General features: G+C 53.0%; 45 protein-coding genes. 17 read left to right on the top strand and 28 right to left on the bottom strand.

Annotated features, from left to right (window positions below):
• Positions 1-189: 189 nt before the first annotated feature.
• The 4 genes from AB1656_20235 (at position 190) to AB1656_20220 (ending at position 4,192) form a co-directional block, all read left to right on the top strand.
• Positions 190-822 carry a VTT domain-containing protein gene (locus AB1656_20235; GenBank protein MEW6237721.1) on the top strand — a complete coding sequence of 211 codons (633 nt, stop codon included), beginning with the start codon at positions 190-192 and terminating at the stop codon, positions 820-822.
• Positions 823-993: 171 nt separating this feature from the next.
• Complete coding sequence (locus AB1656_20230; GenBank protein MEW6237720.1) at positions 994-2,586, top strand: 1,4-alpha-glucan branching protein domain-containing protein; 1,593 nt, start codon at positions 994-996, stop codon at positions 2,584-2,586.
• Between the two features lie 107 nt (positions 2,587-2,693).
• A complete protein-coding gene (locus tag AB1656_20225; protein MEW6237719.1) occupies positions 2,694-3,275 on the top strand; it encodes a hypothetical protein in 582 nt (193 codons plus the stop codon).
• On the top strand, positions 3,272-4,192 hold the full coding sequence (locus tag AB1656_20220) for a hypothetical protein (GenBank protein ID MEW6237718.1): 921 nt from the start codon (positions 3,272-3,274) through the stop codon (positions 4,190-4,192). Before AB1656_20225 ends, AB1656_20220 begins: the two co-directional genes overlap by 4 nt.
• On the opposite strand, the gene AB1656_20215 is transcribed toward AB1656_20220, so the two are convergent.
• Together AB1656_20215 and moeB are read right to left on the bottom strand one after the other, a co-directional pair.
• The gene (locus AB1656_20215) at positions 4,096-4,368 is read right to left on the bottom strand and encodes a hypothetical protein (protein ID MEW6237717.1); all 273 of its coding nucleotides are present in this window, start codon (positions 4,366-4,368) and stop codon (positions 4,096-4,098) included. The two genes, AB1656_20220 and AB1656_20215, sit on opposite strands and share 97 nt — an antisense overlap.
• Positions 4,369-4,539: 171 nt before the next feature.
• The gene (gene moeB / locus AB1656_20210; protein ID MEW6237716.1) at positions 4,540-5,325 is read right to left on the bottom strand and encodes a molybdopterin-synthase adenylyltransferase MoeB; all 786 of its coding nucleotides are present in this window, start codon (positions 5,323-5,325) and stop codon (positions 4,540-4,542) included.
• A gap of 418 nt (positions 5,326-5,743) precedes the next feature.
• Here moeB and AB1656_20205 point away from each other — a divergent pair, with 418 nt between their 5' ends.
• Entirely contained in the window at positions 5,744-6,049 is a 306-nt protein-coding gene (locus AB1656_20205) for a nucleotidyltransferase domain-containing protein (GenBank protein MEW6237715.1), read from the top strand.
• The gene (locus AB1656_20200) at positions 6,036-6,401 is read left to right on the top strand and encodes a HepT-like ribonuclease domain-containing protein (GenBank protein ID MEW6237714.1); all 366 of its coding nucleotides are present in this window, start codon (positions 6,036-6,038) and stop codon (positions 6,399-6,401) included. The genes AB1656_20205 and AB1656_20200 overlap by 14 nt, the downstream gene beginning before the upstream one ends.
• A gap of 111 nt (positions 6,402-6,512) precedes the next feature.
• Here AB1656_20200 and AB1656_20195 read toward each other — a convergent pair whose 3' ends face one another.
• Together AB1656_20195 and xylB are read right to left on the bottom strand one after the other, a co-directional pair.
• Positions 6,513-7,724: a glycosyltransferase gene (locus tag AB1656_20195; GenBank protein ID MEW6237713.1), complete on the bottom strand. Its 1,212-nt coding sequence runs from the start codon at positions 7,722-7,724 to the stop codon at positions 6,513-6,515.
• Positions 7,725-7,788: 64 nt separating this feature from the next.
• A complete protein-coding gene (gene xylB / locus AB1656_20190; protein MEW6237712.1) occupies positions 7,789-9,321 on the bottom strand; it encodes a xylulokinase in 1,533 nt (510 codons plus the stop codon).
• A gap of 402 nt (positions 9,322-9,723) precedes the next feature.
• Between xylB and serA the strand changes: the two genes are divergently transcribed.
• Positions 9,724-11,313, top strand: coding sequence for a phosphoglycerate dehydrogenase (gene serA, locus AB1656_20185; GenBank protein MEW6237711.1), 1,590 nt, complete (start codon positions 9,724-9,726; stop codon positions 11,311-11,313).
• Between the two features lie 321 nt (positions 11,314-11,634).
• A complete protein-coding gene (locus tag AB1656_20180; protein MEW6237710.1) occupies positions 11,635-12,393 on the top strand; it encodes a menaquinone biosynthesis protein in 759 nt (252 codons plus the stop codon).
• Between the two features lie 224 nt (positions 12,394-12,617).
• On the opposite strand, the gene AB1656_20175 is transcribed toward AB1656_20180, so the two are convergent.
• The 8 genes from AB1656_20175 to ald all read right to left on the bottom strand — a co-directional run bounded on the left by AB1656_20175 (position 12,618) and on the right by ald (position 24,953).
• Complete coding sequence (locus AB1656_20175; GenBank protein ID MEW6237709.1) at positions 12,618-14,795, bottom strand: response regulator; 2,178 nt, start codon at positions 14,793-14,795, stop codon at positions 12,618-12,620.
• The gene (cheB, locus tag AB1656_20170; protein ID MEW6237708.1) at positions 14,792-15,871 is read right to left on the bottom strand and encodes a chemotaxis-specific protein-glutamate methyltransferase CheB; all 1,080 of its coding nucleotides are present in this window, start codon (positions 15,869-15,871) and stop codon (positions 14,792-14,794) included. The genes AB1656_20175 and cheB overlap by 4 nt, the downstream gene beginning before the upstream one ends.
• A 17-nt stretch (positions 15,872-15,888) precedes the next feature.
• Positions 15,889-18,186 (bottom strand): hybrid sensor histidine kinase/response regulator, encoded by a 2,298-nt coding sequence (locus AB1656_20165; GenBank protein MEW6237707.1) that lies wholly within the window; start codon positions 18,184-18,186, stop codon positions 15,889-15,891.
• 383 nt (positions 18,187-18,569) lie between these two features.
• Entirely contained in the window at positions 18,570-20,633 is a 2,064-nt protein-coding gene (locus tag AB1656_20160) for a methyl-accepting chemotaxis protein (GenBank protein MEW6237706.1), read from the bottom strand.
• A 70-nt stretch (positions 20,634-20,703) separates the two neighbouring features.
• Entirely contained in the window at positions 20,704-21,324 is a 621-nt protein-coding gene (locus AB1656_20155) for a chemotaxis protein CheW (GenBank protein MEW6237705.1), read from the bottom strand.
• Positions 21,325-21,326: 2 nt separating this feature from the next.
• Complete coding sequence (locus AB1656_20150) at positions 21,327-22,784, bottom strand: CheR family methyltransferase (protein MEW6237704.1); 1,458 nt, start codon at positions 22,782-22,784, stop codon at positions 21,327-21,329.
• A 213-nt stretch (positions 22,785-22,997) separates the two neighbouring features.
• Complete coding sequence (locus AB1656_20145) at positions 22,998-23,459, bottom strand: chemotaxis protein CheW (protein MEW6237703.1); 462 nt, start codon at positions 23,457-23,459, stop codon at positions 22,998-23,000.
• 381 nt (positions 23,460-23,840) lie between these two features.
• Positions 23,841-24,953, bottom strand: a complete 1,113-nt coding sequence (gene ald / locus AB1656_20140; protein MEW6237702.1) for an alanine dehydrogenase — start codon at positions 24,951-24,953, stop codon at positions 23,841-23,843.
• A 750-nt stretch (positions 24,954-25,703) separates the two neighbouring features.
• On the opposite strand from ald, the gene AB1656_20135 reads away from it, so the two are divergent.
• The 8 genes from AB1656_20135 to AB1656_20100 all read left to right on the top strand — a co-directional run bounded on the left by AB1656_20135 (position 25,704) and on the right by AB1656_20100 (position 37,949).
• Entirely contained in the window at positions 25,704-26,681 is a 978-nt protein-coding gene (locus AB1656_20135; protein MEW6237701.1) for a DUF4097 family beta strand repeat-containing protein, read from the top strand.
• A gap of 523 nt (positions 26,682-27,204) precedes the next feature.
• On the top strand, positions 27,205-30,135 hold the full coding sequence (locus AB1656_20130) for a glycosyl hydrolase (protein ID MEW6237700.1): 2,931 nt from the start codon (positions 27,205-27,207) through the stop codon (positions 30,133-30,135).
• Positions 30,136-30,254: 119 nt separating this feature from the next.
• A complete protein-coding gene (gene argS / locus AB1656_20125; protein ID MEW6237699.1) occupies positions 30,255-31,910 on the top strand; it encodes an arginine--tRNA ligase in 1,656 nt (551 codons plus the stop codon).
• A 15-nt stretch (positions 31,911-31,925) separates the two neighbouring features.
• The gene (locus AB1656_20120) at positions 31,926-32,945 is read left to right on the top strand and encodes a Gfo/Idh/MocA family oxidoreductase (GenBank protein MEW6237698.1); all 1,020 of its coding nucleotides are present in this window, start codon (positions 31,926-31,928) and stop codon (positions 32,943-32,945) included.
• 250 nt (positions 32,946-33,195) lie between these two features.
• Positions 33,196-34,185, top strand: a complete 990-nt coding sequence (locus AB1656_20115) for a Gfo/Idh/MocA family oxidoreductase (protein MEW6237697.1) — start codon at positions 33,196-33,198, stop codon at positions 34,183-34,185.
• Between the two features lie 251 nt (positions 34,186-34,436).
• Positions 34,437-35,438 carry a Gfo/Idh/MocA family oxidoreductase gene (locus tag AB1656_20110; GenBank protein MEW6237696.1) on the top strand — a complete coding sequence of 334 codons (1,002 nt, stop codon included), beginning with the start codon at positions 34,437-34,439 and terminating at the stop codon, positions 35,436-35,438.
• A 29-nt stretch (positions 35,439-35,467) separates the two neighbouring features.
• Positions 35,468-36,709 (top strand): response regulator, encoded by a 1,242-nt coding sequence (locus AB1656_20105; protein ID MEW6237695.1) that lies wholly within the window; start codon positions 35,468-35,470, stop codon positions 36,707-36,709.
• Between the two features lie 13 nt (positions 36,710-36,722).
• Positions 36,723-37,949, top strand: a complete 1,227-nt coding sequence (locus AB1656_20100; protein MEW6237694.1) for a glycosyltransferase — start codon at positions 36,723-36,725, stop codon at positions 37,947-37,949.
• Here the strand turns inward: AB1656_20100 and AB1656_20095 are convergent.
• The 8 genes from AB1656_20095 to AB1656_20060 form a co-directional block, all read right to left on the bottom strand.
• Positions 37,867-39,138, bottom strand: coding sequence for a flagellar export protein FliJ (locus AB1656_20095; protein ID MEW6237693.1), 1,272 nt, complete (start codon positions 39,136-39,138; stop codon positions 37,867-37,869). The two genes, AB1656_20100 and AB1656_20095, sit on opposite strands and share 83 nt — an antisense overlap.
• Entirely contained in the window at positions 39,135-40,520 is a 1,386-nt protein-coding gene (locus tag AB1656_20090; protein ID MEW6237692.1) for a FliI/YscN family ATPase, read from the bottom strand. Before AB1656_20090 ends, AB1656_20095 begins: the two co-directional genes overlap by 4 nt.
• Positions 40,517-41,242 carry a FliH/SctL family protein gene (locus AB1656_20085; GenBank protein ID MEW6237691.1) on the bottom strand — a complete coding sequence of 242 codons (726 nt, stop codon included), beginning with the start codon at positions 41,240-41,242 and terminating at the stop codon, positions 40,517-40,519. The genes AB1656_20090 and AB1656_20085 overlap by 4 nt, the downstream gene beginning before the upstream one ends.
• A gap of 613 nt (positions 41,243-41,855) precedes the next feature.
• On the bottom strand, positions 41,856-42,341 hold the full coding sequence (locus AB1656_20080; GenBank protein ID MEW6237690.1) for a nucleoside 2-deoxyribosyltransferase: 486 nt from the start codon (positions 42,339-42,341) through the stop codon (positions 41,856-41,858).
• Between the two features lie 226 nt (positions 42,342-42,567).
• Positions 42,568-43,602 carry a flagellar motor switch protein FliG gene (gene fliG / locus AB1656_20075; protein MEW6237689.1) on the bottom strand — a complete coding sequence of 345 codons (1,035 nt, stop codon included), beginning with the start codon at positions 43,600-43,602 and terminating at the stop codon, positions 42,568-42,570.
• Between the two features lie 192 nt (positions 43,603-43,794).
• Entirely contained in the window at positions 43,795-45,378 is a 1,584-nt protein-coding gene (gene fliF / locus AB1656_20070) for a flagellar basal-body MS-ring/collar protein FliF (GenBank protein ID MEW6237688.1), read from the bottom strand.
• A gap of 56 nt (positions 45,379-45,434) precedes the next feature.
• A complete protein-coding gene (locus AB1656_20065; protein ID MEW6237687.1) occupies positions 45,435-46,046 on the bottom strand; it encodes a hypothetical protein in 612 nt (203 codons plus the stop codon).
• A gap of 36 nt (positions 46,047-46,082) precedes the next feature.
• The gene (locus AB1656_20060; protein MEW6237686.1) at positions 46,083-46,331 is read right to left on the bottom strand and encodes a hypothetical protein; all 249 of its coding nucleotides are present in this window, start codon (positions 46,329-46,331) and stop codon (positions 46,083-46,085) included.
• Here AB1656_20060 and AB1656_20055 point away from each other — a divergent pair.
• Positions 46,322-46,468: a hypothetical protein gene (locus AB1656_20055; GenBank protein ID MEW6237685.1), complete on the top strand. Its 147-nt coding sequence runs from the start codon at positions 46,322-46,324 to the stop codon at positions 46,466-46,468. The two genes, AB1656_20060 and AB1656_20055, sit on opposite strands and share 10 nt — an antisense overlap.
• A 167-nt stretch (positions 46,469-46,635) precedes the next feature.
• Here the strand turns inward: AB1656_20055 and fliE are convergent, their stop codons facing one another.
• The 8 genes from fliE to flgN all read right to left on the bottom strand — a co-directional run bounded on the left by fliE (position 46,636) and on the right by flgN (position 55,863).
• The gene (fliE, locus tag AB1656_20050; GenBank protein MEW6237684.1) at positions 46,636-46,959 is read right to left on the bottom strand and encodes a flagellar hook-basal body complex protein FliE; all 324 of its coding nucleotides are present in this window, start codon (positions 46,957-46,959) and stop codon (positions 46,636-46,638) included.
• Positions 46,960-47,212: 253 nt separating this feature from the next.
• Positions 47,213-47,521: a hypothetical protein gene (locus tag AB1656_20045; protein MEW6237683.1), complete on the bottom strand. Its 309-nt coding sequence runs from the start codon at positions 47,519-47,521 to the stop codon at positions 47,213-47,215.
• A 20-nt stretch (positions 47,522-47,541) separates the two neighbouring features.
• On the bottom strand, positions 47,542-47,985 hold the full coding sequence (gene flgC / locus AB1656_20040) for a flagellar basal body rod protein FlgC (GenBank protein ID MEW6237682.1): 444 nt from the start codon (positions 47,983-47,985) through the stop codon (positions 47,542-47,544).
• Positions 47,986-48,000: 15 nt separating this feature from the next.
• Positions 48,001-48,426, bottom strand: coding sequence for a flagellar basal body rod protein FlgB (flgB, locus tag AB1656_20035; GenBank protein MEW6237681.1), 426 nt, complete (start codon positions 48,424-48,426; stop codon positions 48,001-48,003).
• Positions 48,427-48,796: 370 nt separating this feature from the next.
• Positions 48,797-52,567, bottom strand: a complete 3,771-nt coding sequence (locus AB1656_20030; GenBank protein ID MEW6237680.1) for a tetratricopeptide repeat protein — start codon at positions 52,565-52,567, stop codon at positions 48,797-48,799.
• Positions 52,568-52,593: 26 nt separating this feature from the next.
• Positions 52,594-53,991 (bottom strand): sigma-54 dependent transcriptional regulator, encoded by a 1,398-nt coding sequence (locus tag AB1656_20025; protein ID MEW6237679.1) that lies wholly within the window; start codon positions 53,989-53,991, stop codon positions 52,594-52,596.
• A gap of 84 nt (positions 53,992-54,075) precedes the next feature.
• A complete protein-coding gene (locus AB1656_20020) occupies positions 54,076-55,278 on the bottom strand; it encodes an ATP-binding protein (GenBank protein MEW6237678.1) in 1,203 nt (400 codons plus the stop codon).
• Positions 55,279-55,404: 126 nt separating this feature from the next.
• A complete protein-coding gene (gene flgN / locus AB1656_20015; protein MEW6237677.1) occupies positions 55,405-55,863 on the bottom strand; it encodes a flagellar export chaperone FlgN in 459 nt (152 codons plus the stop codon).
• Positions 55,864-56,927: the final 1,064 nt, after the last annotated feature.

Genomic DNA, 56,927 nt, shown 5'->3' with positions numbered 1-56,927 from the left:
AAACAAGTTAGAGTGGGTCGGCATCCTACCTGATATTTATATGTTTAGCATAGCATACCTACAGTTTTTGTCAAGAAAAAACCAACGGGCGGCAAGGCAAGGCGAAGCCTGCCTTTGATCTTACGCGAAGGGTGATCTTAAACCAACTATTTTTACAATTAAACATATCCGTAAACAAAGGAGAAGCGCGTGTTTGCAGGCTTGCTTGAGTGGACGAAATCGCTGGTAGTGCAGGGGGGAGAGATTACGCATAACGCCGTAACGGCGTTGTGGTGTCTGGCGTTCGCGGAATCGTCGTTTTTTCCCATCCCGCCGGATATTCCCTATATTTTCATGGGTGTGTTGAAGCCGGAAAAAGCGTTTTTCCTTGCGTTCGTCTTGACGACAGGGTCGGTTTTGGGCGGGGCGTGCGGCTATGCGATCGGGCTGTACGGCGGACGTCCTTTAGTGGAATGGCTGGTAACGACTCGTTTCATCGGACGCATCTTTACCCATGAAAAATTCGAGATGGTGGAGGCGATGTACCAGAAATACGACGTCTGGGCGGTGTTGATTGCAGCGTTTACTCCCATCCCCTATAAAGTCTTCACCATCGGCGGCGGCCTATGCCGCATCCGCTTTTGGCCGTTTATGCTGACGTCGCTGGCGGGCCGGGCGGGAAGATTTTATATCGTCGGCTTTTTGCTCTATTACTTTGGCGAGAAGGCGCAATTTTTGTTGAAGAATTTCGATCTGTTTTTAGCGGCTATGCTGGCTCTAGGAGTATTGGGCTTCGTCGCCTTGCGGTATATGAAGCCGGCGGCGAAGAGCGAAGAAATTTAGATAGGATGCGCCGTGAAGTGGTTTTTTTCCGTGAAATCCTATAGAATCCATGAAATCCGTGATTCGAAAATTTCGTGAAATTCGAGCCATTTCGCGTTTTCGTGATTCGAAAACGTAAAAAAAATGAAACGTTCCATCGAGCAAGTCCTCCGCGTAAAGGAGTATTAGTCCATGCCTGAGCCGTACGGTTATTTGAGTTTAACGCTGCACGCCCATCTGCCCTTCATCCGCCATCCGGAACATGAGGAGTTTTTGGAAGAAGATTGGCTTTTCGAGGCGATGACGGAAACGTATATCCCGCTGCTGGACGCTTACGAACGTATGGCGGACGATGGAACCTTCTTTCGCGTTACCATGTCGATCACTCCGCCGCTGGCGGAGATGCTGGCAGACCCGCTGTTGCAGGAACGCTACAAAAGACGCATGGAAAAACAGGCGGAATTGGCGGAAAAAGAAGTCCACCGCACATCGCAAAAATCGATGGCCGAATTCCACGGCGCCGCCAAAAAGCAGCAAGATGACGTTCTGCGGGCGCTGTCCGTCTTTCGCCGATGCCATCGCAACCTCGTGGAAGGCTTCAAGCGGCTGCAGGACGCCGGAGCCTTGGAGGTTATCACCTGCTGCGCCACGCACGGCTTTTTGCCATTGATGAACACGTCCAACGCCAAGCGGGCGCAGATTCTGACGGCGAAGAAGAATTACGAAAAGCACTTCGGACGCCCGCCGCGCGGCATCTGGCTGGCGGAATGCGGCTACGAGATCGGCGCCGACGAATTTCTGGAAGAGGCGGGCATCCGCTTCTTCTTCATCGATTCCCACGGCATCCTCTACGGCGCTCCCCGTCCCAAGTACGGCGTCTATGCGCCCATTTTGTCTCCCTTCAACGTAGCCGTCTTCGGGCGCGATGTGGAATCCTCCAAACAAGTGTGGAGCCGCGATTCCGGCTATCCGGGGGATGTGGAATACCGCGAATTCTACCGGGATTTGGGCTACGATGCGCCCTACGAGTACATCCGCCCCTATCTCCACCACGACGGAATCCGCCGCAATATCGGCTTCAAATACTACCGCATCACCGGCGAGGTAGACCTTTCCGAAAAACAGCCGTATCGCCCCGCCATCGCCCGCGAACGCGCGGCGGAACATGCGGGAAACTTCATGTTCAACCGCCAGCACCAGGTCGATTATCTGCGGCAATTCTTAGACCGCCCTCCCTTGATCGTCGCCCCCTACGACGCCGAACTGTACGGGCATTGGTGGTATGAAGGGCCGCAGTTTTTGGAATATCTATTCCGCAAAATGGCTCACGATCAGAAGGAGATCTCCGCGATTACGCCCAGCGAATATCTGGAGCGCCATCCCGTGCTGCAATCGGTGCAGCCCGCCGCCTCGTCATGGGGCGATAAGGGATTCTACGAAGTGTGGTTGAATGGGAGCAACGACTGGATTTACCGCCACCTGCACGAATGCGAAGGGCGCATGGTCGAATTGGCGAAAAATCATCCCGCCGCGCAAGGCGCCGCCGAGCGCGCGCTCAACCAGGCGGCGCGGGAATTGCTCCTGGCGCAAAGCAGCGACTGGGCCTTCATCATGACGACGGGCACGGCGGTTTCCTACGCCGTGCGCCGCACCCGCGAACATGTCTATCGCTTTCATACGCTCTACGAACAAATCAAGAACAACCAAATCGACGATGGATTTCTGCGCGATTTGGAATGGAAGGATTCTATCTTTCAGGAGATCGATTATAGGGTGTACGCTTGAGAATAGGGGAGTGAATGCAAAAAAAGAGATATGCTGCTTGCCATATCAAGATAGACTTGGACGAATTTACGAGTTATGGATTATAAAGGACAAATGGAGGTAATCCGGTGGCTACTGTTTCCATCCCCATGTGGAACAATCAAGGCGTATTACCGCCTATAAATACCACCAAACCAACATCCACTGATCGGTCGCCCTATCTGGTATCTCTTACAGACCTTATTCTTCGGTATACGACATCGATTGAACGTAAAGATATTCTTTTGGGCTTCTTAAGATTCCGCTCGGTGCTTCATGCGGTTGGACTTAACATAGGATTTCAGTGGATTGATGGAAGTTTCCTCGAGAACGTTGAATTAATTGAAAATCGCAGTCCCCATGATTTGGATGTGGTTACATTTTACTTCCTTCCACATGGCCAAACGCAACAGAATTTGTTTTCTGCAAATCCCCATATATTCACTCCCGCAATCAGCAAACTGGCATACCAGATTGACGCTTACTTTGTACAATTGAATCAAGGAAGACGAGAAAACTTAGTCAGGCAATCGGCTTATTGGTATAGCGTCTGGTCTCATCGGCGCAACGATCTATGGAAGGGTTTCTTGCAAGTCGACTTATCTCCAGTCGAGGATCAGACTGCCCAAGCCAATCTCATCGCTATAACAAATATAGGAGGAAAACCATGAACCTCCATGAATACCAACGACTTCAAGCGGAACGCGGCGAACTGGATAAGCTTTTAGCGCAGACGCCCGAGACGGATGCGATCGATCGCATGAGCCTTCAATCCCGCAAAGATTCTATAGAAAAAGTTCTTGCAACTGTTCCAACTCCAATACGAGAACCGGTCCGCGCGAAACTCACGTTTCGAGGAAAACCCGTTGTAAAAAGTTACGGCATTCTTGCCGAGTTCGGCGCGTTGGCAGTAAATCGATTCGCAGATGCGATTGCCGCTTTCGCCGCCAGCATGGCAGGTCCGCTCGGCGCTCGCGGCGCTATTCCCAATCGAGACGATTTTCAGCTTCTAATAACGGGAACCGCATTGGGTTCTTTTGGTTTCGAATTGGAAGAACGCGCCAAGGACGGAGAAATGTATTTTGAAGAATTTTCCAGTATTGAACCGGCAATAGATAAAGCAAGCGCTTTGATGAAAGCTTCCCTTGGTTCGGATGACGACTTGGCTGACGCTGCATCGGATATCGATCCCCGCGCATTGATTTCTTTACGCGATTTTCTTAGAACGCTGGTTGAACATGAAGCCATTTGCTCACTTGAGTATAAAGATAAATGTTTCCGGTTTTGCGATTCTGGCGAAGTGCGCCGGAGCCAGGAGCGGCTAAGCCAAGACAATATTCGCGAAAAAGAAGAGCAAATTGAGGGGGCTTTTCAGGGCGTTTTGCCAAAGAGACGAACCTTCGAGTTTAAACTATCGTCCACGCAGGAGATTATTGCCGGAAAAGTTGGGGCGGGCATAGCAGACGCCGGCGTAATAAATCGCATTCTAAATCAACCCACCAAAATTTGCGTACATACAACTTGCGTAGGAACTGGGCGTCCCCGATACGTTCTTCTAAAGTATGAAGAACCATCCAGTCTGGAATAGTGAAGCAATAGATTCCGGATGAAAGGAATATTTAATTCATCGATGATTTTCCGCGCCATGGCTAAAGCGTCTTTACCATCGACAAGTTCCACTTGTTGATTTCTCATTTCCTCTCTGCGTCTTTTTACGATATCCAGATGAAGACGCTCCAACTCAGGATTGACGTGAGTTTCCAAGTATTCGACGATGCGTTCGGCCAAGTCGGCTTTGGACTCGTCGGGCAGTAGCATGGCCTGCTCATAAATTTCATCGAGAGAGACTGGCATCTTTTTTCTCCAGAAAATGGGAAGATTCCATTATTATAAGTTTTGATCTCTTATCCCGCTTTCCAAACAATTCTATCCAGTTTAACCGCCATCCCTCAACGCCGTTATGGCGGGATGCTCTCCGCAGACGGGGCATTCTTTATCCCGCGGAACATAAACGCGCCGGAAATTCATCTCCAAGACGTTGAACGTCAATAGCGTCCCAATTAATGGCTGGCCTAAGCCGATGAGATATTTAATCGCTTCCGTCGCCTGGATCGCGCCCATGATTCCCGGCACGCTGCCCATAATCCCCGCCGCCGCGCCGGTGGGGATCAATCCGGCAGGCGGCGGTTCGGGAAAGACGCAGCGGTAGCACGGCCCCACGCCGGGAACGATGGTCATAATCTGCCCTTCGAAATGGAATACGCCCGCATGTACCAGCGGCTTCTTGGCCATGACGCAGGCGTCGTTGGCCAGAAAGCGGGCGGGGAAATTATCCGTGGCGTCGATCACGATATCGTAAGGCTCGATCAAATCCAAAATGTTTTTCGCATTGACGCGCAGCCGATGTTGAACGACGCGTACGTCGGGATTCAGGTTCGCCAATTTCTCGGCGGCGGATTCCGTTTTAGGCCTGCCGATGTCTATCGTCGTATGCAGGATTTGCCGTTGCAGGTTGGAAAGGCTGACGATGTCGTCGTCGGCGATGCCCAAGGTTCCCACGCCCATCGCAGCAAGATAATACGCCGCCGGAGACCCGAGACCCCCCGTCCCGATGACCAGCGCTTTGCTCTCCAACAATTTCAACTGCCCCTCTTCGCCGATGGGGGGAAGAATAATGTTGCGCTGATAGCGCTCGAGTTGTTGTTCGGTAAGATGGTCCATGATCTTTTGTCCTAAAAGTAGTGATTAGTGACAAGTTGACAATGTAGCGGACGTTAAAAAAGAAAAGAGGTTAATTTTGATCGCCGTTTGAATCACGAAGACTCGAAATAAAAAAGAAAATCACGAAAAAAAATGGAAAAACAATTGGCGAAAAGGATCGCTCCTTGAGAAGGTTTTTTCCGCGGAATCTAAAAGAATCCGTGATATCCGTAATCCAAAAATTTCGTGGCTTTCGATCTGTTTCGAGATTTCGCGATTCAATACGTTAAGCAAAATAACTCCATCCACTAATTTATCGCGCGCAGCATGAGTGATTAAGAAAAACTCTATATTAACCGAAAAGGAATGCGAATAAAAATCTTAATGTTGTTATAATGTAGGAAAGCATAACCGGAAGGAGCGTATAGGACGCAAAATCATGAATCCTCAAGTGCAACTGGATCGCGAAGCGATAGCGGCGTTTTGCCGAAAGTGGCGGATTCGAGAGATGTCGCTTTTCGGATCGGCCATCCGGGACGATTTCGGCCCCGACAGCGACTTGGATTTTCTAATCAGTTTCGAGCCGGACGCGCATTGGGATTTGTTCGATTGGGTGGATATGCGCGAAGAACTGATAGCCATGACGGGCCGCGATGTGGATATCGTCGCCAAGGAGGCGTTGCGCAATCCCTGGCGAAAGCGAGAGATATTACGGAAGTACGAGGTGCTCTATGCGGCCGGATGATAAGGATATGTCTCGCTTGTGGGATATGATGGATGCGGCGCGGATGGCTGTAGAATTCACGCAGGATTTGTCTTATGAGTCTTTTCTTAAAGATAGAAAAACTCGAAGCGCCGTGGAGCGGAATCTGGAGATTATCGGGGAGGCGGCGCGATGCATGTCCTTAGAAACGCGTGAAATTTGCCCCGATATACCCTGGCGATCAATCATCGCTCTTCGCAACATAATTGCTCATGAATATGGAGAGATATTCTATGAAAATTTATGGACTATATGTAGGGACAAGCTGCCTCAATTGATTAAGCGAATTGAAGCGTTGGGCGCCGATGATCTTCCGGAGGATGAGGATCAGTAAGCATTCTTTTTTTTGTGTACGATAAGGATGTCTTCAGCGATTAATCCGCTGTGTAAAAGGGATGGAATGCATTAATCAATTCGTTATCTCCCTTATATTATGCCCATGTTATCAAGATTTCTCCCGCGTCGATTGCGGTACCTGCCAGGTGGATGGCGTCTGGCCCGCTAAAGCGCGGACAAGCCCCCAAACCGCCGCCGCGTGCATAATCAGGAATTGGGCGAGCAGCGTAAAGGGGCGCGTCCAGCGCGGAGCGGAGGCTCGGCGCATCCATCCCAAGCCGATCAACGAACCCGCAAGCCATAGCAGCCCCGCATAGAAGACAAATAAAGGAAACGTTTGCTCGCGCAGAAACCAGGCGCAAATGAAAACCGCCAAGGCCAGAGGCAGCGTAAACCAGCGCAAGAATTTATGGGAGAGAAATTCCCACAAACGAAAGGGTGTTTTTATCATTACCGGCAACAAAACCCAAAAGCCGCGCAGTCCCCGCGCTACGATGCGAGAGGTGCGGCGCAACTCTTCCCCCACGCTGGCGTGGGGCTTTTCGAATCCCACGCATTGTTCTTCGAAGAAAACATAATAGCCCGCCGCGCCGACGCGGGCGGGAATTTCCAAATCGTTGGCAATGCGGGGATCGAGAGCGTCAATGAATCGCCGCCGAGCCAGCAGCAGCGAGCCGCCGCCGACCAGCACGGCGCCCAGGCGGCTTTCCGCCCGCTTGAGGCCGTTTTCGTAGCGCCAATACAGGCCGGTTCCGCGTCCGACGGGATTCCATTCCTTCTCATGAGAAAAAATCAATTGCCCCACCACGGCCCCCGCGCGGAGATCGTGAAAATGGCGCACGGCGGTTTTGACGCAATCGGGATGAAGCACCGTGTTGGCGTCGGTGTAGAAGAGAATCTCCCCCTTGGCTTTAGGCAGCAGCGCATTGAGCGCCGCATTCTTTCCTGCGTGAGTATCGAGAATCAGGCATTCTAGAAAAGGGCAATTCGCTAGAATCTCATTGGTGCGGTCCGTCGAAGCGTCTGACGCCGCGAGGATTTGCAGTTTATCCGGCGGATAATCGATGCGGCGAAGGCTTTCGAGTTTCTCCGGCAGCGCCATCTCTTCGTTGCGGGCGGAAAAGAGAATCGTTACCGAGGGGCGATGGGAATCGTCGGCGGAATGATCTACGGGCATAAGCCGAGATAGGATATGCAGAACCACGGCGTATCCAGCGTAGATGTAAACCAGGAGGCCGAGACCTCCCCAAAATATCGCGGCGTGTAAATATTCCATAACTCGCGGCGGAACCTTGCTTTCATATTTCGGGGCGGCCGACAATAGCCGCCCCGCCCCGGCGTCAGTAACATTCTATGGGCATTCGGCGGACTTGCCGCCAACGCACTTACAATGCCACTTTTTTCGACAGCGTATGGCAGGCGCTCTTGATGCCCGGATAGAGCGAGCGATAGACGGCGTAGTAGTCGTCGTATTCCTTGGCTCGCGCCGCATCCGGCGCCGTTCGCTCCACGACGGAGATAATCGCGTCGCAGGCTTCGGGGATCGAGGAATATACGCCTGTTCCTACGCCCGCCATGATGGCCGCGCCGAAAGCCGGACCTTGATCCGAACCGATGGTCGCGATTTCGCATCCGTAGATGTCGGCTTGCAGCTGCTTCCAGAAAGCGCTCTTGGCGCCGCCGCCGGTGGCCCGCACTTCCTTGATCTCCACGCCCAGCGATTTGGCGATTTCGAGGGAGTCGCGCATGGCGAAGGTAATGCCTTCAAGAACGGCGCGGATCAGGTGGCGGCGCTGATGGCGGATAGTGAGGCCGATGAAGCCGCCGCGCGCGTGGGGGTCTTTGTGGGGCGTGCGTTCGCCGGTCAGGTAGGGCAGAAAGATCAGCCCTTCGCTGCCGACGGGCGCTTGGCCCGCCTGTTCGGTGAGGATGTCGTAGGGATCGCGGCCCGATTTTTCCGCTTGGGCGCGTTCGCTGTCGGCGACTGTGTCGCGATACCAGCGCAGGGACATGCCTGCCGAGAGGATGACGCCCATTAAGTACCAAAGATTGGGGACGGAGTGGCAAAACGTATGCGCGCGGCCTTCGGGATCGGTCTGGCAGGTCTTCGATGGAGCGAGAATGACGCCGCTGGTTCCCAGCGAGGAGAGCATCCGCCCTTCCACAACGACGCCGGTGCCGGTAGCGCCGCAAGCATTGTCGGCGCCGCCGCCTACGACGGGCGTTCTCTCTTTCAAGCCCGTTTGCGCCGCGACGCTGGCGGTAATGGTTCCGATGACGTCGGTCGATTCCTTCATGGGCGGCATCCACTCGCGGGGAATGCCTAGCGCGTCCAGAATTTCATTGCACCAGCCGCGTTCTTTGACGTTGAATAGCAGCGTTCCCGCGCCGTCGGAGACTTCCATCGCCATTTCGCCAGTCAAGCGAAAACGGATGTAATCTTTAGGCAGGCAGAGCGTGCGCGTGCGCTTGAAATTTTCCGGCTCGCGGTTTTTGAGCCAGACGGCTTTGGGCGCGGTGAAGCCAGTCAAGGCGGGATTGCTGGCTAGTTCCAGCAGCCGCTGTTCGCCGATGGTTTGCGTAATTTCTGCGCAGGCGTCGGCGGTGCGGTTGTCGTTCCATAATATGGCGGGGCGAACGACTTGGTTTTTCTCGTCGAGGAACACGGAGCCGTGCATCTGGCCGGAAAGTCCAAGGCCTTTAATATCGCTCGCGGGAACACCGCTCTTGCCGACGACGGTTTTTAAACTTTCGATCGTCGCTTTCCACCAATCCTCCGGTTCCTGTTCCGTCCAGCCGGGATGAGGCGTATGCAGCGGATATTCTACTGTACAACTCGCCAACGCTTTGCCTGCTTCGTCGAAAAGAACGGTTTTCGTTCCCGACGTTCCCACGTCGATTCCGATTAGGTAAGCCATGAGATGTTCTCCCTTGAATGGTTGATCGCAACCGTTAATGTATAATATTGTCCTCGGCGGATGGAAAAGCCGATGGATTCCCGAATTATGGCCTTATCCATAAAGATATCATAGAGAGACCATGAAAAGCAATAAAGACAATGCAGTGGACGGGTAGTAGAATGATGGACTACGCTTCGCTTTGAGCCTATCCTGCAAAACTTGAAGAGGATGGAAGCGAATGATAAAATTCTTTTTCTTTATATCAAGCGCCTTAATCCCATTGAATCGGGTGGATGCGTTGATTGGCTGGGTGGCAAAGGCAAGGCGAATCCTGCCTTTGATCTTTTCGCGATAAGCGGCCGGGTTGAAATTTTTTTTTCGGCGTTTCGACATTCTGTATAGATAGGCGGGGCAAATACCATGAAATTCAAAGTGCTAGTCAGCGATCCGCTTTCCCAAGAAGGCATCGACATTCTCCAAAGCCATTCCGACGTTCAAGTGGACGTAAAAACCAAACTGCCGCCGGAAGAGCTGAAGAAAATCATCCACGAATACGACGCGCTGATTATCCGCAGCGGGACGCAGGTTACAGCGGACATCATCGAAAAAGCCGATAAGTTGAAAGTCATCGGCCGGGCCGGAGTGGGTATCGACAACGTCGACGTCAACGCCGCCACCCAGCGGGGCATCATCGTCATGAACACGCCGGGAGGCAACACGATCTCCACGGCGGAACTGACCTGGGCCAACCTCATGTGCCTGGCGCGCAACGTCTCCCAAGCCAACATCTCCCTGCGCGAAGGGAAATGGGACCGCAAGAAATACACCGGCGCCGAAATTTTCGGCAAGACGCTGGGAATCATCGGCCTGGGGCGCATCGGATCGGTCGTCGGCAGCCGGGCGTTGGCGTTTGGCATGAAAGTATTGGCTTACGATCCCTTTACTTCCGACGAACAAGCGAAAAAAGCGGGCTTCGAACCTGTCAGTCTGGACCGTTTGTATGCGGAATCCGATTTTATCACCGTTCATACGCCGAAGAACAAAGAAACAACTCACCTATTGAACGATCAGGCTTTCGCCAAAATGAAGAAGGGCGTACGGATTATCAACTGCGCCCGTGGCGGGATCATTGACGAAGAAGCGCTATTGCGGGCGCTGGAAAGCGGCAAATGCGCCGGCGCGGCGTTCGACGTTTTCGAAGTCGAACCCCCGCCGCCGGATCATCCCCTGGTTCGCCGCGAAGATTGCGTTTGCACGCCCCACTTGGGCGCCTCCACGGAGGAAGCGCAAACCAACGTCGCCATCGATATCGCCCGCAACGCGCTGGACGCCTTACGCGGCGGCGAAGTGCGCAACGCTTTGAACATCCCGGCCATCTCTCCCGAACTGCGCGCCGTTTTGGGTCCCTATATGAATCTTGCCGAAAAAATGGGCATGTTCGCCGCGCAATATCTCGGCAAACACGTCAACAAGATGGAAGTTACCTACTCCGGCCCCCTTTCCGCCCATGACACCTCCTTCCTGACCGTCGCCGTCCTCAAAGGCTTGTTGACGCCGATGATGACGGAAGTGGTCAATTACGTGAACGCTCCCATCCTGGCGGAACAACGCAACATCGCTTATTCCGAAACCAAATCGCCGAAAGCGGACGGTTACAAGAACCTGATTACGGTGAAACTTCTTTCCGACGACGCGATCGTGGAATTGTGCGGCACGAACTTCGGCGACAACGACCCCCGCATCGTCATTGTGGACGGCTTCCATATCGACGCCAAGCCGTTCGGCAATATCCTCTTCTTCAAAAATCACGACGAACCCGGCGTTATCGGCCACGTCTGCACCGTTCTCGGCAAGAACAACATCAACATCGCCGATATGACGCTCGGACGCCAGGAGCGCGGCGGTTTCGCCGTAACAGTATGCAATGTCGACGCCTCCGTCCCGGCAAGCGTTTTGGACGAATTGAAATCGCTGAAGACGGTGAAAGAAATCCGCTGCATCGATTTATAGCTCATGCCGTTTGCCATTTGATTTGAGGTATAGCCCACATCATTGATGGGCTGATCTTTACCCACAAGCATTGAGGAATAATGAATGCCTGAATCGAGATTGCAAAGAATAAAGGATGGCCAGATTGGGAAATCAACCCGCCGTTAAAACAGCTATTATCGTTAGCCCCTTTCAAGGGGCATTTGATAAGAGCCTTTCAAGGCTGGGATGGAAAAACGCATAGGTACTCCATAGAATCCAAATCATCCATGAAATCCGTGATTCAAAAAATTTTGTGAAATTCGCGCCCTTTCGTGGTTTCGTAATTTATATGAGGTCCTCTTGTCCGATTCTTCCTCCCTGCGCATTGGCCTTATCCCGTTTATCAACACCATGCCGCTCGACTATTATCTGCCGCAGACGCTGCCGCAGGCGCAATTCGTCCGCGACGTTCCCTCCCAGCTGGCGCCGCTCTTGGCGCGAGGCGAAATCGACGCCGCCTTGCTCTCTTCCATCGAGCTGCTGCGGCATCCGGAGTACGGCTATATTCCCGGGATGGGCATCTGCAGCGAAAACCATGTCGCCAGCGTATGCCTCTTTGCAAAAGGCGAGCCACAAGACGTTAAGACAGCCGCCCTGGACAACCGTTCGCTGACGTCCTCGATTTTGCTTCGCGTTCTCTATGCGGAATATTGGCGGCGGCAGCTGCAATGGATTTCCTACGCGCCGCCGGTGGAAAACGGTTTGCAAATCGCCGACGCGGCGCTGGCGATCGGCGACGCCGCTTTGGAATACGGCGGCGAGGAAAGGCGCATCGATCTGGGAGAAGTTTGGAAGCGATTTTCCGGCTTCCCCTTCGTCTTCGCCGTATGGATCGTCCGTCCCGGCTTGCCTCCCGAGTCCATCCGGGCGCCGTTCGCGGAAGCCAAACGCTTGGGAATGGAAAATCGGCGGCGCCTGGCCGCTGTCTGCGCGGAAAAAGGCGTAAAAGACGCTGCGTTTTATTATAACTATCTCACCCAAAACGTAGGCTACGATCTCGGCCCCAAAGAACAACAAGGAATGGAGTTTTTCTTCCAAAAGGCGAAGCCTTTTTTGTAAAAAAAGCGACTTATACCAGTTTACATTAAGATTGTTGTTTTTAAAATTCCTCTCCCAAGATTGGGAGAGGTTAGGTGAGGGTTGATATAACTAGACTTATAATCCCCTCACCCTGACCCTCTCCCAGAGGGAGAGGGAAATTATAGGTAACAATCTAAATGCAGTTTGGTAATAGAGACAGGGGGACTGTGAGACAGGGGGATGGAGCTCCCAGTCTCCCAGTCTCAAAGAGTGGGATTAAAAGCATCCAACGCCGCCCGTATTTTTTGCAAAAGATTCATGGGCATGAACGGTTTCTGCAAAAAGATAATGCCTTCGTCCAACATTCCTTGATGCACAATGGCGTTTTCCGTATATCCGGACATGAATATGACTTTGATCTGCGGATACGCCGTTTGAATGAGGTCCGACAACTCCCTTCCATTCATTTCCGGCATGATCACATCCGTCAGAACCAAGCGAATCTTGTCCTTGTTTTGTTCGCAGATTTCGAGGGCTTTCATCCCATTTTCGGCTTCGAGAATCGTATAGCCATATTCGCGCAGCGATCGGCATACCATGCTTCGAACGATCTCTTCGTCTTCCGCCACCAGGATGGTTTCCGTACCTTGAAGAGTATCCGGAATGATCTTTTCCGATACTTCTATTTCCTCCGTTTCGCCGATCCGCGGAAAATAGATCTTGAACACGGTTCCCTTCCCCAACTCGCTGTAAACCCAAATATGTCCTTTGCTCTGTTTCACGATCCCGTAGACGGTGGCGAGACCCAGCCCAGTTCCTTTTCCTTGCTCTTTCGTGGTAAAAAAAGGTTCGAAGATATGGGATTGCGTCTCCTTGTCCATGCCGCAGCCGTTGTCGCTGACGGCGATCATCACATACGGGCCGGCTTGCACTTCGTAGTGGGTTTGAGCATACGATTGATCCAAAAAGACGTTCGCCGTCTCGATGGACAGTTTCCCTCCCTTCGGCATCGCATCGCGCGCATTGACGGAGAGATTCATAATGATCTGCTCCACTTGCACCCGATCCGCCTTAATGAAATCCAGGTCCGGATCGGGAAGGATAACGAGTTCGATGTTTTCCTCGATCAATCGCTGCAGCATTTTGCCGATGCCCGCGATCAGTTCGTTCAAATTGACGATCTGGGGCTGCAAGATTTGCTTGCGGCTGAAGGCCAGCAGTTGATGCGTCAAGGACGCCGTCCGATCCGCCGCCTTTTTCACTTCTTCGATATCTTGGTAGGCGGGATTTTCGGTCGGAATCTCTTTAAGAGCAAAATCGCAATATCCTTTGATGGCCATGGCCAGGTTGTTGAAATCGTGGGCGATTCCCCCCGCCAATCGGCCTACGGCTTCCATTTTTTGCGACTGGCGGTATTGTTCCTCCAGCATTTTTCTTTCCGTATTGTCGAAAATATACGACCGCACTGCGATCATCTCTCCTTTATCGTTGAAGAGACCGATGTTGTTTTCGATGGTGAATATCGTTTTGCCGTCCACGCGGCGCATCTCTTTTTCGACGCCGAGAATCTGTTTCTTCTTCTGAAGCTGCTGCATAAATTGCTCGCAGGATTGGGGAGTCGGATAGAGTTTAATCATGGTAGTATTAAGAGATTCTTCTTTGGAGCCAAAGCCGAAAATTTGCAAAAAAGCGGGATTGCAATCCATAATCCGGCCATCGGCGCTGGCGATAGCGTCTCCCGTCAAGTCGTATTCGAAGAATTCGCGGTACTTTTGTTCGCTTTCGCGCAAGGCTTTTTCCGCTCGGATGCGTTCTGCAATCTCCTCCGTCAAGGCGGCGGTCCGCTCTTTCACTTTATCTTCCAACCGGCTGTTCAATTTTTGCAGTTCGTTGCGCGCTTGGATCAACTCGCAGTTTTTAAGCACCGCCGTTTCGTAGGTGGAAAGCAGCAGATCGAGAATTTGTTGGCGTTCCGAATTGATGCGGTATTTTTCTCCGGCGAAGTATATATCTATGCCTACCCCCATTTTTTCGTGATGGCGGATGGCCCGGTTGGCCAAAATAAATTGAATCCGGGAAAGCAGATATCTTTCGTCGTAGGGCTTGGTGATGAAATTGTCCGCGCCGCATTGCAATCCTTTGATAACATCTTTGGGATCGGAAAGAGCAGTCAACAGAATCAATGGGATTTCTTTGAGATTCTCGTCCTCCTTCAAGGATTGGCAGAGTTGGTAGCCGTCCATCTCCGGCATAAGAATATCGCTGATAATCAACATGGGCTTATGCTGCCGCGCCATCTCCAGCGCTTGCGTCCCATTGACGGCGTGAAGAACGTTGTAGCCTCGTCCTTCGAGAATGTAAATCAATTGAGCGGCCTGCGTCAGGCTGTCCTCGGCAATCAAGATTTTTTCGTAGTTCGCTTTACTATTTGGGGAAGTCATGATTTTATCCTTACCTCTCTGCTTAATTGCTCCAATGCGGATGCAATTTCCTCCGGCGAAAGGACGGAATGCGCCGCATGAAGCCGGATGGCTTCCCCCGGCATCCCATACACTACGGAACTCTCTTCGTCTTGGACGATGGTCAACGCTCCTTGCTCTTTCATGATTCTTAATTCCTCCGCCCCGTCTTTCCCCATTCCGGTAAGCAGAATGCCGGCGGCATTGGCTCCAAAAACGTTGGCCATGGAGCGAAAAAGGAAAGATACGGACGGACATACGCCATACTCCGCATCTCCCGGGCTGAGATGAATTCGGCCTCGAGATTTCACTCCCATCTGCCATCCATCCGGCGCCAGATAGGCTCGTCCCGGCGCCATCGGCTCGTCCTGCGCGGCGATCTGCGCCGGAAAACCGGTGGTCGAAGAAAGCCATTCCGCAAATCCCGTCAGAAATCCTGGCGCGATATGTTGCACGATAAGGATCGGGAAGGGTAAATCTTTAGGCAGCCGGGATAAAATGGTTTGCAGAACGATCGGTCCGCCGGTCGAAGCGCCGATGGCGGCGGCCCGGATATCCCTCGGCGGCGAAAGCGCCTCCCTCTCGCGCAGCGATGAGAAAATGGGCCGGGAAAGACTTTCCCAAGCAGCGGTTCTCCGCCTCGGCCAACGCCGGATCACTTTCACCTCGGACATCAATTTAACGGTCTGGATCAATTCCTTCGCATTCGCTTCGTGATCGGGATGGCCGAGACCGGTAGGGCGGGCCAGAACGGCGACGGCTCCCGCTTCTAAAGCCCGGAATGTAGTAGCCATTTCCGCTGTATTCCAACTGCCGCTGACGATCACGATGGGAACCGGCGACGTCTCCATGATGCGGCGCGTGGTGTCGAATCCATTCATGCGCGGCATATTGATATCCATCGTAATCACGTCCGGCCGCCGGGCGTTGACGAATTCCAACGCCTCTTCTCCGTTGCGGGCCACTCCAATGACGTCGATCTCCGGATCGCTTTTGAGAATATAAACCAAAAATTCCCGAACGACCGGCGAATCTTCGACGACAAGAAGTTTGATCATCGATCCCTCCCTTCCCCTCAAATCAATCTCCGTATGATTTCTAGCAAATTGCTTTGATCGAAGCTGCTTTTTACGATATAAGCGTTGGCGCCGGCGTCGATGCCCCGCTCCCGGTCTTCCCGGGATTGCAGAGCCGTTACTAAAACTACAGGCATTTCCGCCAATTTCTTCTCGCTGCGGATTTTCGCCGTCAGCTCGAAGCCGTTCATGCGCGGCATATCCACATCGGACACGACCATATTGAATTCGGCAGTGCGCAGCTGGGTAAAAGCGTCGATCCCGTCCACTGCCGTCTTCACTTCGTATCCCGCCGTTTCCAGGATGTTTTTCAACAGCGTGCGGGCGGTAATCGAATCTTCCACTACTAAGATGGATTGTTTCGCTCCCGTTTTCTCTTCGAAAGCAGCCGATGGGATGCCAGGCCGCGTCGCGGCCACCCGTTGCGCCGCCGATTTCATCAAGTCGGAAACGTTGAGGATGGGGACGACTTTCCCCGCGCCCAATATCGTGGCGCCGTCGATGTTTTTGACTCGCGTCAATTGGGGGCCAAGATTTTTTACGAGCACTTCCTGTTCCTCGAGAATCTCATCGACAAGAAAAGCCATCCGCTTCTGGCCGTAATGGAGAAGAACCAATGGAAAAGGACCGGATGCGGCAGACGTGGATGGGGATGGCATTTCCAAAGCTTCGCCAAGACGGACCAAGGAGACCGCTTGTCCGTTCACGGCAATCGTTTCCTGATTTTCCACGGTTCGGATCGCGCCGGGATGAATTCGCAGGACGCGCTCCACATTCGTTGTGGGAAAAACGAAAAATCGTTCGTTCACCCGAACCATTATACCGCGATACGCGGCCAGCGTCATCGGCAACACGATTCGAAACGCGGTTCCCTCGCCCGGACGGGATTCGATCGCAATCGAGCCTCCCAATTCCTCCACCTTTTCCCGCACGATCGCCAATCCCAGGCCGCGGCCGGAAATATCGGTGATGACCGGACTGGTCGATACGCCGGAGTGGAAAATCAAAGTATGAACTCCGGATTCGTCGAGCGCTTCCGCGGCTTGAGAGGAAAGAATCCCCAGTTTGACCGCGGCGGCCTTGACTTTCGCCGCATCGATGCCCGCCCCATCGTCGGCAATGCGCATCTCCACATGGCCGCCGCCGATTTGCGAAATGGCCAGCGTGATGACGCCCCGCGCCGCTTTCTTTTTTCGCAATCGCTCTTTGGGAGTTTCAATGCCGTGATCGATGCAATTGCGCACCATATGCAGGAAGGGATCTTTGAACTCCTCTAGTATTCGCCGATCGATCTCTATCTCCCCGCCTTGAATCGTCAGTTCCGCCTCTTTTCCCTGCTCCCGCGAAAGATCGCGAACCAATTTGGGAAAAACTTCCAGCACCAAATGAAAGGGAAACATGGATGTTTTCTTCATATCCCCCAACAAATTGTCGATCATGCGGCCCAATACCAAGTGATCTTGTTCGAACGCCGCCGCTGAGGCGGCCGTTCGGCTTTCCAACTCTTGGGCATGATGATGATTCCAATCGAGAAATTCTTGCAGTTTCGCCAAATGCCGTTTTTCGGACGAATTCCGGGAATTCGTTTTTTCCCATCCCCGCAGCAAGGCCGAAATCTCAGGATAGATATGGATCCATTCCTTTTTCCAATCGGCCATCAGGCCATGAATCTCCTTCAAGTCCGCGACGCGATGCGCCGCCGCCAGTTTAGCGAAAATCAATTCTTCCGACTGGAGCAGGATCGAATTCAAACGGGCTGTGGAGATGCGCACCGTCTCCACCAGCGCCGGTTTCGGCTCCATAAAGGATGGTGCGCTCTCTGTTGGAACGGGCGGGGATATTTCTCTTTCGGCCTGGCGTTTTTCGGCTTCCGGCATGGAAGGGGGATGGCTTCGCGCCGCGCATTCCAGGTTTTCTAGGATGTCCGCAGCATGAAAACGCTCGCCGGTTTCGGATTCTCCCGTGAAGGTCAGCAGACCGTCCAAAGTATTGATCGCCTCGTGCAGGGCGTCGAACAAGGCGGGGGACAGAACGACAAGATCGCGTTTCAAGGACGAAAATACATTTTCGATCGATTGGCAAAGCGTTTCGATTTCCCCCAAGTTCACCGCCCGCGCCGCCCCCTTCAGGCTGTGCGTCTCCCGGAAAATCGTTTCGATAATCTCCTTCTGCCTCTCGGACGCCGTAGTTTTTTCCAATTCCAACAGACCGGCCGTCAAAGCCTGCCGGTGTTCGGCGGCTTCGATCTTAAAAGTGGCTAAAAGCTTCTTGAAAAATTCTTCATCCTTGGCGTTCATAGAGAATCCTTTGTTACGCAGTTCCCTCCCCTCGTTCTCCGGATTGATCTTTACCCAAAAGTCGAAGGGATGAATCAAGGGCAAAAACGACCTTGCCACCCGTTTGGAATGATGAATGATGAATGATGAATGATGAAAAAAAGCCGGATATTTCAAGGGTAGAAACTACTTTGCCCTTGCCACCCCCCGTTTATTTACCATTCGAGGCTCTAGCTAAATTCATGAAATCCGCTTTTTATTCTCCCCCCAAGATTGGGGGGAGTTAGAGGGGGGTTGATTTTAATAGACTTAAGACAACCCCATCCTAACCTCCCCCAGGTTTGGGGGAGGAATAATGAAATTTTGCAAGAGGCTCATTCATCATTCATCATTCATCATTGCTTTTACCCCCTATACTGCACGACCAGTTCTTTCAACTTCCGCCCCAGCTCATTCAAATTCTGCGCGGCGCTCTCGACTTGCTTGGTGCTGGCCGCGTTCTGAGAACTGACTTGATTGATATTTTCCATCGCCTGGGCCACCTGATCCACGCCGACTAGCTGTTGTTGGATGGAGGCGGCGATTTGCGTGGCCGCCTGAAAGGCTTCGGTCACATTCTCCGCCAGCAGCCGGATGGCATCGCCGCTCTCTTTGGCATATTTCACTCCCTCTGCCACCGCTTTGGAGCCTTGTTCGGTGGCCATGGCCGCCTGATTCACGGATTTGACGATATTATTCAAAATAACGCGCACCTGCGCCGTGGACTGCTTGGATTGTTCCGCTAATCTCCTCACTTCCTGCGCCACTACGCCGAATCCCTTCCCTTGCTCGCCCGCTTTGGCCGCTTCGATGGCGGCGTTCACGGCCAACAGATTCGACTGATCCGCCAAATCGTTAACCACGGCGATGATTTCGCCGATGGTCTGGCTCTGCTCGCTCAGGCGCAAGATATTGTCGGCGATGGATTCCATTTGTTCCCGGATGCGGTTCATTCCTTCGATGGATTCCTCCACGGCATTCTTGCCGGTTTGGGATGTCTGAACCGTCTTCTGCGCGCTCTCGGATACGTACTTGGCTTTTTGCGTGGTAACTTGGGCGGTCTGTTTGACTTCTTCCACGGTAGAGGTCGTTTCGCTGACGGAAGCGGCTGTTTCCGCCGCGCCGGAAGCGACCTGAGTGGCCGCCGAAAAAATCTCGCTGGCGGATGAACTGAGCACGTTGATCCCCTCTCGCACTTCTTGCAGCACTTTGGTTAGATCGGCGGTCCGTTCCTGCACTCGAATCTCCAATTCGCTATGCGCTTTCCGCAAAGCGTCCTCCGCCGTTCTCTGGGCCGTAATATCCCGTGCGGCGGCGAAAACGCCCAATACTTTGCCATCCATATCTTTGTACACCGAAGCGTTGTACAAGACGTGCGTCAAATTCCCGGAGCTATCGCGAATGGTCAGCGGGTAATCGGTAACAAACCCTTTTTCCAACACCTCGCGATAACCCGCGTTAGCTTTTTCCGGTTCTGTGAAATAATTGGAAAAATTGTCGCCAATAAGCTTCTCTCGAGAAATCCCGGTGATTTTGATCGTGGCCTCGTTGACATCGGTAATCTTCCCGTCCTGACTGATCGTAACCAGGGGATCGAGGCTAGCCTCGATGAGGCTTCGCGCATAAAACGCTTTTTCTTGCAAGGATCGGATCATTTGGGATAGGGCATTGGAAAGTTTACCGATTTCGTCCCGCCGCTCGCCGAACGGAACAACAACGGACAAATCTCCGGAAGCGATTCGATCCGCTGATGTGGAAATCTGTTTCAGCGAACCGGCCAAAATCCGGTTAAAGGATGCCACCATCCCCACCGCTGACAAAAACGCAATGAGGCTGATGATGGCGAAAAAGACGAATGTATTCTTGGTTTTTTGCGTAGATTCGCCCAGCAAACGTTTCGCATCCTCAACCGATTTGTTCCCCAGTTCCAAAAGGATGTCACGCATTTGATTGTAACGCTCGTCTTGAATCCCGATGGACAGGAGTTTGGCTTCCTCTATTTTCCCTTCGACGATCAAGGGAATTTGCTGGGCGTCTCTCGTTTGCCGATAGGCGTATAGGAGAGTTCTCAATTCTTGCAGCCGATTAAGAAATTCCGGATGGGTTTTCTCATGTTCGAGAAGATTATCCATAATTTTATTGTTATCGTTGACTATCCGACTAATATCCGCCAACAGTTTATCGCGTTGGGTTTTATCGGTCGTCAACATCAATTCCAGCGTATCGGCCCGCGAACGATTCAGGTGGGACCTAAGTTCCAATAGATTTGTTGCAATAGCGAAGTCTCTTTCAAAGAGCATGCTTTGTGATTTTTTTATGGATAGAATCCCTGCGGAAGCAAACGCCATGATCGCCAACAAAAGAACAATCATCATTCCAAAACCAATCATAAGTTTGTTGCTAGTCGAAAGATTGAGGAACCATTTCATCGCCTCTCTCCCTTGAAAAATTTATTGAATACAATAACCATCTGCGCGTAATCGATTTTTTCATCATTCATCATTCATCACTCATCACTATTCTTCGGTCCGACAAGATTTTTTCCGCATCGAGAATAATCGAACCCTCCGGCGTTACTCCCCGCAGATAATCGGCGCGAAGGCCGGTAAAAGCAGCGGGCGGCGGTTGAATCGCGGCGAGAGGGATATGCGAAATTCCCAAAATAACGTCGGCGAGAACGCCAAATCGCATGGCGCCGTTTTCGATCACGATGACTTTGTTGAGATCGGTCAGACCCTTCTCCGGCAAATTGAAGAATTTCTTCAAATCGACGACCGAAAGAATCTCTCCCCGCGCGTTGACGATCCCCAGCACGAAAGGCGGCGCGGAGGGTAAAGGAGTGAACTCGCGCAAAGGAACGGCTTCCCGCACGAACGATATCTCGATGGCGTACTGTTCATAGGCCAACATAAATTCCAAGACCTCCAGCGATTCTTGGCCGGGGGAGCCGCTCTCAGGAGATTGCGCCAACATCCGCGCGCGCGCCTGCAGGATTCTTTTCTTCTCCTCGGCGGTTGGCGTTTCCCCCCGTTCCAGCGACGCTTGCGCGGCTTCGATGCGGCGATGAATCGCCCACCAGTCTATGGCGTTCTTCTCTATTTGATCGCTGGCATTCTTCATGCCTATCCCTCCATGCCGATCGTCGAACGGACGATTTCCAATAGCCTTCCCGCCGTGATCCCATCCGATTCGGGCAGCGCGTCATCTAGTTTATAGGCGCTTAAAAGCGAAGCCGCATTTTCGAAATACTTGTTGGATTTGGAGAGATTTCCCTGACGCCGGGCGATATTGCCTAAGGCGAAATATGCCAACGCAAATTGAGGATCGAGATACAACGCCCGTTTCAGCGACGCGATGGTCTCTTCGATATTCCCCTGTTCTTGCAGGATCATGGCGCGCAAATAGTGCAATCCCGCGTCTACCCGGTTCGCCGCCACAGCTTTTTCGCACCACTCCAGCGCTTCTTGCAGCCGGCCTTGATTGGCGCAAGTCCGCGCCAAACGAGCGTTTTCCATCGCGCCGCCTTGGTCGAGCGGCAGACGCTCGTTCGATTCCGCTTCGCCGCGCGGCTCCTGCTTAGGCCAATTCCCACGTTCTTCCAAAGAAGCAGGCTGCTGTGCAGGACGTTCCGGTTCCATGATCCTTTTCAGCGATGAATCGGCCGCATTCGGGATGGAATCGATTTCAAAGTCGGATTCGTTTGGCCATTCCCCCAAAAAAGCCGTCTCCGCCGTCGTTTCTTCTTTCTTCTCTGGGAAAAATACCGCTGTCCGCGCCGATTGGCTCACTTTCCGGTATAGAATCGAGTCGGGAAAATGAACCGCAAGGAAGGAGGAAAAAAGAACCGGAGACAATTCGCAGGGGCTGACGATCAACCAGCCGCCCTCAATGAGCGAATGGTAGAACTTGTCCACCGCTTTTCTCGCCTGCTCCGGAGAAAAATACATCAATACGTTCCGGCAAAAAATAATGTCCCGGGCGTTGGTATTGTTCGCTAGCGACGGATAGGCGTCCTTGGCCAGATTCAAGTAGGAAAAAGCGGCCAATTTTTTAATCGCAGGAAGAATTTCAAAAGCGTCATCCACTTTTTTTTCGAAAAATCGCTCTTGTATACTGTCCAACGAATTGCGAAACGACCACTTCCCATATCGCCCCTGCGCCGCCTTCTTCAGAAACCGGGTATTGATATCCGTAGCCATAATATCGATGTTCCATTCCCGCCAATCCGGGATTAAGCGGCTTAATAGAATCGCAATGGAATAGGGTTCTTCCCCGGTGCAGCAACCGGCGCTCCAGATTCGCAATCGCTTGCAGTTTTCCCGGCGGGAACGAATTAGTTCCGGCAGAATATGCTCTTCGAGAACGTCGAAATCTCTTTTTTGGCGAAAGAAATAGGTTTCCCCCACCGTCAGATAACTGGCCAGCGTTTCGATTTGCTCCTGAGTCAACGGCGAGGACGTCAGCCAATGAAGAAAAGAATTCGGTTCGTGGAAACCAAACTGGCGCGCGGAAGAGACAATCCCTCTTTCTAGTTCGGGATAACGTTCTTCCGGGAAATAAAGCCCCATATGCGCGGCCACAAACTGGCTGATCCTCGATAATAGAATAGGAGATATTCCATTACCCATGAGAGCCTCTTGCAATATTCTTTTTTTACTCCCCCATGCTTGGGGGAGGTTAGGAGGGGGGTGACGTAAGTCCATTAAAATCAACCCCCCTCTAACTCCCCCCAAGTTTGGGGGGAGAATTTAAAGATGGATTTCATTAATTTCGCATGAGCCTCATGATTATGCCTAATCCAAATCGGACAATGCCTCGTCCAACCGTTTTTCCTCTTCCAGAGAAAGAAATCGATCGAGATCGTGGATGAGGATGAGGCCGTCCTCTCTCTTGATGACTCCTTCCACGTAATCCAATCCCGGAACGATTTTTTCGGAGGCGACGATCGCGCTTTCGGGATATTCGGCGATTTCCAGAACCGAATCTGCGAGCAATGCTACGATTCGGCGCTGGGTGCGGGCGACAATCATTTGGTCGTTTGGATCGATATCTCGTTCGGGCAAACGGAATCGGCGGCGGATATTGACGACCGGAATGACGCTTCCCGATACGTTCGCCAATCCGATCACGATATTCGGCGCTTTGGGTAAGGATGTCAGTTCGACTGCCCGGACAACTCTTTCGACAATGGACAAATGAAGAGCATATCGATGCTCGTCCAGTCGAAAGATCGCCCAGCGATTAGAGTAGTCCATTTCTCCGCCATCTCATAAATTCAAAAAATGTTGTTCGCAAGAATTCCCGCTGTTACATTTCCTTGGTTGGCTGCGCATATTGATAAAACAATGAAATATATTCTATGGTTAGCCGCCTATTATTAATATAATACTACCACTAATTTAATCTCTTGGCTACCCATTATTTACAAAAAGTTATATTTTGCTTTTTTCGCTCGATATTATTATGATCCTCTTGCCAAGAAAAAACATTCGAAAATAGTAGGGTGGGTCGAGCGAAGCAAGCCCCACCAAAATAGACAAGTCCCCAAGTCCCCAAGTCCCCAAGTCCCCAAGTCCCCAAGTCCCCAAGTCCCCAAGTCCCCAAGTCCCCAAGTCCCAAAGTCCCCAAGTCCCACTTCACCCGGCGAGCGCCTCTTCCAGGGGCGTAAAGGGTAAATCCAGCGCCTGGGCCACCGCTTCGTTCGTCAGCCGGCCATGGCAAACGTTAACGCCTTTGCCCAGCGCCGCGTCGTCTTTCACGGCGGCGAATCCCCGATTCGCCAGTTTCATTACGTAGGGGAACGTGGCGTTGGTGAGGGCGACGGTGGAGGTATGCGCCACGGCGCCGGGCATATTGGTTACGCAATAATGCACTACGCCGTCCACAATGAACGTTGGATCGCTATGGGTGGTGGGACGGCTCGTCTCCACGCAGCCGCCTTGATCGATCGACACGTCCACGACGACGGAGCCTTTTTCCATGCGCCCAACCATCTCGCGTGTTACCAATTTGGGAGCGCGCGCTCCGCGTACGAGAACGGTTCCGATCAGCGCGTCCGTATGGGGCAAGAGTTCGCTCAGAGCCAGCGGCGTATAGATCAGCGTGGTTACGTTGTGCAAAACGTCGTCCAGAAATCGCAGGCGCGGCAGGGACAAGTCGAGAATCGTTACCAGCGCCCCCATGCCCGCCGCTACTTTCGCCGCGTTGAGGCCCGCCGTCCCGCCGCCCAGGATCGTCACTCTTCCCGGACGCACGCCGGGGACGCCGCTGAGCAGTACGCCTTTGCCGCCGCGGGCGCTCTCCAGATATTTCGCCGCTTCGTAAATCGCCATACGACCCGCGACTTCGCTCATCGGCGTCAACAAGGGCAGGCTCCCGTCGTTCAGTTGCACCGTCTCGTAGCCGATGGCGGCGACGCCCCGCCGCATCAGCTCGCGAGTCAGAACCGGCTCCGCCGCCAGGTGCAGGTAGGTAAACAAAGTCAAGCCCGGCTTAAGAAGATCGAATTCCGAAGGCTGAGGCTCCTTCACTTTGACGACGGCGTCCGCTTCGGCGAAGATTTTCCCCGCCGAAGCCGTCAGCGTTGCGCCCGCCTGGCGGTAATCCTCGTCGCTCAACGCGCTGCCTTTTCCCGCGCCTTCCTGCACAAGGACTGTATGCCCAACCTTCGCCAGTTGTTGCGCGCCCGCGGGCGTGATGGACACCCGGTATTCGTGATCTTTAATTTCCTTGGGAACGCCAATAATCATGATATATCCTCTTTATCAATCCTGCGTCTCGCTAAGTCCGCGCCTTAATCTTTAATCCTTGAGCCTCTTGCAAAACTCTATAATTCCTCCCCCAAGCCTGGGGGAGGAGGGGGTTGAGATAAGTCTAACAAAATCAACCCCCCTCTAACTACCCCCAATCTTGGGGGGAGAATTTTAAGACGGATTTCATTAATTTTGCAAGAGCCTCCCTTACTATTATATTATCGTTTCAACGCGAGCCATGATAACATGATCCTGCCTGCATTTTCTCGTTCGAATTTCTATGTCAAACTTCATTCTATCCTCAATAGCATTATCTTACACAAAGAGACTGGCGACAAAAAACGGAGCCTCCCGCCGGAAACTCCATAACTCATTTTTACGCATTTCCATCATCTTGCCATCGAGGCTGTTCTTTACTCACAAATCGAAGGGATGCTCAAGGTCTGGAACAACCTTGCCTTTGCCATAAACCAGATATCCAGAACGTAGGGATAACCAGGATTTTATCATCCTAAAAATCCTGGCCATCCTAATTCTGACAAACAAGCATTTCATACGATAATTCTCGCCGTTTTACTCATAGTTTGTACTGGCTGCTGGCCGTTATTTCTTTAAATAATCGCCGTCCCTTCTCCGTATTAGAAGAATAGCGATGGATTAGTTGTAAAAAGAAAGCGAACGATAGAATCTATTGAATGCCATTTGTCGCAACCCTCGGCGAAATTCTATGAGGAAAAGAGAACGGACATGAAGAAAAGCGCTTTTTCTGCAGGTTTGGCGATTGCGTGCTGCCTCGCCGCTATGGGACTTAACGGCTGCCTGAGCGCGACCGGCGAACTTATTGGCGGTATAGGCGAACTCATCGGCGGCGTAGCGGAAGGAACGGCCTCTATTGTGGAAGCTGCCGTCGAAGTTCCCGTTTCCGTCGCGGAAGCCGCCGTTAATTGTCCGCCGGAATTCAAGTCTCGATTCGCCGATCAGCAAGAGTGGACGTTGGATCGAGACGGCGCCTCCTTCCTTTCCGCTGAAACGTCCAATGGATCGATATGTCTGACGCCTTCTCCCGACAACCGGATCGTCGTGAAAGCCTGGAAAGAAGTGCGCGCCCGCCGATCCTCCACGGCGGAAGATTTCGCCCGCAAGGTGGACATAAGGGTCGAACGCAACGGTAGAGAAATCAGAATTTATAAAGCGCATCCCAAAATTCCCCAAGGCGTAAACCTTAGCGTCCGCTACGAAATTCAGACGCCGCCGGAATTCGACGCCAAACTGGATACTTCTAATGGCGCCGTCCATATCGCCGGCCTCCACGGAGACATGGATATTGATACATCCAACGGCAAAGTCGAGTTGGAAGGCGTCGTAGGCCGCGTCCGCGTCTGCACGAGCAACGGCGCCATCGTCCTGCGAGCGGAACGGCTGGACGAAGAGTCGGAGTTATCCTCCTCGAACGGCTCCATTGAAGCCGATATCTACAGCCTTTGCGCTCGCCTCGGCCTTTCCACTTCGAATGGCTCCATACACGTAAAATTGCCGCTGGATTTCAACGGGAAATTGGATGCGGTTACCTCGAACGGAAGCGTAGGCTGCGATTTTCCCATTACGGTGAAAACGGCGGGAAGAAGCAAACTCATAGGAATTCTCGGCGACGGCCGCGGCCCGGAAATTCGCTTGCGCAGCTCCAACGGCGGCATAAGGTTGAAAAAAATCGACGGCGGGGAATGAGTCATTTATGATGGGACGGCAAAAAGTCAATTTTTTGTGGTACGGGCTTCCAACCTGTACAAGATACAGCGCAGGCAAGATGCCTGCACCACAATAGGCAGTCACCCGATTGCATCTTCAATTTTTTTGCCGGATCGTCTTGTATAGCGTTATCTCTAACGATAAGTGTTCTTAATTTTTTCGTTTTTTTTTACGTCCTTCTTTTTTCTCCACATTTTCGTGAATCAATCTAAGAACCTCTGCCGTCCCATCCATTCATCATGATCCAGACAAACATCGTTTTGGGGAAGCGCAAGGGCAGAAAAGATCTTGCCCTTGCCAAACGCTCCATTATTACTAAATCAATCATCACCCGTAATGGCATTATTTGATTAACGATAAGCGCTGGAAAAAAATAACGGCGGTTATCCCTTTTGACGAACGAAAGCCGCTGATACCATAGGTTTTGAATGATGAGTGATGAATGATGAATGATGAAAAAAGTAGGATGGGTCGCGTTTTTTGACCCATAGATATTCTAAGAATGAATCCGATAGAACTCTTTTTGCATCCTCCGGACGCTTTTCGGCCCGTTCCCTTCTGGTTTCTCAACCATCGGTTGGAGAAAGAGGAATTGCTGCGCCAGATCGAGGAATTTCAGCAGCAGGGAATGGGCGGCTTCATCCTTCATGCGCGGCATGGCTTGCTGACGCCATATCTATCGAACGAATGGATGCAACTCATCCAACTTTGCGCGCGGGAAGGCCATCGGCGGGGGATGCAGGTTTGGCTTTACGATGAAGACAACTGGCCTAGCGGAACCGCAGGCGGCGCCGTAACCGACGCCGAACCATCGTTTCGTCAAACCACTCTGGTTTTAGCGCAAACCATCGCCACGGCGCCGGGGCGCTCCATCCGTTTGAAGGCGGACGAGGATATCGCCTACGTGTTGGGAATCACCGGCGCGGGAGAATGCCGCAACCTAAGCGATTGGCCGCGCAATGGCGTCATCGAAGACGTCCCGCCGGAGATCGTCCAGATTCTGGTTTTCGCAAAAAAAGTATTTCGCGGCGGCTTTCATGGTTACTACCTGGATACGCTCAATCCCCAAGCTGTAGAGGCGTTCGTCAACGCGACGCATCGCCGCTATCGGGAATTTTTGGGCGAAGACGCGGGCATAATAGCGGGCGTCTTTACGGACGAACCGCGTTTCGGCGTTTTGGCGGCCAACGAGATTCCCTGGACCGCCGCGCTGCCGCAGCGATTCAAGCGTCTTTACGATTACGATATCGAATACGCGCTGCCCAGCCTGGTTCTTGCCGGAGAGGGCGAAGCCGCCGCCCACCGCTGCCGGTTTCTGCAATGCGTTACGGATATGTATTGCGAAGCCTATTTCCAAACCGTCCGCGCCGCCTGCCAGGAAGCGGGATGGCTCAGTATCGGCCATCCCGAATGCGAAGGCGAACCGGCGCGGCAGGCGTGGACGCAGGGAGATTATTTCCGCACGGCGGAATATTGGGACTATGCGGGCTGCGACGCGCTTTTCGATAGCGCCTGGCCGCGTGCGGGATTTTGCAATAATCTCTTGGCCTGCAAATCGGCCTCGTCCGCCGCGCATTGGTTGGGCAAGCCGCGGACGATGTCGGAAGCTTTCGGAGTCGCGGGGGGCTGGAGGCTGTCGTTGGCGGATATCGACCGGCTGGCGGCGTTTCAAATGGCGCTGGGGATCAATTTCTTCGTCCCTCATGCGGCCTATTACTCCATCGAAGGCTTCCGCAAGTGGGAATGCCCACCGGCGCATTCCTATCAGCAGACTTTCTGGCCGTGGTATGGGCGATTCGCCGAGCGTCTGGCGCGGCTATCGGCGATGCTCTCGCAGGGAGGGCATATCGCTGCGGCGCTGGTTCTTTATCCCATGCGTTCGTTTTGGGGCTTGTTTTCCCTTAGTGCGGATGACCGCCAGCGGGCGGGGCAATGGGAAAACGCCTTTTCCATATTTTGCGAAACGTTGCTGCGCCATCATTACGATTTCGATTTCATCGCTGAAGATTGGGCGCTCCATCTGCAAGGCGATGGCGAGGGCGCGATTCTATACGCGCCCAGCGGCGATGCGCGAAAACGCTATTCCATTCTGTTGATTCCACTCTGCCGCGTTGTTCTCTCGAAGACGGTGGATATCTTGGAACGCTTGGCGCAGCAAGGAACGAAAATTCTTTTTGCGGAATGCCTGCCCGATGCTTCGCAAGAGCAGGGAAGCGACGCCTCTATCCGCGAACGCATCGAACGGCTGATCGAAGAAAAAGAAAACGTCCTTTTCGCGAAAGGGGATTGGTTGGAGGTTCTGCGCCGGTTGGCCGAACCGGGCGTTTCGATGGAGGGAGACAGCGAAGACGTAATCCATCATCATCGCATCCTGCCCGAAGGCGATCTCTTCTTCGCGCATAACGTTTCGACGACGGCGGACTATGCGGGAAAAATTGTTTTCCCCACAGCGGCTCAATACGTTTACGAAGGAGATGCGGAGACGGGGCGGTTTCACCGTTTGCCGGTCAGCGGTCCCGATCCAACGCTGCAAGTACGATTGCAACCCGGCGAATCGCGGCTGTTTCTGATGAATTGCCAACCGTTGGATGGCGCGGAAGCGAAGAACGAACCTTGCGGCGAACCGCTGCATACGATCAAATTTCATAATGAATATTTCTTCTTTGTTCAAATGGGAAACGAATTGCCCTTGCATCAATGGCGCATGGAAATAAAGCCTTTCCGCGAGGAGCCGACTGGCTGGCTGGGGCTTGAGCGCGTCTATACGGCATCCTTTTGGGTGGATCGCTTCAACGGGCCGTTGACGTTGATTTGCGATGGATTAGCTCATCAGGAAGTATTCGGCGGGAAGGGACGCCAAACCTTCGCCATCGCCATCAACGGGATTCCCGTGGAGAAGAGCGTAGAATGCGAAGGCTTCGACCGTTTGTTGACCGCATTCGACGCCAGCGAGCATATCCGGCGCGGGGAAAATATTCTGACCGTCTCCAGCGCCGCCCATTTTCACGATGCTGGACATATCGCGGAAATGCTAAGCCTGCATGGCGATTTCGCTCTTATCGAATGCGAAGGCCAACAAGTTATTACTCAGCCTTCCATGAAAATTAAAACTGGCTCATGGGCCGATCAGGGCTATCCCTTCTATTCCGGCGCCGGAATCTATCGCCAGAATTTATGCATAACGGAAGCGTTGGCGGAGCATCGTTTCTTTCTTCAATTCGAGAAGGTCGCCGATTTGGTGGAAATCGCCATTAACGGAGAACTGGCCGGGACGTTATGGCGTCCTCCCTGGCGAATGGAAGTAACCAGCAAAGTAAGAATAGGCGAAAATCTATTCGAATTCCGCGCCGTCAATTCGCTGGCCAATCGGCTGATGCGTCAAGCGGCGCCGTCGGGAATCCTCGGCGAAGTGAAGTTGGAGATATATGAATAACTCATGCTACGCAGAAAGGCCATTTTCAGGTAAATTTACTGTTTTCCCAATCCCTCTCCCAAGATTGGGAGAGGTTAGGTGAGGGTTGATATTATTGGATTTAGTGAAAGGCGATATCCGTGTATTTTGAAATTGTCGAGCAATTGAACCAAATTCTGAGGGAGACGGCCGCTTCGTTGGCGGGCGGGGTTATCGATCCGTCTCTGCTTTTATTTACGCCGACGAAAGATATCGCGTATGGCGATTTGACCACCAACGCCGCCATGCTGCTCGCTAAGCCGATGAAGAAGCCCCCGCGCGAGATCGCCGACGAGTTCGTCAAACGCTTGTCGGCCAGTCCTATCGTCGCCCGCGCCGTGGTGGCGGGGCCGGGATTTATTAACCTAACGCTTTCCGACGATGTGTTGCTCGGCGCCATGAAAAGCGCGTTGACGCTGGGCGCCGAGTATGGGCGTTCTATGAAGCATCAAGGCCAACGAGCGCTGGTGGAATTCGTCAGCGCCAATCCCACCGGTCCCTTGCACGTCGGCCATGTACGCGGAGCGGTGGTGGGGGATATGGCGGCGGAATTGCTTCAAGCCGTGGGATACGAGACGGAGCGGGAATACTACTACAACGATGCGGGCGTGCAGATGCAGATGCTGGGGCGTTCGGTGCGGGCGCGCTACCTGCAATTGTTCGGGCGGGATTGCCCCCTGCCGGAGAATGGCTACAAAGGCGATTATATCCGCTACATCGCAGCGGCGTTGAAGACGGCGCGGGGCGGCGCGCTATTGGAAGAAGGGAATTGGGAGCCGTTCACCGAATTCGCCGCCAGCGTATTGATGGACATTATTATGGACGACCTGCGCCGACTGCGGGTGCGGTTCGATCGAACCTTCAGCGAGCGCTCCCTGCATACGTCCGGCGCGGTGAAGCAGGTGTTGGATCAACTGTTGGAAAAGGGGGCCGCTTACGAGCAAGACAACGCCCTCTGGCTGCGCACCACCGATCATGGCGACGAAAAAGACCGCGTGTTGGTCAAAAGCGACGGCGAACCGACGTACGTTACGCCGGACATCGCCTATCATTGCGAGAAATACCGGCGAGGCTGCGATCTGCTCGTCAACGTCATGGGACACGATCATCACAGCCAGATCGAGAGAGTCAAGGCGGCTTTGCAAATCTTCGGCCATGACTTGTCCAAACTCCATTATCTTCTCAACCAGATGGTGAGCATCCAGCGGGGCGGGGAGAAGATCAAGCTCTCCACCCGCGAAGGACAATTCATGACCCTGGCGGATATGGTGGACGAACTGGGCGCGGACGTAACGCGCTATTTCTTCGCCCAGCGCAGCTATTCGGCGCAGATGGTCTTCGATTGGGATTTGGCGAAGAAGCAGTCGATGGACAATCCCGTCTATTATCTGCAATACGTGCACGCCCGCGCTTGCAGCATCGAGGAGAGAGCCAAGGAACGCGGCGTTGCCATTTCTCCCGCACTCGATTTCGATCCGGCGCCCCTGCGCGGGGAGCGGGAGCGGGTTTTATTGTTGAAGATATTCTATTATCCTTTGCAAGTGATGGACGCGGCGGAGCGGTTCGAGCCGCAACTGATTCCCGCTTGTCTGGAAGATTTGGCGAAAACGTTTCATACCTACTATCAAGCGCAGCGCGTGTTGGACGAGAACGACGAGCCGGGAACGCGGAGCCGATTTCATCTTGTCCTCGCCATACGGCAAACGATGCGCAACGGATTGGGGCTTCTTAAAGTGAACGCTCCGGAAAGAATGTAAAGGAGAAGAAAAATCATGGCGCGAATTGGAATCATCGGCTGCGGCGGAATGGGCAATATGCACACTCAGGCCTGCCTGGTCAGCGGAGCGGCGGAAATCGCCGCCGTTGCGGACGAACGGGTGGAATCGGCGGAAAAATTGGCGAAGCAGGCGAATTGCGAATTCATGTCGTCTCCGGAAGACCTGATCCGGCGGGACGACGTGGACGCCGTCATGATCTGCACGCCGACGCCCTCCCATTATCCACTCGCCATGTTGGCGTTGGCTCAAGGCAAGCATCTTTTCGTGGAGAAGCCCCTTTGCCGAGCGCTGGCCCAGGCCAAGGAACTCGCCGCCGAAGCGAAGAAGAACAACGTCGTCAATCAAGTAGGACACGTGCTTCGTTTCTGGCCGGAATACGTTCGCTTGAAGGAAGCCTGCGCCGATGGGCGTTGGGGGAAATTGACTTCGATGAAATTCGTCCGCACCAGCGCCCAGCCGGGATGGTCGGCGGGCAATTGGCTGCTGAATCCGGAATTGAGCGGCGGCGCGGCGCTCGATCTTCATCTGCACGATACGGATATGGTTCTTTATCTCGCCGGGAAGCCCAAGGCGGTGGTGGCCAGCGGCGTCAAGGATTACGCGGGCTGGCGGCAAATCCATACGCAGTATTTCTACGACGGCGGACCGGCCGTCTACGCCGAAGGCGCCTGGTACGAAGGCGAGAAATATCCTTTCCGCATGGGTTTCGTCGCGCTATTCGAAAAGGGCGTCCTCGACTACGATTGCACCCGCCCGGAGCCGTTTCTCTTCTATCCCAAAGAAGGCGAACCCGAAACGCCAGTCTTGCCGGATATGCCGAAGACCAAGCCGGTGGAAGGAATCAACGTGACCAACCTGGGCGGCTACCTGCTGCAAGACGCCTATTTCTTTAAGCGCCTGGCGGGGGGCGAAGCGTCTCCCGCAGCGGCGGATTTCGAAGCGGGCTGCGCGGCGCTGCAAGTGGTGGAAGCGGAAATTCAATCCCTCGAGCAACGCGAAATTGTCCAGGTTTAATAATTATTATCTTACGTTACGCGCTTAATAGGACGATCCAAAATGACGTTTGCATCGCGTAGACTCGAAAGAAAAAAGAAACGCGCGGAAAAAGGAATCCCTCCACGTACCCGCCGTTGAAACGGCGGGCTATGACCGTTTGCCCCTTTAAAGGGGCATTTGAAAATAGCCCAGCCTTTCAAGGCTGGGATGAAATTTCGCATCGCTGCAAGATGCGAGGAAGCTCCCCTTGCGAAGGGATGGAAAAAGAATGGATATCTTGCGAATCGGCGTTATCGGCGCGGGGGTGATGGGCGCCGCCCATGCGGAATCCATCGCCCGCATTCCAGAAGCGGAACTCCGCGCCGTAGCCGATCCTCATTCCGCCAAAGCGAAGGAATTGGCGGAGAAATACAGGGCGGCGGCGTTGACGGACTACCTGGATTTGGCGCATCGGGAAGATATAGACGCCGTCGTCGTGGCCAGTCCCACGCCGTTTCATTTTTTCCAGGCGCGGGCGGCCATCGAAGCGGGCAAGCCGGTTTATATCGAGGTTCCGATGACGCGCGAGCGCGAGGAGAGCGACCGGCTGGTCGAGTTGGCGCGCGAGCGAAGCGTCGTCGTTACCGCCGGACATCATCACCGCGCGTTTCTGGAAATGGAAGAGATCCGGCGGCAATTGCAGGCGGGCGCGGTGGGCAAGCCGGGCGTGATCTGGCTAGGCCGCCGCACGCCGCATCCTCAACGGTGGTATTCCAATTTCGAGAGCAGCGGCGGCGTCGCCTTCGACGCCATGATTCACGAGTTCGATTTTCTGTTGTCTTGTTTTGGCCCAGTCCAAAGGATTTTTTGCCAGGGGATGCAAGGACGTTGTTCGACGGAGAACATGGATTATGCGCTGGCGATTCTGCGCTTGGAAAGCGGCGCTATTGCCCATATCGAATCGTCGTGGAGCCATTATGGGCAATTTCTGATCGACGTGGAGATTGCGGGAGATAAGGGATTGATCCGCTACGACAATCAGGAAAGCATTCCGTTGAAAATATCGATGGTGGATTGCGCCAGCGGCGCGCGGCATTATTGCAACGAAAGCCCCGTCAGCATCCCCGCCTGCATGAAGACGATGCAGGATTTCGTCAAGGCGGCGCGGGGCGAAGGAAGCAATCCCATCACGGCGGAAGAAGGACGGGACGCCGTCCGTCTCGCGGCGGCGGCGCTGGAGTCGATGAAGACCAAACGGCCTGTGACGTTGAGACATTAGGGTTGCAGGGTGGATTGAATTCATCCCAGCCTTGAAAGGCTGGGCTATTTTAAATGCCCCTTTAAAGGGGCAAACGAAAATAGCCCCCCGTTTCAACGGCGGGGCGGCAGGGTAAGGTTTTCTGCCTAGAGTAATCCATTAGGATTTGCGAAAACAGATCAAAAAAGCAATAAGGGGCGTGTTTTTTTTCGTCATTCATCATTCCAATGGTTTTGGCTGCGTCTTATTGATTGATCAAGGAGAGGGAAATTATGACGGCGCGAATCGGCGTTATATCTTGCGCACATATGCATGCGTATAGTTACGCCGCTTGCTTGCAACAACTATCGGGACGGGCGCAACTAGCCGGTTTTTATGATGATAATGCGGACAGGGGACGCAGCGCCGCCGAAAAGTACGGCGTTCCTTTTTTCGATGCCTGCCGGAATTTGTTCGACAGCGGCGTGGAAGGCGTCATCGTCTGTTCCGAAAACGCCAAGCATGAAGAACACGTTCTTTTGGCGGCGGAAGCGGGAATGCACGTTTTATGCGAGAAGCCCATCTCCACTTCGCTTTCCGGCGCCCGGAGGATGATTGACGCCTGCCAGTCGCATAACGTTCAACTCATGATCGCCTTTCCCTGCCGATATAACGCGCCCATCGCGCGCATGCGCCAATTGATCGCGGGAGGCGTTTTGGGCAAGATTCTCGCCATGAAGGGAACCAATCACGGCTCCATGCCTGGCGGGTGGTTCGTCGACCGCAAACTGGCGGGGGGCGGGGCGGTGATGGATCACGCCGTTCACGTGGTCGACGTTTGGCGCTGGATTCTGGGGCGGGAAGCCGTTTCCGTCTACGCCGAAGCGGGACGATTGTTTTATCCCGATATCGATATCGACGACGCCGGACTATTATCATTGGAGTTCGAAGGCGGCGTTTTCGCTACGCTCGATACGTCCTGGTCGCGCCCCAAATCTTCTTATCCGACTTGGGGAGATGTAACGATGGAAATCGTTTGCGAAAAAGGATCTATGACGCTGGACGCCTTCAATCAGAAGATTGAGGTCTATAATAACGACGCCGTCCGGGCGCGATGGGATTGCTGGACGGATAATATCGATTTAGGTTTGGTAAACGCTTTCGCGAAAACGATTCAGGAAAAGGGAAATTCTTCCATTACAGGTTACGATGGATTGAAAGCGATGGAGGCCGCCTTGGGCGCCTATCGCTCGATCGAATGCGGCGAGCCGGTCGCATTGCCTTTAGAAGCGTAGATAAAACGAGAATCTCGAATGGAAAGACAATGGCGGAAAAAAGACGCCTATTGATCGTTGACGACAATCCTCAGTATCGCACCGCCGTTGTGCGCAACTTGACGTTGGCGGGATATCATGTCATCGAGGCGGAGGATTCCGTCGAGGGAATGGATAAGATTCGATCCGAATCTCCTCAAGTCGTCATCACCGATCTGGACATGCGGACGCACGACGAGGGGCTGCATTTTATCCGCGAAGCGAAGCGCAGCCATCCCCAAACGCCCATTATTATGATCTCGGCGGTCGGCTCCTTCGACGAAGGGGCGCTGGCGCGGCAGTATGGGGCTATGTTCGTTCTCAGCAAATCGCGCATCGACGAGGAGATCAATACGCTCTACCAGCGGCTGGACGCCATCTACGATCATTTCGAAAAAATGCGTTCGCTGCGCGACCGGATGGAGGAAGCGCTGCAAAAAGAGGGCGAGGTTCGCGAATCCCTCCGATCCGAACTCGGACGCATGATGGAGAATCAAGACCTCGACGCCGGATTGAAGAGCGAAGCCTATGAAATGCTGGACCGGTTGGACAGTCTGGAAAACCGCTCCGCCGGTTTGATGAAGGAACTGGACGCAGACGCCGTTCTCGCTTCCATCAAAGACGAATTGCCGGAAGCGTCCGCTCTCGATGGGGAAACGAGGACGATGCTTTCCATCGCGGAAAACCTATACGATTCCCCTTCCGCCCATACGCTCTCCGTAGCTCGCAATATCAGTTTTTCCTATTCCTTCGCCGTGGAAAACGAAGTGAAGCTGCGCCTTGGGCGCAAGGTGAACCGCCTGCTTGCCAGCGAAAATATCCGCCAACTCGCCCATCAGATTTACGATTCCAAATTGGGGAATTTGGATATTTTTTTCAATCAATATTTGATTCGCACTGCGCAGCAGCAGAATCTGGAACTGAATTCCGACATTACCCGCCAAGTGCTCGAACGCATCATTCAACACGAATCCAAATACAAGCCCGACGGATTGAAGGCTCTCGGCGTGATTCTTTTCTGCTGGGGGCGGAATCACGATTTCGCTAATCGCAAAGGCAAAATCTCCATCCGCAATCCTCTGGGCGTGAAGGGATTGACGGACGAAAAGACGACCGCACTCGCCAGCCATTTGATCCTGTTGCAGCATCTGCGCAATCCGTTCATCCATCCCGAATTCAACGAGCGGGAAAAAACCGAATCCGTGCGCAAAACGACTTTCGCATGTCTCGCTCTTATCAGCAAGGTGGTGTAGAAAGCCTGCCGCCGTGAATGTTCTCTTCATCCTTCCCCAAATCCCTTATCCGCCCCATAGCGGCGGGCGCATCGTAACGTGGAATACGCTGAAGCGGTTCGCCCGGGAATGTTCCGTCAGCGCGGTTTGCCTCTATCATCACCCCTCCGAACTATCGGCGTTGGAGCGCGTGAAGGAATTTTGCGCCGAAGCGGCGGCCTTTCCCGCCTATGGCAAATGGTCCCTTCCTCCGTTGGCGAAAACGCTGGTCTCCGCCTGGCCTTATAAGGCGCATCGTTTTTTCAATCCGGATATGGCCGGTTATATTCAACGCCTGCAACGCCGCCGCCGCTTCGACGTCATTCACGCGCAGAATTTCTATACCGCCGCTTATGTCAGCGGGGAGGAAGAGTGCCTCAAAATTCATTATAAGGAAAATATCGAAGGCCTTTTGCTGCTGCAGCTCGCCCGCTACTCGGCGAATCCATTGATGAAGACATGCGCCTATATGGAGGGATGGCGAACGAAGCGCTACGAACGCCTCGCCTGCCGCAAGTTCGAACGCATTCTCTCCATATCGCCGTTGGATTGCGAAGAATTGAAGCGGTTGGATCCGTCATTGCCCGTATTCCATCAGCGTCCCGGCGTGGATTTGGAGGATTATCCTTACCTGGACGAACCGGAAGGACCGCCGGAATTGATTTTTACCGGAACCATGTCCTATTACCCTAACGCTTTCGGCGCGCTGGATTTTTTGCGTTTCGCCTGGCCCGCGGTCCGACGGCGAATCCCCGGCGTCCGGTGTTCAATCGTCGGCGCGAGTCCGCCGGAATCCCTCAAGCGCTTCGATGGAGTAGACGGCGTCCGGGTGACGGGCCGGGTGGAGAGAGTCGGCGATTATCTGCGGCGGGCGTTGATTTATATCGTCCCGCTGCAAATCGGCGGAGGCATTCGCCTCAAGATTCTCGAAGCGATGGCCTCCGGCCGCGCCGTAGTCAGCACGCCGGCCGGCTGCGAAGGATTGGACGCGAAAGACGGCGAGCATCTTTTCGTTGCGGAATCGTGGGAACGATTCGCCGAGGCTATTTCGGAAGCCGTTGAAGATCGCTGCAAAAGGGCGCGCCTGCGCGAAAACGCCCGCGCCTTGATGGAAGCGGTTTACGATTGGGATAAGGTCATCATCCGCCAGATGGAGGAGTACCGCCTCCTATGTTCTGCTCGATGGGCGGCGGAAGCGTCCTCGTCGCCGAGGGGATCGTAATGGGGGAGACGATCGCGGAAGGAGTAGGCGGCGTAATGCCGTATAATGCGTTGATATCCGTATTGATGAACTTCTTCAGGATTTCCGCGCCCGTTTGGGGATCGGCTTTGTGAATGGCGGAAAGCAATTTATCCCGCGAAGAGGGCGTCATTTTGGTTAAGATGCGGATCAGAATCAATTGATCCTGCTCCTTATCTTCCGGAGTCGTTGTATTAGCGGCCTGAAAGAGGGAAACCGCCATTTGCGCGATGGTTTTTTCGCTTCCCGCCGCCAGCGATTTCGCCATGGTTTGCTCCCGCTCGCTAAGGGCGCTTTTTTCCCGTTCGTCGATCTTGGCTAAATAATCCTGGAAGGCGGTAACGAGTTGCGAGGCTTGCTTGATTTGGCCGCTCACCATCGCTTCGCGATCGTCGAGAATGGAACTGCGAATGTTCAAATCCTTTTCTTTTTCTTCCAGCGCTTTTTGCCATAGCGTAAGGCGTTCTCTTTCCCGAACCAGATTTTCCAACGCCTTGGGCATGGGATCCTTAATATTTCCCAAGAGTTCTTCCGTGGTGAGATAGCGGCTTTCTTCCGTCGCCGAGACGGGAGAGACCGCTTCCGTGGCGCCTTTTACGCCGAAGCCGAGAAAGGGGATTTTGGCCAGCAAACTCTTATCGACGGCGCCCGTGTAAAAGCCGATCGCGGCGGCGGCTCCCGCCAGCGCCAGCGGGACGAGCAAGTAAAGTATGACGCCGCCATGCTCGCGCGCGCGGCGAACGTATTTTTGGGTTCCGATTTCATCCAACATAGCCCCCTCCTCTTTGCGCATTTCCGTTTCCCATTCCAAACGGCGCTTTTCTTTCAGGCGATCGAGAATTTTCTCTTCTTGATAGAGTGTAACCAATTCTTTTCTTTTTTCATCCTGTTGTTGGCGAAAATAAGCGATGCGCGCCCGCTTCTCTTGTTCGACGCGATTCATATAGGCGCGGAACATATCCAGCGACCGTTCCACTTGGATGAGGTCCTTGTCTTCTGTCTCTTCCAGCAGCCGCCGCCGCATATCTTGAACCGCTTGCCGCCCCTCGTCGATTTCGCGCAGGAGTTGTTGAATCTGATCTTCGAGAGCGGCGATTTCTTCTTCTTTTTTTTGGATTTGATATTCTTTCAACCGGATCATCGGGTCCAGGCGGAAACGGAAATTTCTCATCGGGCGGTCCCTCCCTTATTCGCAGCGGCCGGCGCCGGTTTGCGGGGAGCGCATTGGCGGGCGATGGCCAGCAATTGCTTGACGGATTGGGCGTAGGGGACATTTTCCTGGATGCCTTGCTTCAAGAAAGCGTCGATCGTGGGCAGCATTTCCATGGCGAGGTCGATCTCCGGATTGGAGCCGCGCTGGTAGGCGCCGATATTGATCAAGTCTTCCGCGTCGCGATAGATGGAAGTGATTTCCATCAGCCGCCGCGCCGACAATACTTGTTCTTCGGGAACGATGTCCACCATTACGCGGCTGATGCTTTGCAGGATGTCGACGGAAGGATAATGGTTCTTGTGCGCCAGTTTCCGCGAGAGCACGATATGCCCGTCCAGGATGCCGCGCACGGCGTCGGCGATGGGTTCGTTCATGTCGTCGCCTTCGACGAGCACGGTAAAGAGGCCCGTAATCGTTCCCGCGTCCGGCGTGGTTCCGGCGCGCTCCAGAAAAGAGGGCAAGAGCGCGAAGACGGAAGGGGTATAGCCGCGGGTGGTGGGCGGCTCTCCGGCGGCCAGGCCGACCTCGCGCTGGGCCATGGCCATGCGGGTAACCGAATCCATCATGAAGAGCACATTTTTTCCCTGGTCCCGGAAATACTCCGCGACGGTGATGGCGGTCAAGGCGCCTTTCACCCGCGTCAGGGGCGGCGTATCGCCGGTGGCGATAATCAGGACGCTGCGGGCCAAACCATCTTTGCCCAGGTCTTTCTCGATAAACTCGCGCACTTCGCGTCCGCGTTCACCGATGAGGCCGATGACGTTGACATCCGCCTCCGTGGCGCGGGCGATCATGCCCATCAGCGTACTCTTGCCTACGCCGCTGCCAGAGAAAACGCCGATGCGCTGCCCTTGCCCCCATGTCAGGGTCGCGTCGATGATTTTAACGCCGGTGGCTAAGGGTTTTACGATTCGCTTGCGGTGAATGGCGCTGGGGGGGCGGTTGTAGATGGAGCGAAGCGAATCTGTTTTCACAGGACCTTTCCCATCGTAAGGATTGCCCATGCCGTCGAGGATGCGTCCCAAGAGCGCCTCGCCGCATTTGATCTTCAAGGGGCCGCCGGACGAGATTACTTCGCAGCCGGGACGGATGCCGGCGATCTCGCCGAACGCCATCAGGATGACGCGTCCGGAACGGAAGCCTACGATCTCGGCGGGAACCGGCTCCTGGCCTTCCGCCGGATAGATATAAACCAGATCGCCGACGGCGCCTCCCGGCCCGCGGGCGAGAATAACTACTCCGATTAACTCGTCCACATAGCCCCGCTGCCGTATGGGCTGAATCAGATTCAAGGACCAGCGAATCGCGTTCCAATCGATGGAATGAGGCGTGAGAATCATGGATTGATTAGGGTTTCGTTGAGAATTTCAACTTGCTTTTCGATTCGTCCGTCGACGCCGCCGGTTCCGGATTCGATGATGACGCCGCCGCGGCCAACGCGCGGATCGCTGGCGATCGACAGCTTCTCTATATCGTCGAACATCTGAGTGAATTGAGGAACCCACTCTTCGATCTTGGCCTTATCGTCCGGATGAACGAGGATCCGGACGGATTGCCGGTCCGCCGCTATGCGGATGCACTCGCGGGCGACGCGGACGACGATTTCATCGTCCAAAGCGATTTTTTCCTGGACGACGCGGGAGACGATCTCGGCGACTAACTCGCGGATTTCCTGCTCCTGCTCCTGGAATTTGCCTTCGAGGATGCGCTGCCCTTCCGCCATCATGCCGGCCATTTCCTGCAGAATGGACGCCGCTTGCTCTCGGGCTTCGTCGAGACCTTGTTGAAGTCCTAGGGCGGCGCCTTCTTCGCGGGCGGCTTCCTTGATTTGTTCGCCTTCGGCCTGGGCGTCGGCAATGATCCCTTCGGCTTCCTGTTTGGCGCCGGCGACGATCTCGTCTCCCTGCTGCGAGGCGCTTATGAGAATGGATTCCTCCTGTTGCTGCGCGGCGGCGATGATGTCGGCGGCTTCTTCGTTGGCATGGCGCAAAACCTTATCCCGCTCCACGATGGGATAAGGCTTCGCTTCCTGCACGTTGGGGGCTTTGATAATTCGCGCCATCGGCGTCTGTTTTCACTCCAAATCAATTTAAAAACGAATTAAAAAGTAATGTTATGCATTCGGCGCCGGGAATTGCGTTTTTTGAATCACGAAGACGCGAAAAGGCTCGAAACCCGCGAAATTTTTTTGAATCACGGATTTCACGGATTCTAATGGATTCCACGGAAAAAACCTTTTCATGGCGCGATCCTTTGCGCCAACTGTTTTTTTCTTTTTCTTCGCGTCTTCTCAATTCAAAATAACGATCTTAATTACTAACTCATGTTACGCAGCCAGTACCGTCGCGCCATCGGAAAAATCGTTCAAGAGAGGCGTTGAGGTCTTCACGATTACGTCTCTTTCGAATCGCGAAGACGCGAAAAGAATCGAATTTAGCGAAATTTCTTCACCCAGCCTTGAAAGGCTATTGCCACATGCCCCTTTAAAGGGGCAAACGATAATAGCCCGCCGTTTCAACGGCGGGTTTATGAAGGGATTTTTTTTCGTGTTTTTCTTTTTCATTTCGCGTTTTCGTGATTCAAACGACGATCATAATAGACTTCTTAAGCTTTTTATCACTCGTAACATGAGTCAATCATTTGCGAATAGCCGTGCGGCTGAATCCTGTGCGCCGTTATTGCTTTTGGGAAAAAAACAAGGCGTTCAGTTCCTCCACGGAATGAACGATGCGTCCGCCGCTCCGTTCAATCCAATATTGTACTTGCAGGTTGACTTCTACGCCATCATTCTCGCCGCTGCGCCGGAAATCTCCGCGATAGCCGTTTATGACTTTGTCTCCCAAGCCGAAAGCGAAACCGATTTCGGAGGCGGTTCCCGAATCCACGTCCACCCCGTCCAGCACGGCCAGCACGCCGCCGCAGGAACGCAAGAGCTGCGCGTTTCGTTCGGCGATGCGCATGGAGACGCGATGGAATTCCTGATCGCGGGTTTGCGGATCGGTTAACCTGTCCGCTTTTCGCAGTTCTTCTTCCAAGTCCGTGGAAGACGACCAGGGATCCACGACATCATAACCAAGCGACTCCAACTTCGTCCGCAAAACGCCGAGAAAAGCGCGCGTGCTTTCGGCGAAGCCCAGCGGAGAAGCGAGAAAGATTTTCATTACGATTTACTCGGTCTTCTCCCAGCCTTGAAAGGCTGGGCTATTTCCAAATGCCCCTTTAAAGGGGCAAACAATAATAGCCCGCCGTTTCAACGGCGGGTTGAGGAAGGGATTCCTTTTTCGCGTTTTTTTTCCTTTCGCGTCTACGCGATTCGAACGTAATTGTGGAACGTTCTTTTAACTCTTTCTCATGCGTAACATGAGTTGATTAATTCGAATTCCTTTGTTATTCCACATAGTCATCGTTGCCGGCGCGATGGATTTGGATTTCTCCCGATTCCTCCATTCGGCGCATGATTTCAATAATTCGCTGCTGCGATTCTTCGACGGCTTTGACGCGGATCGGCCCCATGGTTTCTATATCCTCCTTCAACATCTGCGCCGCGCGGGACGACATATTGCGCAGGATCATTTCCTTAACGTCTTCCCGCGCTCCCTTCAAGGCGGCCATCAGGTCTTTGCTGTCGACTCTCTGAAGCATTTTTTGCAGCGTACGGTCGTCGAGGAGGACGATGTCGTTGAAGGTGAACATCTGCTTTTTGAGTTCGGACGCCAATTCCTGATTTTCCGCCTCGATTCTTTCCAGGATGGTTTGGCTGCTGTTTTGGTCCAGCCGGTTCAACAAATCCGCCAGGGAATCGACGCCGCCCGCCACGGAATATTCCTGAGAAAGAAGGTTGGAAAGCTTCTTCTCCAGCACCCGCTCGATGTCGGATATGATTTCGGGGCTGGTCTGATCCATCGTGGCGATGCGCAAAGCCACCTCGTGCTGCAATTCGGGCGGCAGGGCGGAAAGAATAACAGCGGCCTGCTCTTCGGTGAGATGGGCGAGGATCAAGGCGATGGTCTGCGGATGCTCGTGCTGGACGAAATTGAAGAGATTGTCGGGATCGACATGCTTGAGGAAGTCGAAGGGATGGCCGGTGAGGATGCCTTGGAGATGTTCGATAATCTCCATGGCTTTGCCCGGTCCTAAGGCTTTTTCCAGAATGTCCCGCGCCGTACCGATGCCGCCGTAGCTGATATACTGCTTGGCCATGGCGGTATGGTAGAATTCCTCGACTACCTGGGCGATCTGATCGTTGGTGACGTTGCCGACGTTGGCGATTTCCAAAGTGAGTTGTTCGATCTCCTGATCGGTCAGATTGCGATACACTTCCGACGCCGATTCCGGACCGATGGCCAAGAGCAGAATGGCCGCTTTCTTGCGGCCCGAAAGCGCGCCCGGCTCGTTTTTTCCTGCGTTTTTGGTCGATCGCACGATTTTGCTCCCGAATTTCATCAGGCGTTCGCATCCTGCGCTATTATATTGCTAAACTCAATTCCATATGAGTTTATTCCTGCGCCAATTTCTCTTCTGTTGCTTTTCAAGGGCAAAAACGACTTTGCCCTTGCCACCCGTCAAGTCACCAAGTCACCAAGTCACTAAGTCTCCCAGTCTCCGCCTTTTTTCTTAACTGCTTAACCAGGCTTTGATGATCTGCGCCACTTCTTCCGGCTTCTCGGCGGCGTAGTTGATGACGTGTTCCTGCATCTTGATGCGGCGCTGTTCTTCGGCGGGTAAGCTGGCGATGTCGCCGAATTCCGCTAAGCCCAGCTGCGACAAAGTGAGTTCCCTCGAATCGGTGATCGGTTCGATGGGCACTTCTTCCTCCATCTCCTCTTCGATTTCCGGCGGAGCGAAGGCGCGCTGGAAGAAGATATAGGCGAAGTAGCCCAAAGCCAACAGCAGGAGCAACGGCAATAGGTTCTTGGCGGCGCTGGTGAGATTGTTCCAAAAACGTTCCTGCGCCAGCCGATCCAGCAGGCTGGTGTCGAATGGGTGTTCGAACAAATGGAATTGGTAGACTATGGGATCGAAATTGATGGCTGCCTTCAAATTCTCTTCAAAACCGGCAAGGATTTGTGGATCGCGTTTAATCGGTTGATCGTTGTCGTCCAGTTTTTGATTGATGGCGATGCCCACGGAAATTTTCTTGATTTCCCCTTGCTCTTCGTTGATAAACGTTTCCGACCAGGGGTATTGATTGTTGATGATTTCTTCGGTGATTTTGGTCTTCGTGAGCGTAGCTTCCGCGCCCAATCCGGAATCCTGAACGTTGGAGCCGACGCCGGGCTGGCCGGCGATGCCGGGAGTGGTGGATTCTTCATCATAGGCTTTGGTGCTGACCGGGGCGACGGCCGAGTTGTCGAAATTGACGTTCTTGATCTTGCGGTCTTCCCAATCCAGCACCATCGTTACGGAGACCTGGAAATTGTCCGGCCCAACAAGAAAATAGAGTTTGTCTTCCAGTTTGCGGGCCATATCCGATTCCAGTACTTTCTGATATTGGAAGTGTTTCCTCGCTTGAGCGACGCCTGGCTCGACATCGGAATCTTCGCTGAGCAATTTGTTGGTCCCATCTACGACGACGACTTTTTGGGAATTCATTTTCTCGACGCTGGCCGCCACCAGGCGCTGGATGCCCTCAACGGTGCTCTTGTCGACGGAACCTTGCGTGTGGATTTTGACGGTGGCCGTGGGTTCCGCTTGATCCTCTTTAAACAATTTGTCCGTGGGGATCACGATGCGGACGAACGCCTGGGTGATGTTGGGCGCGCCTTCCACGATGGCTTTGGCCAGCGTGTTTTCCATGGCGCGCTGCCTTTGCATTTCGAACATGTTCTCTGTCATGCCCAAGCGTGTTTGGTCGAACAGTTCGAAGCCGGGGCCGAAATCCGGGCCGATCAAACCCTGTCCCGCCAATTGCAGCGCTACTTTACTGCGGTCCGCCTTATCGACGAGGATGGTGTTCTCGCCGGATAATGCGTATTTAATGTTGTTAGTCGTCAGGTAGTCGGCAATTTGGCTGAGCCGGGCCTTGTCGTCCGAACGAACCAGGCTGACCATTTCCGGACGGCTGGCCAGATAGATGGCGGCGCCCATGCTGATAAGAAGAATCAACGGCGCGGAGATGAAAAGCGCCTTTTGCTGCATGGAGAGGTCGGCCCAAATCCGCCCTACCTGTTCCCGTATTTGTTGAATGAATTCATTCATGATTCACTCTCCTAGAATGACTCATTACTTTTTGTTGATGAACGTTTCCGACCAAGTTATCGATTATTGATAATGCTTTCGGTGATTTTGGATTTCGTAATCGCGGCTTCTTCGCTCAATCCGGAATCCTGAACATTGGAGCCAACGCCGGGCTGACTTCCGATGCCGGGAGTAATGGATTCTTCTTCGTATTCCTTGGTGCTGACGGGAGCGACGGCGATGTTGGACGCTCCTTCCCCAATGGCTTTAGCCAGCGTATTTTCCATAGCGCGTTGCTTTTGCATTTCGAACATATTTTCCGTCATGCCCAAACGCGCTTCGTCGAATAGTTCGAAGCCGGGACCAAAACTGGGGCCGATCAAACCTTGCCCCGCCAATTGCAGCGCTGCTTTATTGCGGTCCACCTTATCGACGAGGATGGTATTTTGGCCGGACAAACTAAATTTGATATTGTTAGCTGTCAGGAAATCCGTAATTTGGGTAAGCCTGCTCATATCGTCTGAACGAACAAGTTCAACCATTTCCGGAACGGAGGCGACGTAAGCCGCGCCGCCCAATTCAATGGGCAAAAGCGCGCAGCAGGCGAGGAATAATCCCTTTTGGAACGATGTCATACGATTCCATACGATGAGCATTCTTTGTCTTAAAGACGGTTTCGATGAGATCATGATTAAATCTCCTTGTTATAACGGATGGATTAGTCGTTATTTTCTTAGATCGACGTTCTTGTTAGCGGCGGGGAGGTTGTCGGCCCCGCCGTAGCCGGAGAAGGATTCGGCGTTATTCGAATAGCCGGAATTGGGAATCGGCGCCTGGCGCGGCTCATGATCCAATCCGAGCGCCAAAAACAAGAGCAAGCACGCCGCAATGGGAATGGCCCACAACGCGAACGTCGACATCCGGCTTTGCGGAATCGAACTGGAATAAGCGTGAGACATGGGATTTGCCGCCATTTCGAATACCTCGTCTTTTCTTTTCGAGCGCCGCCGGAAAGAACGAGAGGATCGGCTTCGTTGGGAGAGACGAAATTTTCTCCATGACGAACGCCAAGCCTTCGGCGCAGACTTTCGGCAGCCGCTCCGAACGTTAACGGTTCAAGAACCGATGGACAAAGAACAAGAAGGGAGACGAAGGCGTTGGCATGGCGCGGCGAGACGCCGGCCTAAGGAGGATACAGGTTGTTACCATCGTTTCCCTCAACCCCAAAGGAACCCATTGGCTCCCTATCGCCTAGCATTATAAGGCGAAAAGTTGATATTAAACAGGCATCCGCTTCATTTCGTCCCATGCCCGCAACAACTGATTGCGAATCTGCATGAGGAGATTGAAAGCGATGCTCGCTTCTTCCGTGGCGATCACGACTTCGTGGATGCTGCTAATTTCGCCCGTGACCAATTTCTGTACTTTTTGCCCCGCCGCCGATTGCATGTTATTGACTTCGTTGATCGAACTTTTTAACAGATCGACGAAGGATTCTCCCGGTTTCGAAGGCTCTTTCGGTCCGAAATCGGCGAGCGTTCCCTGCTCAGCGGGGCCGGGGCCGTAAGCCCCAATCGGCGAAGCGCCTAGGGGATCAACCATGAATCTTACCTACTCTCTCAAATGATAAATGATGAATGATGAAAAATAAGAGATATTTCAAGGGCAGAAACAACCTTGCCCTTCTCACCAAGTCACCCATCATCATCCCAGCCTCTTGAAAGGCTGGGCTATTTTAAAATGCCCCTTCAAAGGGGCAAACGACAATAGCCCGCCGTTTCAACGGCGGGGCGGCTTTTCTTCCTGCTATCGCCGAGAGCCTTTCCTCGGCAGGAGGCTCACCATTCATCATTCATCACTCATCATTATCTTTGTCCATGCGCCGCTGGATGAGATTCTGCATTAATTGATGAGCTTGCATGGTGTCGTCGAAGGCGTTTTTGGCCCAGTTCATCGCTTGATCCACGTCTTTTACATTAGAAGGAGAAGTCTGCGTTCCCTTTTCGGCATTCTCTCCGATGCGCTTGGCGGCCTGGATCAATTCGTCCTGAAAACTGACGCCCTCCGGCATTGGCTTCGCCTTGGAAGCCGCCGCGCCGGGTTTGGTTCCTTCCAGGGCGGAAACGTCGCGCGGCGGAATGGAAAAAGAGGAAAGATCGCTCATGGCTGCGCCGTCTCCTTCGTTTATCGTCCGCCGCCGATTTGCAAGGCCCGCGTCTCCATTTGCTTGTACGAATTCAAGGCGGTAACGTTGGCTTCGTAAGCGCGGGAAGCGTCGATCATGTTCACCATCTCCGTAGTTACGTTGATATTCGGCCGCAAAACGATGCCGTCGGGATCGGCGAAGGGATGGCCGGGATCGTAAATTTTGGTAAAGGCTTTCTCAGAACGGTCTTCCATAATCCGCTGCACCTTAACGCCGCAGCCGATGGTGCGGTTGAGCCGCCGCCGGGCGGTGGAAAGCGATTCGGAGAAGGTCTTTCCCGGCGCTTCGAAGACGACCTCGCGGCGGCGATAGGGCGATCCTTCCGCCGTCACCATCGTGTTCGCGTTGGCGATGTTGTTGGAGATGACGTCCATACGGATGCGTTGGGCCGTCATTCCGGAGGCGCAAATCGAATAACTCATAATGTTCCTCTACGCTTACGCTCTACCCGCTTCCGAAATCACTTGCTTGATGGAGGAATAGCGGCGGGTGAGCATTTCGGTGAATTGCACGTTTTTCTGAGTGTTTTCGGCCAAATCCGCCATTTCCTGATCGATGTTGATATTATTTTTATCGGCGCGGAAACGCGTAAGATGATCGATATCGACGCGCGGACGCACCATGTTGATCTCTTCCGGACCGCCGATGATGAAATGGGCGGGATGGGTGCGCCGTCCAATGAGTCCGGAGTGATTGATCGCCCGCTTCAGTTGTTCTTCGAATTCCACCGAGGCGCGTTGATATTTAGGGGTATCCACATTGGCGATGTTGTTGGCGATCGCCTTGTGCCGTTCATTGGTTCCATCAATGCCGATTTTGAGGACATTGGTGGTGGCATCTTCCAATAAGCGCCCAAGAATCATGACCTTACGCCGTCTCTCTTATCGAATGTCCATTCCAGATAGCCGCCATCAGCCAGGGAATTTCTTTTTAAAAAAAGCAATATTCATTCCAGTATCTAATTACTTTAACTCATGTTACGCACTCCGTGTTCCCTCGCCCTCTGGGAGAGGGTTAGGGTGAGGGATTAAATCCAATAATATCAGCCCTCGCCTAACCTCTCCCCATCTTGGGAGAGGGATTGGGAAAACAGTAAATTTACCTGAAAATAGCCTTTCTGCGTAACATGAGTTACTTTAATTCGTGAGACTTATGTTTTTAATTCTATTCGCTTAGCGATGCCGATCAGGCAATTGTTGCCTAAAGGGGGTTTTAAACGCTTCTTTTTTCTTATTACGGCGCAGCGTTGGCTAAGTTTTTTTGATTATTGAGAATATTATCCACCTCGTCGATCATCTTTTGGATTCGACTGTTATCAATTACGTTCATAGCCAATACTTGACGATAAGTCTCCACCGCTTTCTCCATATAGTTAATATAGAGATCGGTATCGTTGGGATTGTCTTTAAGAAATTGAGCGGCGCGTTGTTGATATAACTGTCCTAACAATAACTGGGATTCGCCGAAACTTTGCAGGGTATCCAGCGATTCCGGGAAAATGTTGCCCATCGCTTCGATGGCTTGGTTAAGATATTCTTTTTTATTGGGAGTTGGCAATGATCCCAATTGCTGACAACATTTGGCGATTTGCCAATAGACATAGCCTCGGTGCGGATAATTCTTTTGAAGTTGAAGAAAGGCCGCATAACTATCGACGGCTTTTTTGTAATAAGGCTCGGCGTTCTCTTTTTTCTCTTCATTGTCGCCCAACTCGACGTTGATATCGCCGATGCGCCGCAAAGAATCGGGATCATTGGGGAGATGCGGATTTTTCGAATCGAGAGGATAGTGATTGATTAAATCCTGATAGGCGTTAAGAGCGGCCAGCAGTTTCAAATGGCGTTCTTCCGGCGTATAGGCGCCTCCCACTTCGGAATGAAAGGTCTTGGCGATCCATTTCATCGCCTCGAAGGCCGGTCCCTGTTTTACGGGCAAACCGACGCGTAAAAGACGGTTTACTTCTTCCTCCGTAGGCGGGGGAAAGTCTTTGACGATTTTGCGGTAAATTTCCCGCGCTTTTTCGTTGTCCAATTCCTTGCGGTAGGCGTCCGCCAATTTCATGCTGACGCGGGCGTCGGAGTCTTCGTAAGGATTTTTGAGGTATTCGCGGAAATATTGAATGGCTTTGTCGTAGTTCGCCAGTTGGATGTTGATGTCGCCCAGCCGTTCGATAGCTTCCGGGATGAATTGTTGAGCCACTTCATTTTCCCGGAAGTCGGCGATTGCTTTTTCGAGATAGTTTTCTGCGGCTTTAAAATCGCCTGCTCGGAAAGCGGCGCGGCCTTGGTTGAATTTGATTTCGATGAGGAATTCTTTGTTGCTGGGGTCTCCGTAAAGGGATTTTTCGCGGGCATCGGCGGCGTTTTTATAGATTTCCACCGCCCGTTGGAATTTGTCCTTGGCTTCATTGCGGAGAGAGGCGGCTTCTTGCTTCACTTCGGGCGCATTCCCGGAGGCTTCCGCTTCCAAGTCTTTCGCGGCGGCTTGCTTCGTCAAATCTTCGCCGTAATCTTCCAGTGCGTTGCCGTAGTAATAGAGGGTTAGATAGGTCCAATCCGTGTTGGGATAATTTATCTTTGCGATTTCATAGCGGCGGATGGCTTCCGGATAATTCTTCTCTCTTTGAAAATAAACGTTCGTCAGCCGGATTTCCGCCAGGTTGCTCGTTTCTCCGTTTTTATCTTGAGGATAAAAGGGGTCCAACCGCAGCGCTTCGATATAATAATTTTTGACTTTGGAAAAATCTTGGCTGCCGGAATCTATGGCCTGTTTCCAGGCGGCGTCGCCCAAGAGGTAATAGGTTTTGACTTTCACTTCATTGCGAACATCCTGAGTGGCGCCGATCAGTTTTTCACCCGCAGCGATAGCGCGGGGATAGTCGCGAAGGATTTTGTAAGAAAGCGCTTTGTCATACAAAATATCGTGATACATATTGGGATCGAGAACATCCCCCTTGGAGAGAAGTTCGTCGTATAATTTCATGGCTTTATCAAGGTAGGATTGGGTGGATTCGCGTTTGCGATCCGCCTGATCCATCAGCAGTTTTTTCGAAGGCATGCCGTCGGGGAAAGTGGAGGCTTGTTTTTCGAATACATCCCATTCCTTGCCCGCCGACTCGCCCCGGACCAGATAAAGGCCGCCCAGATGGTTAAAGATTTTATTCACCTCTTTAGCGATGGAAACATAGTTGGGACTGTCGGTGGAGATTTCGATTTTGCGGGCTTCTTCTTCCGCTTTTTCATAATTCCCCACCGCCTCTCTCAGGCTGTATTCAGCGTCTTCCAGGCGGTCGTTTTTAACGTTTCTTTCATAGAGTTTTTGATGGATGTCGCCGAGATCGGCGTTCATACGCATGCGATCCAGATGATCGTTTTCATTCAAACTGTCGAGAGCCTGCTGATAGGCGTCGGCGGCGTCTTTGAGCAAGGACAGTTCCTGTTCGTTATTGACTTGCGCCCATTTTTGGTAAGTATCTCCAATATCGACGCGAGCCTGGATCGCTTCTGGAGAATCCTGATAACGTTGAATAAAATCCTTCAATTTTTCGATCGCCAATTCAAATTGATTCAACTTGCGCTGGGCCAGGGCGATGCGCAAAAGGGCCATCCGTTGTTCGGAGGGATCGACATAGGCGGGATCGTTTTTCAAAGCGGGATTTACGCCTGCCCGGTTATTCGCTAAAAAATCCAATACTTGGAGATAGCGTTCGTATTTCGCGGCCATTTGGCGGTACGGTTCCCGGCTGGCTTCGATGGCGCCCGCCTCTTCCAAACCGGAGGCGAGGCGGTAATAGGAGTCGGCGAGAAACTTATGGGCGTCGCGTATATTAGGGTTGTTCTCGTAGTTCTCGATGAATTCTTCGAATTCTTGAATGGCTTGTTCGTATTCCGGCTGGGCTTTCTTCCAATCGTTGGCATCGGGCGCCATGTATTCATTGCCCATGGTATAGTGGTTTTGAGCCGAAGTCCATAAATCGAGCTGGGCTTTAGGGCTAAGGTTCATCCACCAGTAGATCGTTATGCTGAGGAGAACCAACATGATGCCGATCGAGCCGATCATCAACGCCCACATTTCCTTTTGGGTGATTGAGATGCGGCTGAGAATTTTTTCAAAGAAACCAGCAGGTTGTTTCTCTTCTTCTTCTTCTTCTTCTTCTTCTTCTTCTTCCTCTTCTTCTCCTTCCTCTTTCTCCTCTCCTTCTTCTGTTTCTTCGCCCTCCACTTCGCCTTCCTCTTCTCCCGCCTCTTCTTGTTCTTCTTCCTCCAATTCGATCTCTTCCTCGGCGGTTTTCCGATCGATTTCCATATCCGATAGATCCGCGAGGTCCATATCCTCCAAATCTTCGAGTTCTTCCGTTTCGATCGCGCCGATTTCTTCTTCGTCTTCTTCGATCTCGAACTCGTCGAGACCTTCCATCATATCCTCGTCGATTTCCATCTCGTCGAGGCTTTCTTTCTCCTTTTGGGAGATGGGCGCTTCATGCAGGAAATCGGCGGCGGCTTTTTCTTCCATTTCATGGAAGGGGGAGGTTTCCGCCTTTTTCCGCTCCGCTCTCGTTAGAAAAAGAGCGTCGACGTCTTCTTCGGAAAGCGTATGGCTTTTTAGGCTGCGGACGAGAGTTTTGGGTTTGTGGAACAAGCGTTGGAAGAAAGAAGGAGGCTTTTCGAATCCCGATTCCAACAGGATTTTGCGGGGTATGCGCGATTCCTGATATCCCGATTCGCTGGCGCCGAGCGCTTCCTTCAGCGTCTCGTCGTCGACGAGGGGTTCGCCGGATCGCGGGCGGCGTCCCTTGCCGCGGCGGAGATGGGAAGAAATCAGACCGTCGTCCGCCAATTGCTCCACAAGCGTCGATTCGATATCGGGATCGATGGGATGCGCCGCGCTATCCGTCTCGACGCCCAGGCTTTTCAAGCCCTGGAGCACGACGTCCGCCCTCACGCCCAGTTCGATGGCGAGATCGAGAGCGGTTTTACCGGATTCCTGCGTGGAGCGAGGAGCCATTTTCCGTCATCCTCCGCGTGGGAGTTTTAGTCTTCGGAGCCGGTCAACATCGGCGCAGAAGGGTGGTCCTTGAAATACTCGTTGAGTTTATTCCGCAAGGTGCGGATGCTGATGCCGAGGATCTCCGCGGCGCGGGTGCGGTTATTCTTGGTGAAATCCAGCGTTTTAAAGATCAATTGTTTTTCCATTTCCGCCACCGTAAATCCCACTTCCAGCCCGGTTTCTTTCGCCGGTTCGGGAGAGGATGCGGTTCGAAGAATCTCCGGCGGCAGATGTTTCAGTTCGATTTTACTTCCCTGGCACAAGACGATCGCCCGTTCGATGCAATTTTGCAATTGGCGCACGTTGCCCGGCCAATGATATCGAAACAGAGCTTGTTCGGCGTCTTTATCGATGCCCTGAATTTTCTTGTTCATCTCCATATTATACTTCTCGAAGAAGCGCAGCGCCAATTCGGGGATGTCTCCCTTTCTCTCCCGCAGAGGAGGAAAGGAGATGTTTACGACATTCAAGCGATAATAGAGGTCTTCGCGAAAGCGGCCCTTTTTGATCTCCTCTTCCAGGTTGCGGTTGGTGGTGGCCATCACGCGCGCGTCGACCGGAATCGGTTCGCGTCCGCCGACTTTATCCACCTCCCGCTCTTGCAGGACGCGCAGCAATTTGGCCTGCAATTTGGGACTCATCTCGCTTACTTCGTCCAGCAGAATAGAGCCGCCGTCGGCGAGAATGAATTTTCCCTCGTTGGCGCGCACGGCGCCGGTGAAAGCGCCTTTTTCGTGACCGAAGAGTTCGCTTTCCAACAGTTCCTCGGAGATGGCGGCGCAGTTGACTTTGACGAACCGGCGGTGGCGGCGCGGGCTGTGATAATGAATCGCCCCGGCGATCAATTCTTTGCCGGTTCCGCTTTCGCCGTAAATCAGGACGGTGCTGGGAGTGGCGGCGACGGTTTTGATGAGATCGAAAATCTCCATCATTTTAGGGTCTTTGCCGATGATGTGATCGATGCCGTATTTAAGGCCGATTTCCTGCCGCAGGGTGGAGTTCTCGCGCTTGATTTCGGCGAGTCCCAACACTTTTTCGATGACGATTTTGAGTTCGTCGACATCGAAGGGTTTTTTGAGATAATCCGTAGCCCCCAATTTCATCGCCTTGACGGCGCTTTCGACGGTGGAATGGGCGGTGAGCATAATGACTTCGATCTCGCCGGAAAATTCCTTCAATTCCGCCAAGGTTTCGATGCCGTCCTTGCCCGGCATTTTGATGTCGCAAAGCACGAGATCGGGCGGATCTTCCAGCGCCATCCGAATGGCCTCGTCGCCGCGTCCGGCGATGCGGACGTCATAACCTTCGCCTTTCAGCACCCGGCTGAGCAGGTTCTGAATGCCAATCTCGTCGTCTGCGATTAAAATTTTTTTCTGCGCCATGCCATCGCCCTTATCGGAATCGATCTTGCGATTTCGTATGGTTTATGGAGGGGGGGCGCCAAACGAAGCGCCGTCCGCTTCCTCCTATTCTTTCTCCGCCGCGAGAGGCAGCAATATTCCAAAACAGGCGCCTTCTCCAGCGCGGCTTTCCACGCGCAAAAAACCCCCATGCTCTTCCACGATGCGATGAGAGAGCGACAATCCCAATCCCGTTCCCGATTCCTTGGTGGTGAAGAACGGATCGAAAAGACGGTCGAGAACGTGGGAGGAAATGCCCGGCCCGTTATCGATCACTTCCGCGACGGCGTAGACTTTTTCCTTTTCCTCTTCGGAAAGGCGTCCCGTCCGGCGCGAAAACCGGACGCGTATTTCGCCGCCTTCCCGCATCGCTTCGATGGCGTTCATATAGAGATTGATAAAAACCTGCTTGATGCGGTCCCGGTCGATGAGAACGCAATCGCCGCCGCGATCTTCCTCGACGATCAGCTGCGTCCCGGAAGATTCGAATTTATCCGATAAAAAGAAGCCAACGGAAGCGGCCAGGTCAGAAAGGCGCTCCCGCTGCAATTCCGGCGAAATGGGTTTGGCCATGTTGAGCAGATCGTCTGTCAAGCGGGTGAGGCGGTCGATTTCCCGGATCAGGTTGCTGGAAAACTCCTTGATGAAATCCTCGTCGTCTTTATTGTCGGGCAGGATTTGCAGATAGCCGCGGATGGTGGTAAGAGGATTGCGCATTTCGTGGGCCACTCCAGCGGCCAGTTCCCCCAAAGCGGTCAGCCGATCCGAGCGGCGCGCCTTTTCCTCCAGCAGCCGTTCGATGCTGAGATCGGTGAAGAGACAGGCGGTCCCGATTTCGGCGCCTTGCCGATCCAGCAGGGGAGAGAAGCGTCCCTTGAGATAGACGGGATCGTTCTTGCCGTTCTTGAAGGCGATTTCATAACGCCCGCCGGAAGAATCCCCGCGCCGATATTGCGCGAAAGCGGCTTCGCATCGGGGCAAGACGGCGCGGATGGATTTCCCTACGGCCTCTTGTTCCGGCAAGCCGAAAATGCGCTCCGCCGCTTTGTTGAAGGTCAAAATGTTCTCTTCGTCGTCGAGGGTGACGAGTCCTTCGTTGATGGAATTGTAGATATTGCAGGGATCGATTTCGCGGAAACGGCGTTCCAGGCTTTCGAAGGCGGCGCGCAGTTTTTCAGTATTCTCGTTGTAAATGAGATAGAGCTCGCGCAACGCCGTAGAATCGGAAGGCGGCGCAGCGGCTATATCGATTTCTCTCTGCGCGTTCACGTTTGCGTCCCTCTTCCCTGGTCGAGAGATGGCCAGCGGATATCTTCAGCGCTTATGCGCGCTGGATGGCATAACATAGCAACTCGGCTCGGCGGATCATGCGAAACGAGCCGCGCCGGAATCACATCATTTCTTACGATCAACGAACCGGGGAGGCCCCGCTTCGTATTTAAAATAAGCGCGTTGAACTTCTTTGCCTTTATGGATATCGCGCAAACGCCGGTTGATGCCGTTTTCGATCTTTTTAACGTCTTCGGCGATGCGGTCTTCGATATCTTTCAAGCGTTCGATCAAGCGCAGACTATTGTCTTTCCACTCCGCAATTCTTTTTTTCTCGTTTTCCGAATAATTCTCGTATAGTTTATCCCAACTATCTTTTAGAGGCCGATGCCGGGACTCCAGATTTTTGATTTCATCGAGAACGGCGATTTTTTTCGCCATTAAATCCGCGATGCGATCCACGTCGGGATCTTTTTCTGCGAGCAACCGCGTCTGTTCTTCCGATAAATCCAAGATACTACTGTATTGATTGTATTCCTCCTCTAAAGCGGATTCTATTTGTTGCAATAAATTACTATCGGGCATATGGGATCGTCTCGCATTCAAAAAAAACGGCCGATAACAAGAATAAAAAAAGATCCGAATATAGAATCGGCTTTAGATGAATATAGATATCTTCATTAGAAAGTATAGGTTATATCATTTCAGCGGTCAAGGAAAAATTTGCCTATCTGCAAAATAATTTGTTTGAAAAATAGTGAATAGTGACGAGTGACAAGTGATAAGCCGCCTTACCGAGGAAAGGCACTCAGCGATTGTAGGAAGAAAATGAATGAGCCTTGGCTCGGCGGGAGCCTCGCCCTCACTTCTTGTTCGAAGGTGAATTGCGGGAGGGCGAATCTCCGTTTTCCCCCCTGTGTCCGGCATCGCGGCATGTCATTTCGAGGGAGCGCAGCGACCGAGAAATCTTCAACCCGCGTGTGGAAGGATTTCTCGCTATCGCTCGAAATGACAGAGTCGCAGCTGACAGAGTCGCAACAGGGGAAAGACCATGATTAACGATTTTTTCCCGCCGCGCCCGGCATCGCGACATGTCATTTCGAGGGAGCGCAGCGACCGAGAAATCTTCAACCCCCTCTTTGCCATCTTGGCACTTTCTTTCGCCATTCAAGAGGCTGGAAGCCTCTTCTACTTTAGTGTTTCATAGGAACCTCTCTGCCGAGGTTACTGATCTTTATCCACAAGTCGCATGTATGAATCAAGGGAAGAAATAACCTTAGCCTTGGCGCCCCCTTATTTAAGGGTAGAAGGAATATTTCATTCCTATTATGTTTTCGAATCGCGAAAACACGAAAGGGCGCGAATTCCACGAAAATTTCGAATCGCAGATTTCACGGACGATTCGGATTTTATGGAGGTTTTTCCATCCCAGCCTTTCAAGGCTGACCCTGGAGTTTGGCCTTTTACTAGATAGAAATAACAGGGAGTGAAATTTCCACTTGATTTTTCACTCCTTTTCTTATATCCTGATATCTAGTTATATGACTAGATATCCCTTTCGGAGGCGATCTCATGGGATTCCCCGCCAAAGTCCAACTTATCCAACGAAAGAGCAGCGAACAATGGTACATCAATTTCCCTTCCGCCGT

This window comes from Candidatus Omnitrophota bacterium, assembly GCA_040755155.1.
In the GTDB taxonomy this organism is placed as follows: domain Bacteria; phylum Hinthialibacterota; class Hinthialibacteria; order Hinthialibacterales; family Hinthialibacteraceae; genus JBFMBP01.
The sequence above is the reverse complement of the archived record's forward strand: the minus strand, read 5'-3'. Positions and strand labels throughout refer to the sequence as shown.

Excerpts from the sequence above, each read along its gene's own strand:
- cheB (MEW6237708.1), bottom strand. The coding sequence starts at position 15,871 with ATGATCAAACTTCTTGTCGTCGAAGATTCGCCGGTCGTTCGGGAATTT.
- moeB (MEW6237716.1), bottom strand. The coding sequence starts at position 5,325 with ATGGACCATCTTACCGAACAACAACTCGAGCGCTATCAGCGCAACATT.
- fliF (MEW6237688.1), bottom strand. The coding sequence starts at position 45,378 with ATGAATGAATTCATTCAACAAATACGGGAACAGGTAGGGCGGATTTGG.
- AB1656_20030 (MEW6237680.1), bottom strand. The coding sequence starts at position 52,567 with ATGGCTCCTCGCTCCACGCAGGAATCCGGTAAAACCGCTCTCGATCTC.
- AB1656_20060 (MEW6237686.1), bottom strand. The coding sequence starts at position 46,331 with ATGGCGGCAAATCCCATGTCTCACGCTTATTCCAGTTCGATTCCGCAA.
- flgC (MEW6237682.1), bottom strand. The coding sequence starts at position 47,985 with ATGAGTTATTCGATTTGCGCCTCCGGAATGACGGCCCAACGCATCCGT.
- AB1656_20110 (MEW6237696.1), top strand. The coding sequence starts at position 34,437 with ATGACGGCGCGAATCGGCGTTATATCTTGCGCACATATGCATGCGTAT.
- AB1656_20145 (MEW6237703.1), bottom strand. The coding sequence starts at position 23,459 with ATGGACTACTCTAATCGCTGGGCGATCTTTCGACTGGACGAGCATCGA.
- AB1656_20080 (MEW6237690.1), bottom strand. The coding sequence starts at position 42,341 with ATGAAAATCTTTCTCGCTTCTCCGCTGGGCTTCGCCGAAAGCACGCGC.
- AB1656_20205 (MEW6237715.1), top strand. The coding sequence starts at position 5,744 with ATGAATCCTCAAGTGCAACTGGATCGCGAAGCGATAGCGGCGTTTTGC.
- AB1656_20085 (MEW6237691.1), bottom strand. The coding sequence starts at position 41,242 with ATGGCGCGAATTATCAAAGCCCCCAACGTGCAGGAAGCGAAGCCTTAT.
- AB1656_20160 (MEW6237706.1), bottom strand. The coding sequence starts at position 20,633 with ATGAAATGGTTCCTCAATCTTTCGACTAGCAACAAACTTATGATTGGT.
- AB1656_20130 (MEW6237700.1), top strand. The coding sequence starts at position 27,205 with ATGAATCCGATAGAACTCTTTTTGCATCCTCCGGACGCTTTTCGGCCC.
- AB1656_20175 (MEW6237709.1), bottom strand. The coding sequence starts at position 14,795 with ATGACTTCCCCAAATAGTAAAGCGAACTACGAAAAAATCTTGATTGCC.
- AB1656_20120 (MEW6237698.1), top strand. The coding sequence starts at position 31,926 with ATGGCGCGAATTGGAATCATCGGCTGCGGCGGAATGGGCAATATGCAC.
- AB1656_20105 (MEW6237695.1), top strand. The coding sequence starts at position 35,468 with ATGGCGGAAAAAAGACGCCTATTGATCGTTGACGACAATCCTCAGTAT.
- AB1656_20025 (MEW6237679.1), bottom strand. The coding sequence starts at position 53,991 with ATGGCGCAGAAAAAAATTTTAATCGCAGACGACGAGATTGGCATTCAG.
- AB1656_20155 (MEW6237705.1), bottom strand. The coding sequence starts at position 21,324 with ATGAAGAATGCCAGCGATCAAATAGAGAAGAACGCCATAGACTGGTGG.
- AB1656_20090 (MEW6237692.1), bottom strand. The coding sequence starts at position 40,520 with ATGATTCTCACGCCTCATTCCATCGATTGGAACGCGATTCGCTGGTCC.
- serA (MEW6237711.1), top strand. The coding sequence starts at position 9,724 with ATGAAATTCAAAGTGCTAGTCAGCGATCCGCTTTCCCAAGAAGGCATC.
- xylB (MEW6237712.1), bottom strand. The coding sequence starts at position 9,321 with ATGGCTTACCTAATCGGAATCGACGTGGGAACGTCGGGAACGAAAACC.
- AB1656_20115 (MEW6237697.1), top strand. The coding sequence starts at position 33,196 with ATGGATATCTTGCGAATCGGCGTTATCGGCGCGGGGGTGATGGGCGCC.
- AB1656_20135 (MEW6237701.1), top strand. The coding sequence starts at position 25,704 with ATGAAGAAAAGCGCTTTTTCTGCAGGTTTGGCGATTGCGTGCTGCCTC.
- AB1656_20165 (MEW6237707.1), bottom strand. The coding sequence starts at position 18,186 with ATGAACGCCAAGGATGAAGAATTTTTCAAGAAGCTTTTAGCCACTTTT.
- AB1656_20230 (MEW6237720.1), top strand. The coding sequence starts at position 994 with ATGCCTGAGCCGTACGGTTATTTGAGTTTAACGCTGCACGCCCATCTG.
- fliE (MEW6237684.1), bottom strand. The coding sequence starts at position 46,959 with ATGGTTGATCCCCTAGGCGCTTCGCCGATTGGGGCTTACGGCCCCGGC.
- ald (MEW6237702.1), bottom strand. The coding sequence starts at position 24,953 with ATGATTATTGGCGTTCCCAAGGAAATTAAAGATCACGAATACCGGGTG.
- AB1656_20220 (MEW6237718.1), top strand. The coding sequence starts at position 3,272 with ATGAACCTCCATGAATACCAACGACTTCAAGCGGAACGCGGCGAACTG.
- flgB (MEW6237681.1), bottom strand. The coding sequence starts at position 48,426 with ATGATTCTTGGGCGCTTATTGGAAGATGCCACCACCAATGTCCTCAAA.
- AB1656_20045 (MEW6237683.1), bottom strand. The coding sequence starts at position 47,521 with ATGAGCGATCTTTCCTCTTTTTCCATTCCGCCGCGCGACGTTTCCGCC.
- AB1656_20065 (MEW6237687.1), bottom strand. The coding sequence starts at position 46,046 with ATGATCTCATCGAAACCGTCTTTAAGACAAAGAATGCTCATCGTATGG.
- AB1656_20200 (MEW6237714.1), top strand. The coding sequence starts at position 6,036 with ATGCGGCCGGATGATAAGGATATGTCTCGCTTGTGGGATATGATGGAT.
- AB1656_20095 (MEW6237693.1), bottom strand. The coding sequence starts at position 39,138 with ATGAGAAATTTCCGTTTCCGCCTGGACCCGATGATCCGGTTGAAAGAA.
- flgN (MEW6237677.1), bottom strand. The coding sequence starts at position 55,863 with ATGCCCGATAGTAATTTATTGCAACAAATAGAATCCGCTTTAGAGGAG.